Annotated in this window: 59 protein-coding genes and 1 pseudogene (2 of these 60 only partly in view); 43 read left to right on the plus strand and 17 right to left on the minus strand. The window is 72.2% G+C overall.

Going from position 1 to position 55,009, the window contains the following annotated elements; translation table 11 throughout:
• A protein-coding gene (gene mftR / locus AAW13_RS34395) for a mycofactocin system transcriptional regulator (protein WP_046731303.1) crosses the window boundary here: on the plus strand, positions 1–176 show its end. It extends 457 nt beyond the left edge of the window; only the last 176 of its 633 coding nucleotides appear in the window; its start codon lies beyond the left edge, outside the window; it ends in the stop codon at positions 174–176.
• 32 nt (positions 177–208) lie between these two features.
• Here mftR and mftG read toward each other — a convergent pair whose 3' ends face one another.
• The gene (mftG, locus tag AAW13_RS34400) at positions 209–1,753 is read right to left on the minus strand and encodes a mycofactocin dehydrogenase MftG (RefSeq protein ID WP_071659777.1); all 1,545 of its coding nucleotides are present in this window, start codon (positions 1,751–1,753) and stop codon (positions 209–211) included.
• A 170-nt stretch (positions 1,754–1,923) separates the two neighbouring features.
• Here mftG and mftA point away from each other — a divergent pair, with 170 nt between their 5' ends.
• From mftA to AAW13_RS34450, 10 genes are all read left to right on the plus strand, one after another.
• On the plus strand, positions 1,924–2,061 hold the full coding sequence (mftA, locus tag AAW13_RS34405) for a mycofactocin precursor MftA (RefSeq protein WP_046731305.1): 138 nt from the start codon (positions 1,924–1,926) through the stop codon (positions 2,059–2,061).
• Between the two features lie 12 nt (positions 2,062–2,073).
• A complete protein-coding gene (gene mftB / locus AAW13_RS34410) occupies positions 2,074–2,349 on the plus strand; it encodes a mycofactocin biosynthesis chaperone MftB (RefSeq protein WP_046731306.1) in 276 nt (91 codons plus the stop codon).
• Positions 2,346–3,665 carry a mycofactocin radical SAM maturase gene (mftC, locus tag AAW13_RS34415; RefSeq protein WP_079179074.1) on the plus strand — a complete coding sequence of 440 codons (1,320 nt, stop codon included), beginning with the start codon at positions 2,346–2,348 and terminating at the stop codon, positions 3,663–3,665. The genes mftB and mftC overlap by 4 nt, the downstream gene beginning before the upstream one ends.
• Positions 3,658–4,896 carry a pre-mycofactocin synthase MftD gene (mftD, locus tag AAW13_RS34420; RefSeq protein WP_046731307.1) on the plus strand — a complete coding sequence of 413 codons (1,239 nt, stop codon included), beginning with the start codon at positions 3,658–3,660 and terminating at the stop codon, positions 4,894–4,896. The genes mftC and mftD overlap by 8 nt, the downstream gene beginning before the upstream one ends.
• Positions 4,897–4,913: 17 nt before the next feature.
• The gene (mftE, locus tag AAW13_RS34425; protein WP_046731308.1) at positions 4,914–5,678 is read left to right on the plus strand and encodes a mycofactocin biosynthesis peptidyl-dipeptidase MftE; all 765 of its coding nucleotides are present in this window, start codon (positions 4,914–4,916) and stop codon (positions 5,676–5,678) included.
• Positions 5,675–7,060: a mycofactocin biosynthesis glycosyltransferase MftF gene (gene mftF, locus AAW13_RS34430; RefSeq protein WP_046731309.1), complete on the plus strand. Its 1,386-nt coding sequence runs from the start codon at positions 5,675–5,677 to the stop codon at positions 7,058–7,060. The genes mftE and mftF overlap by 4 nt, the downstream gene beginning before the upstream one ends.
• Positions 7,061–7,237: 177 nt before the next feature.
• Positions 7,238–8,818 (plus strand): methylmalonyl-CoA mutase family protein, encoded by a 1,581-nt coding sequence (locus tag AAW13_RS34435; protein ID WP_046731310.1) that lies wholly within the window; start codon positions 7,238–7,240, stop codon positions 8,816–8,818.
• A 43-nt stretch (positions 8,819–8,861) separates the two neighbouring features.
• Entirely contained in the window at positions 8,862–9,254 is a 393-nt protein-coding gene (locus AAW13_RS34440) for a cobalamin B12-binding domain-containing protein (RefSeq protein ID WP_046731311.1), read from the plus strand.
• 46 nt (positions 9,255–9,300) lie between these two features.
• Positions 9,301–10,257 (plus strand): TIGR03564 family F420-dependent LLM class oxidoreductase, encoded by a 957-nt coding sequence (locus AAW13_RS34445; protein ID WP_046731312.1) that lies wholly within the window; start codon positions 9,301–9,303, stop codon positions 10,255–10,257.
• Complete coding sequence (locus AAW13_RS34450; RefSeq protein WP_046731313.1) at positions 10,254–11,309, plus strand: CaiB/BaiF CoA transferase family protein; 1,056 nt, start codon at positions 10,254–10,256, stop codon at positions 11,307–11,309. Before AAW13_RS34445 ends, AAW13_RS34450 begins: the two co-directional genes overlap by 4 nt.
• Here the strand turns inward: AAW13_RS34450 and AAW13_RS34455 are convergent.
• Positions 11,286–12,287, minus strand: coding sequence for a ferredoxin--NADP reductase (locus tag AAW13_RS34455; protein WP_046731314.1), 1,002 nt, complete (start codon positions 12,285–12,287; stop codon positions 11,286–11,288). The two genes, AAW13_RS34450 and AAW13_RS34455, sit on opposite strands and share 24 nt — an antisense overlap.
• Positions 12,288–12,381: 94 nt before the next feature.
• Between AAW13_RS34455 and AAW13_RS47685 the strand changes: the two are divergent.
• The 5 genes and pseudogenes from AAW13_RS47685 to AAW13_RS34475 form a co-directional block, all read left to right on the plus strand.
• Positions 12,382–13,359, plus strand: a pseudogene (locus tag AAW13_RS47685) (class I adenylate-forming enzyme family protein); the annotation flags it as partial.
• 120 nt (positions 13,360–13,479) lie between these two features.
• Complete coding sequence (locus tag AAW13_RS47690) at positions 13,480–13,893, plus strand: AMP-binding enzyme (protein WP_338059074.1); 414 nt, start codon at positions 13,480–13,482, stop codon at positions 13,891–13,893.
• Positions 13,871–14,764 carry an acyl-CoA dehydrogenase family protein gene (locus tag AAW13_RS34465; protein ID WP_046731454.1) on the plus strand — a complete coding sequence of 298 codons (894 nt, stop codon included), beginning with the start codon at positions 13,871–13,873 and terminating at the stop codon, positions 14,762–14,764. Before AAW13_RS47690 ends, AAW13_RS34465 begins: the two co-directional genes overlap by 23 nt.
• Positions 14,751–15,842 carry an acyl-CoA dehydrogenase family protein gene (locus AAW13_RS34470; protein ID WP_046731315.1) on the plus strand — a complete coding sequence of 364 codons (1,092 nt, stop codon included), beginning with the start codon at positions 14,751–14,753 and terminating at the stop codon, positions 15,840–15,842. Before AAW13_RS34465 ends, AAW13_RS34470 begins: the two co-directional genes overlap by 14 nt.
• 1 nt (position 15,843) lies before the next feature.
• Positions 15,844–16,629, plus strand: coding sequence for an enoyl-CoA hydratase/isomerase family protein (locus tag AAW13_RS34475; protein ID WP_206306317.1), 786 nt, complete (start codon positions 15,844–15,846; stop codon positions 16,627–16,629).
• Between the two features lie 95 nt (positions 16,630–16,724).
• Here the strand turns inward: AAW13_RS34475 and AAW13_RS34480 are convergent, their stop codons facing one another.
• Positions 16,725–17,492, minus strand: coding sequence for an SDR family NAD(P)-dependent oxidoreductase (locus tag AAW13_RS34480; protein ID WP_046731316.1), 768 nt, complete (start codon positions 17,490–17,492; stop codon positions 16,725–16,727).
• Positions 17,493–17,591: 99 nt separating this feature from the next.
• Here AAW13_RS34480 and AAW13_RS34485 point away from each other — a divergent pair, with 99 nt between their 5' ends.
• Positions 17,592–18,746: a thiolase family protein gene (locus AAW13_RS34485; RefSeq protein WP_046731317.1), complete on the plus strand. Its 1,155-nt coding sequence runs from the start codon at positions 17,592–17,594 to the stop codon at positions 18,744–18,746.
• A 55-nt stretch (positions 18,747–18,801) separates the two neighbouring features.
• Here the strand turns inward: AAW13_RS34485 and AAW13_RS34490 are convergent, their stop codons facing one another.
• Both AAW13_RS34490 and AAW13_RS34495 read right to left on the minus strand, forming a co-directional pair.
• Positions 18,802–19,629 carry an acyl-CoA thioesterase gene (locus AAW13_RS34490; RefSeq protein ID WP_240528813.1) on the minus strand — a complete coding sequence of 276 codons (828 nt, stop codon included), beginning with the start codon at positions 19,627–19,629 and terminating at the stop codon, positions 18,802–18,804.
• Positions 19,630–19,727: 98 nt separating this feature from the next.
• The gene (locus AAW13_RS34495) at positions 19,728–20,402 is read right to left on the minus strand and encodes a TetR/AcrR family transcriptional regulator (protein WP_046731319.1); all 675 of its coding nucleotides are present in this window, start codon (positions 20,400–20,402) and stop codon (positions 19,728–19,730) included.
• A 122-nt stretch (positions 20,403–20,524) separates the two neighbouring features.
• Here AAW13_RS34495 and AAW13_RS46125 point away from each other — a divergent pair, with 122 nt between their 5' ends.
• Genes AAW13_RS46125 through AAW13_RS34510 form a run of 4 tightly spaced genes read left to right on the plus strand, consistent with a single transcriptional unit; the run spans position 20,525 to position 23,627 of the window.
• Positions 20,525–20,674 carry a hypothetical protein gene (locus tag AAW13_RS46125; protein ID WP_167391762.1) on the plus strand — a complete coding sequence of 50 codons (150 nt, stop codon included), beginning with the start codon at positions 20,525–20,527 and terminating at the stop codon, positions 20,672–20,674.
• Positions 20,664–21,662 carry an acyl-CoA dehydrogenase family protein gene (locus AAW13_RS34500; RefSeq protein WP_046731320.1) on the plus strand — a complete coding sequence of 333 codons (999 nt, stop codon included), beginning with the start codon at positions 20,664–20,666 and terminating at the stop codon, positions 21,660–21,662. The genes AAW13_RS46125 and AAW13_RS34500 overlap by 11 nt, the downstream gene beginning before the upstream one ends.
• Positions 21,659–22,834 carry an acyl-CoA dehydrogenase family protein gene (locus AAW13_RS34505; protein ID WP_046731321.1) on the plus strand — a complete coding sequence of 392 codons (1,176 nt, stop codon included), beginning with the start codon at positions 21,659–21,661 and terminating at the stop codon, positions 22,832–22,834. The genes AAW13_RS34500 and AAW13_RS34505 overlap by 4 nt, the downstream gene beginning before the upstream one ends.
• Before the next feature lie 10 nt (positions 22,835–22,844).
• A complete protein-coding gene (locus AAW13_RS34510; RefSeq protein WP_046731322.1) occupies positions 22,845–23,627 on the plus strand; it encodes an enoyl-CoA hydratase in 783 nt (260 codons plus the stop codon).
• Here AAW13_RS34510 and AAW13_RS34515 read toward each other — a convergent pair.
• A complete protein-coding gene (locus AAW13_RS34515) occupies positions 23,624–24,469 on the minus strand; it encodes a helix-turn-helix transcriptional regulator (RefSeq protein ID WP_046731323.1) in 846 nt (281 codons plus the stop codon). The genes AAW13_RS34510 and AAW13_RS34515 overlap by 4 nt on opposite strands.
• A 101-nt stretch (positions 24,470–24,570) precedes the next feature.
• Here AAW13_RS34515 and AAW13_RS34520 point away from each other — a divergent pair, with 101 nt between their 5' ends.
• Complete coding sequence (locus tag AAW13_RS34520; RefSeq protein ID WP_046731324.1) at positions 24,571–25,278, plus strand: SDR family oxidoreductase; 708 nt, start codon at positions 24,571–24,573, stop codon at positions 25,276–25,278.
• Positions 25,279–25,467: 189 nt separating this feature from the next.
• On the opposite strand, the gene AAW13_RS34525 is transcribed toward AAW13_RS34520, so the two are convergent.
• The 4 genes from AAW13_RS34525 to AAW13_RS34540 are packed head-to-tail and all read right to left on the minus strand — an operon-like array spanning position 25,468 to position 28,418.
• Positions 25,468–26,304, minus strand: a complete 837-nt coding sequence (locus AAW13_RS34525; protein ID WP_046731325.1) for an acyl-CoA dehydrogenase family protein — start codon at positions 26,302–26,304, stop codon at positions 25,468–25,470.
• Positions 26,305–26,306: 2 nt separating this feature from the next.
• Positions 26,307–27,410, minus strand: coding sequence for an acyl-CoA dehydrogenase family protein (locus AAW13_RS34530; protein WP_046731326.1), 1,104 nt, complete (start codon positions 27,408–27,410; stop codon positions 26,307–26,309).
• A complete protein-coding gene (locus tag AAW13_RS34535; RefSeq protein ID WP_046731327.1) occupies positions 27,407–27,856 on the minus strand; it encodes a nuclear transport factor 2 family protein in 450 nt (149 codons plus the stop codon). Before AAW13_RS34535 ends, AAW13_RS34530 begins: the two co-directional genes overlap by 4 nt.
• Positions 27,846–28,418 (minus strand): carboxymuconolactone decarboxylase family protein, encoded by a 573-nt coding sequence (locus tag AAW13_RS34540; protein ID WP_046731328.1) that lies wholly within the window; start codon positions 28,416–28,418, stop codon positions 27,846–27,848. The genes AAW13_RS34535 and AAW13_RS34540 overlap by 11 nt, the downstream gene beginning before the upstream one ends.
• Before the next feature lie 325 nt (positions 28,419–28,743).
• Here AAW13_RS34540 and AAW13_RS34545 point away from each other — a divergent pair, with 325 nt between their 5' ends.
• Genes AAW13_RS34545 through AAW13_RS34605 form a run of 13 tightly spaced genes read left to right on the plus strand, consistent with a single transcriptional unit; the run spans position 28,744 to position 42,223 of the window.
• A complete protein-coding gene (locus AAW13_RS34545) occupies positions 28,744–30,198 on the plus strand; it encodes an aldehyde dehydrogenase family protein (RefSeq protein WP_206306318.1) in 1,455 nt (484 codons plus the stop codon).
• Between the two features lie 46 nt (positions 30,199–30,244).
• Complete coding sequence (locus AAW13_RS34550; RefSeq protein ID WP_046731330.1) at positions 30,245–31,633, plus strand: ABC transporter substrate-binding protein; 1,389 nt, start codon at positions 30,245–30,247, stop codon at positions 31,631–31,633.
• Complete coding sequence (locus tag AAW13_RS34555; protein ID WP_046731331.1) at positions 31,634–33,745, plus strand: branched-chain amino acid ABC transporter permease; 2,112 nt, start codon at positions 31,634–31,636, stop codon at positions 33,743–33,745.
• On the plus strand, positions 33,726–34,436 hold the full coding sequence (locus AAW13_RS34560; RefSeq protein ID WP_046731332.1) for an ABC transporter ATP-binding protein: 711 nt from the start codon (positions 33,726–33,728) through the stop codon (positions 34,434–34,436). The genes AAW13_RS34555 and AAW13_RS34560 overlap by 20 nt, the downstream gene beginning before the upstream one ends.
• Positions 34,433–35,140 (plus strand): ABC transporter ATP-binding protein, encoded by a 708-nt coding sequence (locus tag AAW13_RS34565; protein WP_046731333.1) that lies wholly within the window; start codon positions 34,433–34,435, stop codon positions 35,138–35,140. The genes AAW13_RS34560 and AAW13_RS34565 overlap by 4 nt, the downstream gene beginning before the upstream one ends.
• Positions 35,137–35,532, plus strand: coding sequence for a hypothetical protein (locus tag AAW13_RS34570; RefSeq protein WP_046731334.1), 396 nt, complete (start codon positions 35,137–35,139; stop codon positions 35,530–35,532). The genes AAW13_RS34565 and AAW13_RS34570 overlap by 4 nt, the downstream gene beginning before the upstream one ends.
• A complete protein-coding gene (locus AAW13_RS34575; protein ID WP_046731335.1) occupies positions 35,498–35,815 on the plus strand; it encodes a hypothetical protein in 318 nt (105 codons plus the stop codon). Before AAW13_RS34570 ends, AAW13_RS34575 begins: the two co-directional genes overlap by 35 nt.
• A gap of 57 nt (positions 35,816–35,872) precedes the next feature.
• On the plus strand, positions 35,873–37,171 hold the full coding sequence (locus AAW13_RS34580; RefSeq protein WP_046731336.1) for an amidohydrolase family protein: 1,299 nt from the start codon (positions 35,873–35,875) through the stop codon (positions 37,169–37,171).
• On the plus strand, positions 37,171–37,938 hold the full coding sequence (locus AAW13_RS34585; RefSeq protein ID WP_046731337.1) for an SDR family NAD(P)-dependent oxidoreductase: 768 nt from the start codon (positions 37,171–37,173) through the stop codon (positions 37,936–37,938). The genes AAW13_RS34580 and AAW13_RS34585 overlap by 1 nt, the downstream gene beginning before the upstream one ends.
• Positions 37,938–39,122, plus strand: coding sequence for a CaiB/BaiF CoA transferase family protein (locus AAW13_RS34590; RefSeq protein WP_046731338.1), 1,185 nt, complete (start codon positions 37,938–37,940; stop codon positions 39,120–39,122). The genes AAW13_RS34585 and AAW13_RS34590 overlap by 1 nt, the downstream gene beginning before the upstream one ends.
• On the plus strand, positions 39,119–39,943 hold the full coding sequence (locus AAW13_RS34595) for an enoyl-CoA hydratase/isomerase family protein (protein ID WP_046731339.1): 825 nt from the start codon (positions 39,119–39,121) through the stop codon (positions 39,941–39,943). Before AAW13_RS34590 ends, AAW13_RS34595 begins: the two co-directional genes overlap by 4 nt.
• Complete coding sequence (locus AAW13_RS34600) at positions 39,928–41,061, plus strand: thiolase family protein (RefSeq protein WP_046731340.1); 1,134 nt, start codon at positions 39,928–39,930, stop codon at positions 41,059–41,061. The genes AAW13_RS34595 and AAW13_RS34600 overlap by 16 nt, the downstream gene beginning before the upstream one ends.
• A 13-nt stretch (positions 41,062–41,074) precedes the next feature.
• Entirely contained in the window at positions 41,075–42,223 is a 1,149-nt protein-coding gene (locus tag AAW13_RS34605) for an acyl-CoA dehydrogenase family protein (RefSeq protein ID WP_046731341.1), read from the plus strand.
• A gap of 61 nt (positions 42,224–42,284) precedes the next feature.
• Here the strand turns inward: AAW13_RS34605 and AAW13_RS34610 are convergent, their stop codons facing one another.
• Together AAW13_RS34610 and AAW13_RS34615 are read right to left on the minus strand one after the other, a co-directional pair.
• Entirely contained in the window at positions 42,285–43,313 is a 1,029-nt protein-coding gene (locus tag AAW13_RS34610) for a phosphotransferase family protein (RefSeq protein WP_046731456.1), read from the minus strand.
• A complete protein-coding gene (locus tag AAW13_RS34615; protein WP_046731342.1) occupies positions 43,310–44,623 on the minus strand; it encodes an acyl-CoA dehydrogenase family protein in 1,314 nt (437 codons plus the stop codon). Before AAW13_RS34615 ends, AAW13_RS34610 begins: the two co-directional genes overlap by 4 nt.
• 37 nt (positions 44,624–44,660) lie before the next feature.
• On the opposite strand from AAW13_RS34615, the gene AAW13_RS34620 reads away from it, so the two are divergent.
• Genes AAW13_RS34620 through AAW13_RS34630 form a run of 3 tightly spaced genes read left to right on the plus strand, consistent with a single transcriptional unit; the run spans position 44,661 to position 46,310 of the window.
• Positions 44,661–45,353: a TetR/AcrR family transcriptional regulator gene (locus AAW13_RS34620; RefSeq protein ID WP_206306319.1), complete on the plus strand. Its 693-nt coding sequence runs from the start codon at positions 44,661–44,663 to the stop codon at positions 45,351–45,353.
• Positions 45,350–45,808 carry a VOC family protein gene (locus AAW13_RS34625; RefSeq protein WP_046731343.1) on the plus strand — a complete coding sequence of 153 codons (459 nt, stop codon included), beginning with the start codon at positions 45,350–45,352 and terminating at the stop codon, positions 45,806–45,808. Before AAW13_RS34620 ends, AAW13_RS34625 begins: the two co-directional genes overlap by 4 nt.
• Positions 45,809–45,842: 34 nt before the next feature.
• Positions 45,843–46,310: an SDR family oxidoreductase gene (locus tag AAW13_RS34630; RefSeq protein WP_046731344.1), complete on the plus strand. Its 468-nt coding sequence runs from the start codon at positions 45,843–45,845 to the stop codon at positions 46,308–46,310.
• On the opposite strand, the gene AAW13_RS34635 is transcribed toward AAW13_RS34630, so the two are convergent.
• From AAW13_RS34635 to AAW13_RS34645, 3 genes are read right to left on the minus strand one after another with little or no spacing between them, the layout of a single operon-like run.
• Entirely contained in the window at positions 46,217–46,531 is a 315-nt protein-coding gene (locus tag AAW13_RS34635) for a DUF1330 domain-containing protein (protein ID WP_046731345.1), read from the minus strand. The two genes, AAW13_RS34630 and AAW13_RS34635, sit on opposite strands and share 94 nt — an antisense overlap.
• 14 nt (positions 46,532–46,545) lie before the next feature.
• Positions 46,546–46,734: a ferredoxin gene (locus AAW13_RS34640; RefSeq protein WP_046731346.1), complete on the minus strand. Its 189-nt coding sequence runs from the start codon at positions 46,732–46,734 to the stop codon at positions 46,546–46,548.
• Positions 46,731–48,011, minus strand: a complete 1,281-nt coding sequence (locus tag AAW13_RS34645; RefSeq protein ID WP_046731347.1) for a cytochrome P450 — start codon at positions 48,009–48,011, stop codon at positions 46,731–46,733. The genes AAW13_RS34640 and AAW13_RS34645 overlap by 4 nt, the downstream gene beginning before the upstream one ends.
• A gap of 141 nt (positions 48,012–48,152) precedes the next feature.
• Here AAW13_RS34645 and AAW13_RS34650 point away from each other — a divergent pair, with 141 nt between their 5' ends.
• The 4 genes from AAW13_RS34650 to AAW13_RS34665 all read left to right on the plus strand — a co-directional run bounded on the left by AAW13_RS34650 (position 48,153) and on the right by AAW13_RS34665 (position 52,253).
• Complete coding sequence (locus tag AAW13_RS34650) at positions 48,153–49,124, plus strand: NAD(P)-dependent oxidoreductase (RefSeq protein WP_079179076.1); 972 nt, start codon at positions 48,153–48,155, stop codon at positions 49,122–49,124.
• Between the two features lie 195 nt (positions 49,125–49,319).
• Positions 49,320–50,606 (plus strand): aromatic ring-hydroxylating oxygenase subunit alpha, encoded by a 1,287-nt coding sequence (locus AAW13_RS34655; RefSeq protein ID WP_046731349.1) that lies wholly within the window; start codon positions 49,320–49,322, stop codon positions 50,604–50,606.
• A gap of 17 nt (positions 50,607–50,623) precedes the next feature.
• The gene (locus AAW13_RS34660) at positions 50,624–50,953 is read left to right on the plus strand and encodes a hypothetical protein (RefSeq protein WP_046731350.1); all 330 of its coding nucleotides are present in this window, start codon (positions 50,624–50,626) and stop codon (positions 50,951–50,953) included.
• A gap of 37 nt (positions 50,954–50,990) precedes the next feature.
• A complete protein-coding gene (locus AAW13_RS34665) occupies positions 50,991–52,253 on the plus strand; it encodes a metal-dependent hydrolase family protein (protein ID WP_046731351.1) in 1,263 nt (420 codons plus the stop codon).
• Between the two features lie 77 nt (positions 52,254–52,330).
• Here AAW13_RS34665 and AAW13_RS34670 read toward each other — a convergent pair whose 3' ends face one another.
• Positions 52,331–53,095 (minus strand): SDR family NAD(P)-dependent oxidoreductase, encoded by a 765-nt coding sequence (locus tag AAW13_RS34670; protein ID WP_107483484.1) that lies wholly within the window; start codon positions 53,093–53,095, stop codon positions 52,331–52,333.
• 5 nt (positions 53,096–53,100) lie between these two features.
• Positions 53,101–54,591: a class I adenylate-forming enzyme family protein gene (locus AAW13_RS34675; RefSeq protein ID WP_046731353.1), complete on the minus strand. Its 1,491-nt coding sequence runs from the start codon at positions 54,589–54,591 to the stop codon at positions 53,101–53,103.
• Between the two features lie 129 nt (positions 54,592–54,720).
• Here AAW13_RS34675 and AAW13_RS34680 point away from each other — a divergent pair, with 129 nt between their 5' ends.
• Positions 54,721–55,009 carry the start of an acyl-CoA dehydrogenase family protein gene (locus AAW13_RS34680; protein WP_046731354.1) on the plus strand. It continues 878 nt past the right edge of the window, so only the first 289 of its 1,167 coding nucleotides appear in the window; its start codon is at positions 54,721–54,723; the stop codon falls past the right edge of the window.

Consider the following 55,009-nt stretch of genomic DNA (forward strand, 5'->3'; position numbering starts at 1 on the left):
TGGGCCGCCCCGCGTTCGACCTGCTGCCCCGGCTGATCGGCAGCACTGTCCTGGCGGCCTGCGTCACCGCGTACGAGCAGTGGCTGGAAGACGAGGACGCGGACCTGGGCGAACTGCTGGACCTGTCCGTCCGGCAACTCACGTCCGGATACCGGGATCTCGCCGTTCGAGGGTAGCCGCGGCGCCGGAACCGACGGCCTGGAACCGGTCACGCCGGACCACGTCGTAGGGCGTCGGCGACGACTTCACCGATGAGGACGGCGGTGGCCGCCGGGCCCCGCAGCGGCGCCGTCGGCAGGATGGACGTGTCGGCGACGCGCAACCCGACGACACCGTGCACCGTCCCGTAGGCGTCGACGGCCGCCCGGGGATCGTCGGCGGAACCCATGGGGACCGTGCCGCAGGTGTGGTGGGACGTGCCGAGGTGCCCGAGGATCCACTCGTCGAGCAGCCGGTCGTCGCCCAGCACGTCCGCCACCGGCTCCATGAGCCCACCGGAAACCTCCCTGAAGTCAGGCGTACCGATCAACTCGGCGGTGACGCGCACCGCTTCGCGCATGCGCCGCCGGTCCGCCGCGGTCGACAGGTAGCCGTAGTCGAGGCTCGGAGCCACCCCCGGGCCGGCGGAACGCGTACGCATCCGGCCGGTCAGCCGCGGTGTCTGGACGGAGACGAGGAAGGCGAGGGGGGCGCCGGGGACGGATGCCCTCCCGGCCGTCAGCCCGGCCATCGGGACGAGGGACTGGAGGATCTCCAGATCGCCCGGGTGGACCCCGTCCGACGAGGAGAGGTGCAGAGCGCCGCCGAGCCACGAGGCGACGGGTGCGGGCATCGGTCGTCGGGGCGCCCACTCCAGCACCACCTGAGGATGGTCGCCGAACCGGGCTCCGACGGCCGGAGCGTCCTTGACGACCGGGACACCGAGGGCCTCCAGCCGGCGGCGCGGCCCGATCCCCGACAGCTGCAACAGGTGAGGGGAGCGCAACGCCCCGGCGCAGAGCACGACCTGGCCGCCGCGTACCGTCCTGCGGTGTCCGTGCCGCTCGACCGTCACGCCGGTCGCGCGTCCGCGCTCGACGACGACCCTGAGGACCGTACTGTCCCCTTCCACACGGAGGTTGGGTCGGCCGGTCGCACCCAGAAGATGGCTGATGCCCGTGTTGACGCGGACCCCGTCCACGACGTTGCACGGCACGGGGCCGAATCCCGGCACGCCCTGCGCGTTCTTGTCCGGTTCCTCGGGAAAACCCAGCCGCCGGGCGGCCGCCCGGAACGCGGTGGCGGCAGGATGGCCGAGTACGGTGCGGCGGACGCGCACCGGCCCGCGGTCGCCGTGCAGCGCGTCGGCGCCGTGGTCGAGGTCGGTCTCCAGAAGCCGGAGGAACGGCAGTACGCGGTCGTACGACCAGGCCGCGCCGCCCGCCTTCGACCAGCGGTCGAAGTCCTCCCGCCGCGCCCGCACGAAGTAGCCGCCGTTCACGGTGGTCGAGCCGCCGAGGACACGGCCCCGGACGACCGTGTACGGACGCCCCCGAGCGAGGTGGACGGCGTACGGTTCGACCGCCGGGTGCCCGGACTGCGCACCAGGCACCAGCCGGGCGTCCAGCAGCTCCGGTGGGAACGCCGACGGATGCCCCGGCACCGGACCGGCTTCCAGGACCAGCACGGAACGGCCGGGATCCTCGCTGAGGCGCGCCGCGAGCACGGCCCCGCTGCCGCCGGCCCCGACGACTATGACGTCGGGGTCCTTCACCTGTGCCCGCCCCCGCGTCGCCTGGCGACCCGGCGTCAAGTACCCATGAGGCGCTGTGATGTTCATCCGGGCCTCCTCGCAAGCTCCGTACCGTCCGGCGTCTTCACTTTCGGCACTCGGTGTCATTATTCTCCAGATGTCCGATGGGAGCGATGCCCAGGGAGAGTCGCATGAACGAGCTCCACGTCACCCCGCCCGTCACGGCGAGCGAGCCGCAGGACGAGCGACACCCGGCCGAGCAGCCGCTGATGGAGGCCGACGAACTGATCGAGGAGGTCTCGATCGACGGCATGTGCGGCGTTTACTGAGACGCCGCCGACATGACCGCGATCGATCTCGACCGCGCCTGGGACCTGCATCCGCTGGTCTCGGTGCGCCCGGAACCCTTCGGCGCGCTGCTCTATCACTTCGGCACCCGCCGGCTCTCGTTCCTGAAGGACCGTCGGCTCCTCGCCGTCGTCCAGGCTCTCGCCCACGCGCCCACGGCCCGTGCCGCCTGCCTGGCCGCCGGTCTCGGAGAGCACGAGGTGCCCCGCTACGGGCGGGCCCTCGCCGTCCTCGCACAGTCGTCGATGGTCGTCGGAAGGACCTCATGACCGCCACGTCCGTCACGTCCACCGCGTCCGTCACGTCCACGGCGTCCGTCACGTCCACGGCGTCCACCACGGCAACCGCGTCTGCCACGTCGGTCCCGTCCACCCCGACCCGGCTCGTCGACCTGTTCGAGTACGGGCTCGACGCACCGATCTGCCTCACCTGGGAACTCACCTACGCCTGCAACCTGGCCTGCACCCACTGCCTGTCCAGCTCCGGCCGCCGCGACCCGCGTGAACTGAGCACCGCCGAGGCCAGGGCCGTCATCGACGAACTGGAGGCCATGCAGGTCTTCTACGTCAACATCGGCGGCGGCGAGCCCACCGTCCGCGCCGACTTCTGGGACCTCCTGGACTACGCCACCGCCCACCACGTGGGCGTGAAGTTCTCCACCAACGGCGTGCGGATCACCCGGCAGGCCGCCGAGCGGCTCGCCCGCAACGACTACGTGGACGTACAGATCTCCCTCGACGGCGCCACCGCCGACGTCAACGACGCGGTGCGCGGTTCCGGTTCGTACGCGACCGCGCTGCGGGCCGTGGAACACCTCGCCACGGCCGGGATGCGCAACTACAAGATCTCCGTGGTCTGCACCCGGCACAACATCCCGCAGCTGGACGACTTCAAGGCCCTCGCCGACCGCTTCGGCGCCCAGCTCCGCCTGACCCGGCTGCGCCCCTCCGGACGCGGCGCGGACGTCTGGGACGAACTGCATCCGACGGCCGCACAGCAACGGGAGCTCTACGACTGGCTGTCGGCGCACGGCGACAACGTGCTGACCGGCGACTCCTTCTTCCATCTCGCCGGCTACGGCGAGCCACTACCGGGCCTCAACCTCTGCGGAGCCGGACGTGTGGTCTGTCTGATCGACCCGGTCGGAGACGTCTACGCCTGCCCGTTCGCCATCCACGAGGAGTTCCTGGCCGGCAACGTCCGCGCACCGGGCGGCTTCCGCGAGGTCTGGCGCGGCTCCGAGCTGTTCCGGCGCCTGCGCGGCCCGCAGCACGGCGGCGCCTGCTCGTCCTGCGCGTTCTACGACAACTGCAAGGGCGGTTGCATGGCCGCGAAGTTCTTCACCGGCCTGCCGCTGGACGGGCCCGACCCCGAATGCGTGCAGGGGTACGGGGAGGAACGGCTCGCCCGCCGCCCGCCCGGCACCGCACACCTCCCCAGGCCCTCCCAGGACCACTCCCGCCGGGCCGCCGCCCGCCCCGTGGACCTCGTACTCACCCGGCGCCCGCCGGTGAGCGAGTGTGCCGAGCACCCCCTCGCCGGCCTGGATCCAACCCTCGCCGGAAAGGGCGGAACCCATGCGTAGGAACCGCTGGTTCGAGACGGTCGCCGAGGCGCAGCGCCGGGCCAGGCGACAGCTGCCGAGTTCGGTGTACGGCGCCCTCGTCGCCGGCTCGGAGCGCGGCCGTACCGTCGACGACAACACGGCGGCCTTCGCCGAACTCGGCTTCGCACCACGGGTCGTCGGCCATCACGCGGAACGCGACCTGTCCACGACCGTGCTCGGTGTGCCCACGTCCCTGCCCGTGCTCATCTCGCCCACCGGCGTGCAGGCCGTCGACCCCGACGGCGAGGTGGCCGTGGCCCGGGCCGCGGCGAGCCGCGGCGTCATCATGGGGCTCAGCTCCTTCGCGAGCAAGCCGGTCGAGGAGGTCGCCGACGCCCAGCCGGACCTGTTCTTCCAGCTGTACTGGAGCGGCACGCGCGACACCATGCTGCGCCGCATGGACCGGGCGCGGGCCGCCGGCGCCAAGGCCCTCATCGTCACCCTCGACTGGTCCTTCTCGCACGGCCGCGACTGGGGCAGCCCGGCCATCCCGGACAAGCTCGACCTCAGAACCCTGCTGCGGTTCGCCCCCGACGTCCTGCCCCGCCCCGGGTGGCTGTGGCGGTACGCCAGGTCCGGCGGCGCCCCCGGTCTCACCGTCCCCAACCTGGCCGCCCCCGGCGGCGAGGCGCCGACCTTCTTCGGCGCCTACGGCGAGTGGATGCAGACGCCGCCGCCCACCTGGGAGGACATCGCCTGGCTGCGCACCGAGTGGGGCGGCCCCTTCCTCCTCAAGGGCGTGTCCCGGGTGGACGACGCCAGGCGGGCGGTGGACGCCGGTGTGTCGGGGCTGTCCGTGTCCAACCACGGGGGCAACAACCTGGACACCACACCCGCCACCATCCGGCTGCTCCCAGCCATCGCGGAAGCGGTCGGGGACCAGGTCGAGGTCCTGATGGACGGCGGCGTCCGCCGCGGCGGCGACGTGGCCAAGGCACTCGCCCTCGGCGCCCGCGCCGTGCTGATCGGCCGCGCGTACCTGTGGGGCCTCGCGGCGAACGGCCAGGCCGGTGTCGAGAACGTCCTGGACATCCTGCGCGGCGGGCTCGACTCGGCGGTCCTGGGCCTCGGCCGCTCCTCCGTGCACCAACTGGGCCCCGAGGACCTGGCGATACCGTCCGGCTTCCGGCTCACCCTGGGCGGCGGGAACATGCCGGAGCTCCCGGCCGCCGCCGGATCCACCACCGAAGCCCGGTCCACGGCCGCCTGAGCGGGCAGGGGAGCACCATGCCGCGTGTGCTGGCCGACGCCGTCTGGCCCGCCGTACCGTCCGGAGCGCTCGTCCTGGTACCCGTCGGGTCCACCGAGCAGCACGGCCCGCACCTGCCGCTGGACACCGACACCGTCGTCGCCCGCGCCGTCGCGTGCCGGGCGGCAGCCACCCTCGGCCCGCTGAGCCCCCACGGTCCAGCACTGGTGGCACCCGCGGTGGCGTACGGGGCGAGCGGCGAACACGCCGGCTTCCCCGGCACCGTCTCGATCGGACACGAGGCGCTGCGCGCGGTCGTCGTGGAACTGACACGCTCACTGTCCCTGTGGGCCGGCCGGATCGTGTTCGTCAACGGCCACGGCGGCAACACGGCGACCCTGGACGGCGCGCTCGCCCTGCTCCGCGCCGAGGGCCACGACGCCGTCTGGACCGCGTGCGAGGCACCGGACGGCGACGCGCACGCCGGTCGCACGGAGACCTCCCTGCTGCTGCACCTGGAGCCCGAACGGGTCCGCCTCGACGCGGCCGTCACCGGCGACACCCGGCCACTGTCCGTACTCCTGCCGGAGCTGATCGCCCGAGGCGTCCGCGCGGTCTCCGCCTCCGGCGTACTCGGCGACCCGGCGGGCGCCACGGCCGGGGAAGGCCGACGGACGATGGCCGCGATGGTCTCCACCACCGTCCGCCGCATCCACGCCTGGACCCCCGACGCCCGCGGTCGCCTCACCGACCCCGGGACCCGCACACCGCCACCCACCAGCGCGAAGGGCGCACGCCGATGACGCTTCCCCTCGGGTTCGTCGTGGAGTTCGACCGGCACACCCGGGTGGTCGACGACGGCCGGGCGCTGCTCGGCGGACACCCGACGCGGATGCTCAAGCTGACTCCGCGAGCACGGCGGCTGCTGACCGGGCGGACGCTCGTCGTACGGGACGCGGCCGGTGCCCTGCTCGCGGACCGGCTGCTGGAGACGGGCCTCGCGCATCCCGTCGCCGGCTCGCTCCCGACGCCCGGAGACCCCCGGTACACGGTGGTCGTCCCGGTCCGCGACCGCCCGCGTCAACTGGACCGCCTGCTGCGGAGCATCGAACCGGGCCGCCCGGTGATCGTGGTCGACGACGCCTCGAGGCAGCCGGCCGCCGTGGCCGCCACGGCCGCCCGGCACGGTGCGCGGCTGGTCGCCCTCACCGCCAACGTCGGGCCCGCGGAGGCACGCAACGCCGGCCTGCGGCTGGTCGCCACCCCCTACGTGGTCTTCGCCGATTCCGACATCGTGCTGGACCCCGACACGGTCCCCACCCTGCTCCGGCACTTCGCCGACCCCCTGGTCGCCATGGCCGTACCCCGCATCACCGGCCTGACCGCCCCGGCCACGACCTGGATCGAACGGTACGAGAACTCCCGGTCCTCGCTCGACCTCGGCACGCATCCCGCCCCGGTCCGGCCCGGCACCCCCGTCTCCTGGGCCTCCTCGGCCTGCGTGGTGGCCCGGGTCGACGTACTGGGGGCGGGTTTCGACGCGGGCATGCGGGTCGGGGAGGACGTCGACCTGTGCTGGCGCCTGGTGGCGGCGGGGCGCCGGGTGCGCTACGAACCCGCCGTCCGGGCGGCCCACGAGCACCGGGTGCGGCTGGGGGACTGGCTGCTGCGCAAGGCCGTGTACGGCACCGGCGCGCAGCCCCTCGCCGAGCGGCACCCCCGGTCCGTCGCACCCGTCGTGTTCGCGCCGTGGAGTACGGTGCTGGCCGTCACGCTGCTCGCCGGCCGGCGCTGGTCGGCACCGGTCGCCGTGGCCGTGCTCGGTGCCGTCACCGTACGCATCGCCCGCAAGCTCGACGGCACCCGGCACCCGTACCGGCTGGCCGTGCGGCTCACCGGCAACGGAGCCCTCGCCACCCTGTCGCAGACCTCCGCGCTGCTGACCCGCCACTGGTGGCCGCTGACGGCCGTCGGCTGCGCGTTCTCCGGCCGGGTACGCCGCGCCGCCGCGGTCGCCGCGCTGGCCGACATCGCACTGGAGTACCGGCGGGATCAGGCCACGCTCGACCCGCTGCGCTACGCCGTCGCCCGCCGCCTGGACGACCTCGCCTACGGGGCCGGTGTGTGGTTCGCCGCCCTCAGGGCCCGCTCCGGCACCGCGCTGCGGCCCCGCGTGACCCGCTGAGCCGTGAAGGACGGAGACCACGGGGACGGCGAGCGCAACTGCCCGTGGAAGTCCGCCGGCACTCGCGGGCCCGAGCATGATCGATCAGGCGGAGGCCGATGACGGCATCGAGGCGCCGACCACGTTCTCGTGAACGGTATTGGCATTCTCTTTTTTCGCAAGTAGCATATCCGAACGATGGATGACTTCGCGCAGACCTCGTCCGGCATTCCCCTGAAGCCGGTCTACGGACCGGCGGACCGGGTTGCCGAGCCCCCCGCGCCGGGCACCTTCCCGTTCACGCGCGGCAACTACGCCTCCGGGTACCGGGGGCGGCTGTGGACACTCAGGCAGTACTCGGGATTCGGCACCGCCGAGGAGTCCAACCGGCGCTACCGGTATCTGCTGGAGCAGGGCGGCACCGGCCTGTCCGTCGCGCTCGACCTGCCCACCCAGTGCGGTTACGACTCCGACGACCCCGAGGTGAGCGACGAGGTCGGCCGGGTCGGCGTCGCCGTCGACACGCTGGCCGACGCCGAGGTCCTCTTCGCGGACATCCCACTGGACCGCATCAGCACCAGCTTCACCGTCAACGGGACGGCGGCGATCCTGCTCGCCCTCTACGTGGCCGCCGCAGAGCGCACGGGAGTGCCCCGGGCCGGCCTCACCGGCACCATCCAGAACGACATCCTCAAGGAGTACGCCTCGCGCGGCACCTGGATCTGGCCGCCCGAGCCGTCCCTCAGGCTCATCGCCGACACGATCGAGTTCTGCGCGGCCGAGGTGCCGAGGTTCAACGCGATCTCGGTGGCCGGCGCGCACTTCCGCGACGCAGGCGCCAACGCCGTCCAGGAGATGGCGTTCACGCTCGCCGACGGCGTGACCTACTGCGACACCGTGCTGGAGCGCGGCCGGATGACGATCGACCGGTTCGCCCCGCAAGTCTCCTTCTTCTTCTACACGCACGGCGATTTCTTCGAGGAGATCGCCAAGTACCGTGCCGGACGCAGGCGCTGGGCGACGATAGTGCGCGAGCGGTACGGCGCCGACTCCGACAAGGCGGCCATGTTCCGCTTCGGCTGCGTGGCCGGCGGCGCCTCGCTGTACGCGCCGCAGGCCCGCAACAACACCGTCCGGGTCGCCTACGAGGCCCTGGCGTCGGTGCTCGGCGGCGTCCAGTCGATGTTCACCGCCGCCTGGGACGAGCCGTTCGCCCTGCCCAGCGAGGAGTCGGCCACCCTCGCCCTGCGCACCCAGCAGATCCTCGCCCACGAGACCGGCGTCGCCCGCGTCGCCGACCCGCTGGGCGGCTCGTACTTCGTGGAGGCGCTCACGGACGCCACGGAGGAGCGGATCGTCGGGATCATGGCGGACCTGGAGGCGCACGGCGGGATGGTCCGGGCGATCGAGGACGGCTACCTCCAGGGGCTCATCGCGGACGAGGCGTACCGGATCCACCAGGAGGTCGAGCGCGGCGAGCGGCCGGTGATCGGCGTCAACCGGTACGCCGACGAGCACGAGCCCGCTCCCGACATCGCCACCTACGCACTCGACGCGCGAGGCCGCGAGACCCAGCTGAAGCGGCTCGCCCGGGTCAGGGCCGAGCGTGACCCCGCCGACGTCCGCACCCGCCTCGCCGCCCTCTCCCGGGCCGCGGAGGGCACCCACAACCTGATGGGCCCCCTGATCGACTGTGCCAACGCCTACTGCACGGTCGGCGAGATGGTCACGGCGCTGAAGGACGTGTGGGGCGAGTTCCAGCAGCCGGTGGTGTTCTGATGGGCCATCCTGACGCACTCCTGGAGAATTTGGTGATGCACTGATGGCCACCCGCATTCTCATCGCCAAGCCCGGCCTGGACGGCCACGACCGGGGTGCCAAGATCGTGGCGCGGGCACTGCGCGACGCCGGCTTCGAGGTCGTCTTCACCGGCATCCGGCAGCGCGTCGACGACATCGTGGCCACCGCCGTCCAGGAGGACGTGGCGGTGGTCGGCCTGAGCATGCTGTCCGGCGCCCATCTGGCGCTGACCGCAAGGACCGTCGAGGGACTGCGGGCCGCCGACGCCGATGACATCACCGTCGTCGTCGGCGGCACCATCCCGCCCGCCGACGTGCCGCGCCTGAAGGCCGCGGGCGCGGCTGGGGTGTTCCCCACCGGCACCCCCCTGGACGTCGTGGTCGCCGAGGTGCGCGCGCTCACGACGTCCTCCTGACCCTCCGCGCGCGCGGAGCCCCGAACCCGGACCACCTGGAGGGAACGTGCGGATCGGTGTCATGATCGGGCCCGAGCGGGGCGACTCCGCGCGGAAGATCTCGCGCATGATCGCGGACGTGGAGTGGGCCGAGAGCGCCGGGATGGACACCGCCTGGGTGCCGCAAGTCCCGTCGGACTTCGACGCGTTGACCGCCGTGGCGCTGATGGGCGCGCGCACCACCCGGATCGAGCTGGGCACCGCCGTCGTACCACTTCAGGCCCAGCATCCCGTCGCGCTGGCCCGGCAGGCGCTGTCCGCGCAGGCGGCCACCGGCGGGCGTCTCGCCCTCGGCGTGGGCCCCTCGCACCACTGGATCGTCCAGGGCATGCTCGGTCTGCCCTACGAGCGCCCGGCCGGTCTCACCCGTGACTACCTCGACGTCCTGGACGCTGCTCGCGGCGGCCCCGGCCCCGTCGACGTCGAGAACGCCACGTACACCGTGCACAACCCGCTCGACCTGGCGCCCGTCGCCCCGCTGCCTGTCCTGGTGGCCGCCCTCGGCCCGGTCATGCTGGCCCTCGCCGGCGAGCGCGCCGACGGAACCGTGCTGTGGATGGCCGACGAACGCGCCGTCGCCGACCACGTCGTCCCCCGGATCACCAAGTCCGCCGAGGCCGCCGGACGCCCCGCGCCGCGCGTCGTCGCCGGCATCCCGGTGTGCCTGTGTCGGCCCTCCGAGGTCGACGCGGCCCGGGAACGCGCGAACCGCATCCTCGGCGAGGCCGAGATCTCGCCCAACTACCAGCGGCTGCTGGGGTACGGCGACGCCGAGGACGTCGGCGACCTGTGCGCCGCGGGCGACGAGGCGGCGATCGCGGCCCGCTTCGGACGGTTCGCCGACGCGGGCGTCACCGACCTGTCCGTCCGGCTGCTGCCCATCGGCGACGGCCGCGAGGAACTGGTCGCCTCCAAGCGCCGCACCCGGGAGATGATCGCCGGCCTGGCGGCGGAGCTCCGGTGAGCCCCGGCCCCCTCGCCGGTATCCGCGTCCTGGAGGTCGGCCACATCCTCGCGGGCCCTTTCGCCACGATGCTCCTCGCCGACCTCGGTGCCGAGGTCACCAAGATCGAGCCGCCCGGCGGCGACCTCTCCAGACAGGTGGGCGACGCCTACTTCGCCAGCATCAACCGCAACAAACGCAGCATCTGCCTCGACCTCACCACCGAGCAAGGACGACTGAAACTGGGCGAGTTGACCACCGACGCGCACGCGCTGCTGGTCAACCTCAAGCCGTCGGTGATTCGGCGCCTGGGTCTCACGTACGACGGCCTGCGCCGCCACAACGAACGGATCGTCTGTGTCGCCGTCACCGGCTACGGCCTGGACGGCGGGGACGACCCGGCCTTCGACTACGTCATCCAGGCCGCGACCGGAGTGGCGGCGCTGACCGGCGACCCGGACGGACCGCCGACCCTGCCCGGCTACTCGTCTGTCGACAACTCCGCCGCCCTGACAGCCGCGTTGGGCCTGCTCGCCCAGATCGTCTCCGGACGCGGCGGACAGGTCGACGTGGCGCTGCGGGACGTGATGCTCGCCCAGCTCAACTACCGTGCCGCCGCCTACCTCAACGACGGCGTCGAGCCGCGCCGCATGCCGGGCGGCGCGCACTCCTACTACGTGCCGGCCCAGCTCTTCCCCACCCGGCAGGGGCACTTGGCGCTGTTCGTCACGCACGACGGCTTCTGGCGCGGCTTCGCCGCCGAGGCCGGGATCGACGGCTTCTGGACGATGGCCGAGCGGGCCGCCCGCCGCGACGATGTCCTCGCCGCCGTCACCCGCGCCCTGGCCGCCGACACTGCCAGAGGCTGGGAGGCGCGACTGCGGCCGCTCGGCATCCCGGCGGCGGCCGTGCGCACCCTGCCCGAGGCACTGGAGGCCACTCCGGAGATGGTCGTCCGGGCGGGCGGCTACCGGTTGGTCGGCAGCCCGGTCCGGATCGCCGGACACGAGCCCGAGTTCCGGCCGCCGCCCCGGCTCGGCGAACACGGTTCACTCGTAGTGGACGGTGACTGACCCCTCGTCCGGGACACCCTGACAGGTCAGCACGTAGCCCTCGGCGACCTCCTCCTCGGTGAGCGCGTCGTTCACCCGCATCGTCGCGCTGCCCTCCGTCAGCCTGGCCATGCAGGTCGCGCAGTTGCCCGCCTCGCAGGAGGACGGCGGGGTCAGGCCGGCCCGGCGGGCGGTCTGCAACAGGGTCTCGTTCGGGTGCTTGCGCACCGACACGCGCCGGGTGCCGAGCCGGATCGTGACGGTAGCGGTGTCCTCTGCGGGAGCGGTGACCTCCGCCACGGGCGCCGGCGCGTCGCCGCCGAACCGCTCGCCGAAGACACGCCCGGGCCCGGGCAGCGCCGACTCCACGAGCGCCATGAAGGGTTCGGGCCCGCACACGTACGCGTCCGCGGCGCCGTCCGGCCCGACGAACTCCCGTACCGCGGCCGCGTCGAGGAACCCGCGGTCCGCGTCGAGGTGCCGTACGACCGTCAGACGCCCGGGATACCGCGCGACCAGGTCCTCCAGCGCCGAGCGGAAGATCGCCGCGTCGCGGTCGCGGTCGGCACAGAGCAACCGGACGCTCCGGCCGGTGCCGGCGAGGGTGCTCTTGGCCAGGGACAGGATCGGCGTGATGCCGCTGCCGCCGCTGAAACCGAGCAGCGGCGTCGCCGCCGGGCGCAGGCAGAACCGGCCGCGGGGCAGCGTCAGTTCCAGTTCGTCGCCCTCCTCGACATGATCGATCAGCCAGTTGGAGACCCTGCCGTCCGGGACGCGCTTGACCGTCGTCATCAGCTCGGCGTCGGACTCCGGAGCGCTCGACATCGAGTACGAGCGCAGCAGGTCCCGGCCGTCGACCCGGACCCGGAAGACACAGAACTGCCCGGCCCGGTAGGAGAACGGGCCGTCCTGCGGGTCCAGCACGAAGGTCCGGGCGTCGGCTGTCTCCTGGACGATCTTGACGACGGTCGCGCGCCGGAACAGTGCGGGGCTCGCCATGGACGACCTCCTCCACCTCTGGTATCAAGGTTCTGTCGAAACGAGAATACTATTCTCTCCTGGCTGATGGGATCCTCTCAAGAGGTGGGAGCGAGAGATGGGTGAACGGGCCGCACTGGTCTTCGAGGACCGCGGGTACAGCCGTGCCGAGCTGACGGCCCTGGCGGACGGGCTGGCCGGGACACTGGCTCGGCGAGGGGTGCGGGCCGGAGACCGGGTGGCGCTCATGTCCTCCAACCGGCCGGAGTTCGTGGTCGCCGTGCAGGCCGCCTGGCGGCTGGGCGCGGCGGTCGTCCTGCTCAGCCCCGCCTGGAAGCGGGGCGAGGTCGAACACGCCCTGGAGATCACCGGGCCCGCCCACGCGGTCGGCGACCACCCGGTGCTCGCCGCACTGATGCCGATGCTGCACCTGGACGAGCCGATCGAACCAGGACACGGCGAGGAGGTCTCCGTGGACCAGGACACCGACGCGGTCCTGGTGTTCAGCTCGGGCACCACCGGCATGCCCAAGGCGGTCCGGCACACGCACGGCTCGTTCGCCGCCGCCGTCCGGCACTGGCGGGCCGCCCTCGGCCTCACCGAGCGCGACCGCATCCAGATCGCCACCCCGCCCTCGCACATCCTCGGCCTGCTCAACATCGTCACGGCCCTCGAGACCGGGGCCCGGCTGCGGCTGCACCGCCGCTTCGACCTGGACCGGCTGCTGCACCACATCGAACTCGACCGCGTCACCGTGGAGATGGCCGTCGCCCCGATCGCGCTCGCCATCGCCTCCCACCCGAAGCTGGAGTCGTACGACCTCTCCTCCCTGCGTTACATCATGTGGGGCGCCACCCCGGTGACCCCGAGCATCGCCGAGACGGTGACCCGGCGGACCGGGGTGGGCTGGGTGCCCGCGTACGGGGCCAGCGAACTGCCCGTCATCGCCTGCAACCCGCTCGACGGGGCACGGCTCGACTCGGCCGGCCGTGCCGTGCCGGGGGTGGACGTGCGTGTGGTCTCGCTGGAGACGGGGGAGACCGTGGGACCGGGCGAGACCGGGGAGATCGAGGTGCGCTCGGAGTCCCTGATGGCCGGGTACCTGCCGGCCGCGACGACGGCGGACGCCCTGCACGACGGCTGGTACCGCACCGGGGACGTCGGCAGCGTCGACGCGGACGGGTGGGTGCGCCTCACCGACCGCTCCAAGGAGATGATCAAGGTGCGGGCGTTCCAGGTCGCCCCCGCCGAGGTCGAGGCCGTGCTGCACGGCCATCCGGCGGTCGCCGACTGTGCGGTGTTCGGCGTCCCCGACGGCACGGACGGGGAGACGGTCGTCGCTGCGGTCCGGCGGGCCGCGCCGGTCGAGGCCGCCGAACTCGTCGAACTCGTCGGCGCCAGGCTCGCCTCCTACAAACGGCCCCGCCGTGTCGAGTTCGTGACCGAGATCCCGCGCCTGCCCTCGGGAAAGGTGCTGCGGCGAGTCCTCAAGGAGCAGGTACTCAGGGACCAGGCACTCAGGGAGCAGGTACTCAAGGACCAGGCACTCAGGGAGCAGGTACTCAAGGACCAGGTACTCAAGGACCAGGTACTCAAGGAGCGCGATGGACGTACGGCTGACCGCTGAACAACGCCAACTCCGCGACGCGGCTGCCGGGTTGGCCGACGACCTGGGACCCGGATCGGTCCTCGACCTGGACGACGCCGAGCGGACCGGGCGGCTGGAGAAGGCGGTCGGGGCCACCGGCTGGCGGGCGTTGCGCTCGGACGGCGCCTCCGGCGTCGAAGTGGCGCTCGTCGTGGAGGAGTTCGGTCGGAGACTGGTCGACGTACCGCTTCTCGGGCCCGTGCTCGCCGACGACCTTGCCCCCGGCATCTCGTCGGCGACCGTGGCCGTCGACGGCCGGGCGCGGGACACACGAGGCATGCGACGGGCTCTGTCCGTCGAGGGCGACCGGGTGATGTCCGCCGAGATCGGTCCGCTCGTTCCCGGCACCGACCTGACCCGCCACGCCGCCGAACTGCGCGGCACACCCGAGCAGATCGGCACTCTGTCCGACGAAGCAGCCGTCCGCTGGCGGGCGCTGGCCGTGGTCGCCACCTCCGCCGACCTCCTCGGCACGGCCCGCGGCGCGCACACCCTCGCCCGCGACTACGCCAGGATCCGCGAGCAGTACGGCCGGACGATCGGCTCCTACCAGGCGGTGGCCCACCTCCTCGCCGAAGCGCTGGCCCTCGTCGAGGGCTCGGTCAGCGTCCTGCGCCACGCCGCCTGGGCCGTCGACGAACTGCCGCCCGCCGAGGCGCTCCGGGCCGCGCGCATCGCCAAGCTCTACTGCGCCCGCGCCGCCCGCACCGTCTGTGAGACCGCCGTCCAGGTGCACGGCGGCACCGGCAACACCTGGGAGTGCCTCGCCCACGTCCACCTGCGCCGGGCGCTGACGTCCACCGACCTGTTCCCCGTACGCCTGGAGGAGATCGACCGTGGACTTTCGTGACTCGCCCGAGGAGGCCGCCTTCCGCGACCGCCTGCGCGCCTGGCTGACCGAACACGCCGACGCCTTCCCCACCGCGGGCGACGCGTACTGGGCCCGCCAGGGCGAATGGCACCGCGCCCTGCACGCGGCCGGCTTCTTCGGCCTCTCCTGGCCCGCGCAGTACGGCGGCCACGACCTGCCGCCCGTCTACGACGTCATCCTCGACGAGGAACTCGCCCGCGCCGGCGCCCCCGCCCGCCCCAGCCTCGGCTACCTCGTCCAGGGTCTCGGCCGGCACGGCGGCGAGGAACTGCGCAGCCGCTTCCTCCCCGGCATGATCGACGGCACCGAACGCTGGTGCCAGGGCTTCAGTGAACCCGGCGCCGGCTCCGACCTCGCCTCCCTCACCACCACCGCCACCCGCGACGGCGACACCTACGTCGTGCACGGCCACAAGATCTGGACCAGCTACTCCGACGTCGCCGACTGGTGCCTGCTCCTGGCCCGCACCGACCCGGCCGCACCCCGCCACAAGGGCATCTCCGCGTTCATCGTCGCCATGGCCCAACCCGGCGTCGAGCAAAAGCCGTTGAAGATGATGAGCGGAGTCTCCAGGGAGTTCGGCCAGGTTTTCCTCGACGGCGCCACCGTGCCCGCGGACCAGATGGTCGGCGCGCCCGGCGAGGGCTGGGCCCTGGCCATGACGGTCGTAGGACACGAACGCGAACCCTCGACCCTGGGCTTCACCGCCCGCTACGGCAAGCTCGTCCGCGAACTCGTGGACCACACGCCCGGCGACACCCTGCCACCGGAGGTCGCCTGGGCGGTCGTCGAGACGGAGATGCTGCGCCTGCACGTGCGCCGGCGCCTGTCCGAACAGCTCGACGGCGTCTCCCACGGCCCCGAGGGCTCCCTGGACAAGCTCCTCATGACCTGGACGGAGCAGACGGTGGGCCACGCGGCGCTGGCCGTCGGCGGCGCCGGCGACCCGGACCTCCTGCACGCCTACCTCTACAGCCGCGCGCAGAGTGTCATGGGCGGCACCTCGCAGATCCAGAAGAACATCATCGCCGCGCGGATCCTCGGACTGGGAGCCTGACATGACGGACGGTCAGAACCTGTACGGCATGCCGGAGGAGATCGACGTCCGGGCGGACGGGTCGCTGCGGATCATCACCCTGAACCGGCCCGCGGTCTTCAACGCCGTCAACGACCCGCTGCACACCGGGCTCGCCCGGCTCTGGCCCCGGCTGGCCGCCGACCGCGCGGCCCGCGCGGCCGTGCTGACCGGGGCGGGCACGGCGTTCTCCGCGGGCGGCGACTTCACCTACCTCGACGAGCTCAGGCGCGACCCCGACCTGCGGTCCAAGACCATCGCCGACGGCCGGGACATCGTCCTCGGCATGGTCCGCTGCCGCGTCCCCGTCGTCGCCGCCGTCAACGGACCGGCCGTGGGCCTCGGTTGCAGCCTGGTGGCGCTCAGCGACATCGTCTACATGGCCGAGGGCGCCCACCTCGCCGACCCGCACGTCCAGGTGGGCCTGGTCGCGGCCGACGGCGGCCCGCTCACCTGGCCGCTGCACACCAGCCTGCTGCTCGCCAAGGAGTACGCCCTCACCGGCGCCCGCATCCCGGCCGACAAGGCCGTCGCCCTCGGGCTGGCCAACCACGTGGTGGCCGACCCCCTCGCGGAGGCCACGGTCTGCGCGAAACGCATCGCGGGACTGCCGAGACAGGCGGCGGAGAGCACCAAACGCGTCCTCAACATGCACCTGGAGCGCGCGGTGCTCGCCACCCTCGACTACGCCACGACGGCCGAGGAACAGTCCTTCCAGACCGACGACTTCCGCGACACCCTCGCCCGCCTCACCGCCAGGGAGCCGTGACCCGCCTGCCGGTGCCGGACGCGTCGGTGCGGGGCGGGTGTGAGGGCGTCGGGGGGGCGGTGCGGTGCGGGGCGGGAAGTCCGCCCCGCCGGCCGTCACTTGGGCGGGAAGCGCAGCGCCCCGTCCAGGCGGATCACCTCGCCGTTGAGATAGTCGTTCTCGCAGATGTGCTGGACGAGGGCGGCGTACTCGGCGGACCGGCCCATCCGGCGGGGATGCGGGACCTGCGGCCCCCAGTAGGCCTCCAGCTGGTCGCCCGACTTCCCGTAGGCGGGTGTCAGGAACGTGCCGGGCGCGATCGTCATGACCCGGATGCCGAGCGGGGACAGGTCGCGGGCGGCCACCAGGGTCATGGCGGCGACCCCGCCCTTCGCCGCGGCGTACGGAAGCTGACCGGTCTGGCCCTCGTACGCCGCGATGGACGCGGTGGTGACGACGACACCCCGGCCGCCGTCCTCGTCCATCGGTTCCTGCCGGGCCATCGCGGCGGCGGCCAGCCGCAGGACGTTGAAGACGCCGGTCAGATAGATGTCGAGGGTCCGCCGGAACCCGGCCAGCTCCATCGGTTGACCGTCCCGGCCGACCAGCCGCCCGCCGCTCGCCGGACCGCCGTGCACGTCCACCGCGACCCGCAGCGGACCGAGCGCCTCCGCCTCCCCGATCGCGGTGCGGACCTCGCTCTCGTCGGTGGCGTCCGTCCGCACGTACCGGATGCCCAGCTCCTCCTCCAGCGCCTTGCCCTTCTCGTCGGCGAGATCGGCGACGACCACGGACGCCCCCGCCGCGCGCAGCCGGCGGACCGTGGCCTCGCCCAGACCCCCCGCGCCACCGACCACGAGTGCGGATGTGCCCTGAACCTGCATCGCGGCTCCCCTCTCGGGATATGTGGTTCTAGTATGGCGAGAGTAGCATTCTCGCAACGTATGTGATCCCTGCCCGCCCCGCCGACTTGGAGACCGTCCATGCCCGAGGCAGTCATCGTGTCCGCTCTGCGCACCCCCGTCGGCACCGCCCGCAAGGGGACCCTGCGCGACACCACCGCCTTCGATCTGGCCCACCACATCGTCCAGGCCGCCGCCGCCGGGCTCGACCCGGACCGCGTCGACGACGTGATCCTCGGCGAGGGCCTCTACGGCGGCGGCGTCCTCGCCCGCCACGCCGCGCTGACCACCGGCCTCACCGGCGTACCGGGGGCGGCCGTGAACCGGCACTGCGCCGCCGGCCTGGCCGCCGTCGCCGACGCCGCCGCGAGCATCCGCGCCGGGATGGACGAACTGGTGATCGCCGGCGGCGTCAACTCGGCCTCGACGGCGCCGAAGTCCGCCTTCCGCGTCGACGGCGCATGGGTCGAGCCCTGGATGCCGCCCACCCATCCGGACCGGCCGGACGCGCCCAACAGCGACATGTCGATCACCATCGGCTGGAACGTCGCCCAGCGGGCCGACGTCAGCCGCGCGGCGATGGACGAGTGGGCGCTGCGCTCGCACCGGAACGCCGTACGAGCCATCGACGAAGGCCGTTTCGCTGCGGAGCTGGTGCCCCTCGACACCCCGCACGGGCTGTTCTCGGTCGACGAACACCCGCGCCGCGACACGTCGTTGGAGAAGCTCGCCGCGCTCAAGCCGCTGCATCCCGAGATCGAGGGCTTCAGCATCACCGCCGGCAACGCCTGCGGCGGCAACGACGGCGCGGCCGCCCTGGTGGTCGCGAACGACCGGGCGGCGGCCGCCGAGGGACTGCCGGTGCTGGCCACCGTGCGGTCCTGGGCGTCCGTCGGTGTGGACCCGGCGGAAACCGGGCTCTCCCCGGTCAAGGTCATCCCCAAGGCGCTCTCCCGCGCCGGACTCACCACCGCCGACGTCGACCTCTACGAGATCAACGAGGCCTTCGCCTCGGTGACCGTGGCCGCCGTCCGCCGGCTCGGACTCGACCCCGACCGGGTCAACGTCAACGGCAGCGGCTGCTCCCTCGGCCACCCCGTCGCCGCCACCGGTGCCCGCATGCTGGTCACGCTCGTGCACGAACTGCGGCGCCGCGGCGGCGGCACCGGCGTCGCGTCGATGTGCGCCGGCGGCGGCATGGGCTCGGCGATGGTCGTGGAGGTGCCGGCCCCGTAGCGCGGCGAGCGGGCGCCGATCGTGCCGGTGGCCCACTGGACCACCTGGTACGGCGTCATGGCGTCTTGCTCGTGAAGCGCAGCAGGGCCTCCTGGGCGTAGGAGGCGACGAGGGTGCCGTCCTCGGTGAGGACGTCGCCCCGGCCGAAGCAGCGGCCGTGCGCCAGGACCGGGCTGTGCTGACGCAGCAGCAGCCAGCCGTCCGCGCCGAACGGGCGGTGGAACCAGACGGTGTGCGAGGTGACCGCGGAGGTGAACGCCGTTCCGGAGTCGTGCTGGGTGACGCCGGGCACGGGACGCAGGGCGGTGCCGATGAGAGTGAGGTCGGTGGCGTAGGCGGTGAGTGCCGGGGCCAGGTCCGCCTCGGTGGCCGGGGTGCGCATCCACACGTCGAACTCGGGCGGTTCGGGCGCGGCGGTGTCCAGGTCGGCGGTGGTACGCGTCTCCCAGGGGATCGGGTGGAGGTCCGTGCGGTGTTCGGGTCCGGGCAGGGCGGGCACGGCCGGGACCGCCTGCCGGGCGGGGCCGCCCTCCGGGGCGTGCAGGGAGACCGAGGCGGTGGCCACCACGCCCTTCGGCTGCCGGGCGACGATCGTCAGCGCGGCGAAGGAGCCCCCGTCGTGATGGCGGCGTACCTCGTAGCTGACGGGTTCCTCCGGGCGGCCCGCCCGCGCGAACAGGGCGTGCAGGGACTTCACGCTCTTGTCCGGGCAGCTGAGCTGTGCCGCCCGGACGAACTGGGCCAGCAGCTGGCCGCCGAACAGGCGGTGGTAGCCGAGTCGTTGGTTGCCCGCCTCGTAGACGGGACCGGTCTCCCCGTCGCGCCCCCGGAGGTCGAGGCAGTGCAGGAGATCGTCCCAGAGTTCACTCACGGCAAGTGGCATGCCAGCGAGGGTAATGGAATTGTTCAGATGTGAGAATGGTGCTCTCGCGGCCATGCTTCCCCGAGCCGGCCGCGGTGCGGCGGCCGGCCCGGCTCGGGCTAGTCGTTGCCCGTGATCCCGTGCGCGCAGTAGTCCCAGATCTCCTCCGCGGTCAGCGGATGCGCCGCGTCCTGGCCGCTGGACTGGGCGTTGAACATGACGGTCTGCATGGTCAGTGCCGCCACCCGCTTGGCCTTGAAGCCCGGGCGCAGCAGGTTCGCGTCCTCCAGGTCCTGTATCAACTGGGTGAAGAGCGCGAGCAGCGGGGCGTTCGCGACCCGCATCTCGGCCGGGTGCGACATCAGCAGGCGCAGCGCGAAGTCGGTGAACAACGGCTGCTGCTGGGTGGCCGGATCGGGGCGCGAGCTCTCGAACAGCTCCTGGACGACCACTCGGAGCCGGTCCAGAGGGTCGGACTGCTCGGTGGCGAGAACCCGCAGCTGTTCGGCGGACTTGCTCATCGCGTCCTCGAACAGCGCGAGCAGCAGCTCGTGCTTGCCGTCGAAGTGCTGGTAGAAGCTCCGCAGGGACTGCTTGGAGCGGTCGACGACCTCCTGCACGGTGAAGTCGGTCGTGCCCTTCTCCGCCATGATCGCCTGGGCCGCGTCGAGGAACCGCTCCACCCGCTGTTCGGCCCGGCGTTTCGCCGCCTGGGTGGAGCGCTCCACGGCGCGCTGCTTCCAGGCCGGTTCCTCGGTCGGGGTGCTCACGGGCTGATCCGCCTTCTGTGCCATGAGAGAACATTACTGCACCACACCGGGAAGCAACCGGCGCCGACTCTGGACAGCACCAGAGATATGGAGAAGACTGGCGATTGCCGAATCAGAGAATGACATTCTCACCAAGGAGGCCGTTCGTGGCATGGAACGTGCGTGCCGACCACGAGGTCAGGCAGGTGAGAGCGGTACTGGAGGGGCTGCTCGTCGGGGCCCTGCTCACCGGAGCCGTACTGGTGGGAGTGGCACTGGCCGGGGTCTTCGTGCTCGGAGGCGCCGATGCTGTTTGAGTTCGACGCCGAGCAACGGCTGTGGCAGGACACCGTGCACAAGGCCGTCCTCAAGGAGTGCCCACCGGCCCTGGTACGCGCGGTGGCCGACGACGGCGCCGACCCGACGCCGCTGTGGCGCGGCTACGTGGACCTCGGCTGGACCGAACTCACCGACCCGGCCGACGCGGTGGAGCTGGCGATCGTCCTGGAGGAGCTGGGCCGGGCCACCGACCCCACGCCCTACCTGGCGACGCTGACCCGGTTCGCCCCGCTCGCACCGGAGTTCGCCGACCCCGCCCGATCCGGCACGGCCGTCCACTCGGGCGTCACCGCGACCCCCGCCGGCGGCGGCTGGATCCTGGAGGGAACCTCCCGGTACGTACTCGACGGCGACCGCGCCGACCGCCTCGCCGTGGTCACCGACGCGGGCGTCTTCGTCGTCCCCGCCACCGCTGTGACCGCCGCCCGCACCCCGGCCTTCGACCCCGTCCTGCACCTCGCCGAGGTCACCTTCACCCAGGTCCGGGTCGGCACGGGCGACCGCAGCAGCGCGGACCCGGCGCGCGCCCGCCACCTCGCGCTCACCGGCACGGCCCTCACCATGGTCGGCGCCTGCCGCCGGGCCCTCGACCTGGTCCTCGACCACGTCCGCACCCGCCGCCAGTTCGACGCACCCATCGGATCCTTCCAGGCCGTCCAGCACAAGGCGGCCGACATGCACGTGGCCGTCGAACGGGCCCGCGCCCTCGCCTACTTCGCCGCCCTCACCATCGCCGAGGACGACCCGCGGCGCCCGCTCGCCGCCGCCATGGCCAAGGCGTCGGCCGGCGAGTGCCAGGCCCTGGTGTTCCGCAACGCCGTGCAGCTGTTCGGCGCGATGGGGCACACCTGGGAGAACGACCTTCAGTTCGCGGTCAAGCGGGCCAAGGCGGGCGAACTGATGCTGGGCGGGGCCACCGAACACCGGGCGTTCGTAGCCGACCACGCGGCCGGGGGAGTGTCATGAGACTGTCCTTCGACGACGACGTCGAGGCCTTCCGCGCCGAGTTCGCGGCGTTCCTTGAGGCCAACCTGCCAGCCGAGGCCGAGGCCGCCGAACGCTCCCGCTCCACCGCGCACCTGCCCGCCTGGGCCAGGCGCTGGCAGCGCCGCCAGTTCGACGAGGGCTGGCTGCTGCCCGGCAACCCACCCGAGTTCGGCGGCCGCAACGCCACCGTCATCCAGCAGTACGTGCACCGCGAGGAGTTGTCCCGGCGCCGCATCTGCCACAGCTTCAACCCGCAGGGCGTCGGCATCATCGCCGCCTCCCTGCTCTCCTTCGGCACCGAGGAGCAGAAGCACCACTGGGCCGTGCCCATCCTGCGTGCCGAGATCACCGCCGCCCTCGGCATGAGCGAGCCCGGCGCCGGCTCCGACCTCGCCTCCCTGCGCACCCGCGCCGATCTCGACGGCGACCACTTCACCGTCAACGGCCAGAAGGTCTGGACGTCCGGCGCCCACGACGCCGACGTCCTCCTCGCCTTCGTCCGCACCGACCAGGACGCCCCCAAGCACAAGGGCATCAGCGTCCTGCTCGTCCCCACCGACACCCCCGGCGTGACCCGCCGCCCCTTCGCCTCCTACACCGGCCCCGACGACAAGGACTTCAACGAGGTCTTCTTCGAGAACGTCCGGGTCCCCGCCGAGAACCTCGTCGGCCCCCTCAACCAGGGCTGGCGGGTCGCGAACGGCTCCCTCGGGCACGAGCGCACCCTGATGTGGCTGGGCGAGGCCGAACGCCTGGAGGCCGTCGTACGCGACTTCCGGCCCACCGGCGACCTGGAGAAGGACTGGTACGCCACCCTGGTCATGGACCTCCAGGCGCTCCGGCTGCTGGGTTCGGCCGCGCTCGCCCGCGCCGCCCGCGGCGAGCAGGACGTACCCGCGCTGTCCGTGCTGAAGGTCTTCGGCTCGGAGGCGGCCCAGCACGCCCTGGAACACGTCCTGGAGGCGTCCGGCCCGGACGGCCTGGCCCATCCGGCGCGCACGGCACCGTACTTCCACATGAGCTTCGACGACGACTCCGCCAGTTGGTTCAACCGCTTCGCCCGCAGCTTCGGCGGCACCATCGCCGGCGGCACGTCCGAGATCCAGCGCACGATCATCGCCGAGCGGGTGCTCGGTCTGCCCCGACGCTGAGGAGACGTCCGTGCACATCCTGTACGAGGTGAAGGACGGCATCGCCACCCTCACCCTCAACCGGCCAGAGGCCGCCAACGCCCAGAACGCCGCTCTCCTCGACGAACTCGACGCCGCCTGGACCCGGGCCGCCGAGGACGCGGAGGTGAAGGTGATCGTGGTGCGTGCCGAGGGGAAGCACTTCTCCGCCGGACACGACCTCAAGGACCGCTGGCCCGGCCCCGACGAGATCACCCTGGAGTGGATCTACCGCGCCGAGAACCGCAGGTACCTCGAGTACACACTGCGCTGGCGCAACGTGCCGAAGCCGTCGATCGCCGCCGTGCAGGGCCGCTGCATCGCCGGCGGGCTGATGCTGTGCTGGCCCTGCGACCTGATCGTGGCCGCCGACGACGCCCAGTTCTCCGACCCGGTCGTCACCATGGGCATCGGCGGCGTCGAATACCACGGCCACACCTGGGAACTGGGCCCGCGCAAGGCCAAGGAGATCCTCTTCACCGGCCGTCCGCTGACCGCCGAGGAGGCGGAGAAGACCGGCATGGTCAACAGGGTCGTGCCACGTGCCGAGTTGGACACCGCCACTCGGGAACTCGCCGAACGCATCGCCGCGATGCCCGCCTTCGGGCTCCGCCAGGCCAAGCGCGCCGTCAACCAGACCCTGGACGTGCAGGGCTTCTACGCCGCTCTCCAGTCCGTCTTCGACATCCACCAGACCGGACACGGCAACGCGCTGAGCGTCAGCGGCTATCCGATCCTGGCGAAGCTGGACGAGATGAAGGAGAAGCTGCGCTAGCGCCGCTCGGCCAGGCTCTGGGTGCCGAGCACCGAGATCAACGCCAGCTTCTCCGCGTCCTCGGTGCCGGGCTCGGCCGAGTACACGAGGATGTGCAGGTCCTGCTCCTCGATCCGGAGCTGGTCGCAGTCGAGCGTGAGCAGACCCACCTGCGGATGCTCGATGGTCTTGCGTGAGGCCTCGAGCCGGCCGACGACCCCCGCGTCCCACAGCCCCGCGAACCGCTCACTCCCGGCACGCAACTCGACGATCAGCCGTTGCAGTTGGCGGTCGCCGGGGTAACGGGCGGCCGTGGCGCGCAGCTCGGCGACCATGCCGGTCTCGAAGGCGCGCCGTTCCTCCGGGGTGTGCCGTACCCGGGTCGGCCAGTCCAGGAAGTTCCGCCACACGCCGTTGCGCTGGAAGCCCCGCAGCCGGGACGGGTCGCCCATCAGCGCCGCGTACATCGGGTTGGCCACCAGCAGGGTCATGGCCGCGTCGGAGACCGCCACCGGAGTGCCGGCCAGCCGGTCCAGCAGCCGCTGCACGCTGGGCGTGATGTACCCCGGCACCATGTCCGGACCCGGCGGCACCAGCCCCGCCAGCCCGAACAGATACCTCCGCTCGTCGCCGGAGACCCGCAGCGCCCGGGCCAGCGCCTCGACGACCTGCACGGACGGATTGACCGCCCGGCCCTGTTCGAGGCGCGTCACGTAGTCGACCGAGATGCCGGCCAGCAGCGCCAGCTCCTCGCGCCGCAGCCCGGCCGCCCGCCGCCGGTCGCCGGCCGGCAGTCCCGCCGCGTCCGGGGCGACGCGGTCCCGCCAGCGCCGCAGCGCCTGCCCCAGTTCCGTCGCCGTCATGCCCCCAGTCAACACCGTCGGCCGTCGCCGTGCCTGGTACCGGCAGTCCCAGGAAGGAGGGTCTGCTGGCTGACCCGGCGGCCGGGGCGCAGGGTGGAGCCATGACGACAACACTGATCACCGGAGCCAACAAGGGCATCGGGTACGAAACCGCCCGCCAGCTCATCGCCGCAGGTCACACCGTGTACGTGGGGGCCCGGGACGCCGAGCGTGGACGCCGGGCCGCCCAGGAGCTGGGCGCCCGGTTCGTCCTGCTCGACGTCACCGACGACGCCTCCGTGGAGGCCGCGGCCAAGACCGTCGCGGCCGACGGCGGGCTCGACGTCCTGATCAACAACGCCGGGATCGAGAGCAGGACGCCGGACAACAGCGTGCCCACGGCAGAGACCGTCACCGCCGACCTGATGCGCAACACCTTCGAGACCAACGTCTTCGGAGTCGTCCGCGTCCTGCACGCCTTCCTGCCCCTGCTGGAGCGCTCGGCCGCGCCGGTCGTGGTCAACGTCAGCAGCGGCCTGGCCTCGCTGACGGCGCTCTCCGACCCCGACCACCCCGCCCACTTCTACCCGGGCATCGCGTACCCGACGTCCAAGACGGCGGTCAACATGCTGACCGTGCAGTTCGCGAAGGCGTTCCCGGCCATGCGGATCAACTCCGTCGAGCCCGGCTTCACCAGGACCGACCTGAACGGCAACACCGGCACGCAGACCGTCGAGCAGGGCGCCGAGATCATCGTGCGGATGGCGCAGACCGGCCCGGACGGACCGACCGGCGGCTACTTCGACGTCAACGGACGGCTGCCCTGGTGAGTCACGGCCGACTGGGGCCTGTGTCCCGGTGAGCCACGGCCGGCAAGGACCTGTGCCCGGGTGAGCCACGGCCGGCAAGGACCCGCGCGCGGTGAGCCACGGCCGACCAGGACCCGCGCCCCGGTGAGCCACGGCCGGCCGAGGCGTGCGCCCCGGTGAGTCAGAGCTGAACCAGCCGGGGTGCGTGCATCACAGCTGAACCAGCCGGGGCGCGGTGCCCTTCGCCCGTACCAGCGCCCCGGCCTCGCGCGTCAGCTCCCGCGCGCTGCCCAGGAGTCCGTCCAGGACGAGGGCCCGGCGGACGTGCCGGTGCAACGGGTGCTCGGCGGTGAACCCGATGCCGCCCAGCACCTGCTGGCAGTGCCGGGCCGCGGTCAGTGCCGCCTGCCCGGCCGCCGCCTTGGCGAGCAGCGACCCCAGGTCGTCCCCGGCCGCCGTGAGGGCGGCTTCGGCGCCCTCCAGGGCGACCAGGGTCTCCGCGAGCCGGTGCCGTACCGCCTGGAAGGCGGCGAGTGGACGGCCGAACTGGACCCGGTCCAGCGCGTGCGTCCGGGCCAGCCCCAGCATGGCGTGGCCGGTGCCGAGCAGCCACCAGCCGACCGCCCGCCGGCCCGCCGCGACCGGTACGGACGCCGCGGTGGAGTCCGGCCGCGCCAGCAGTTCCGGAACGGGCCCCGGACCGTCGGCCGGCACCGGTCGCAGCGGCAGGTCCTCGTCGAGCGTCCGGCCCGTGGCCGCCGCGCCCCGCTCCCAGACCACCCACGAGCCGCCGCTGTACGGCAGCCGCACGGTGCCGCCGCCCGGCCGCCCGGCGGCCGTGAGCACCACGTCGTTCAGCACCGGGGCGTGCGCGCCCGTCTCGCCCAGCAGCCGGAACACCGTCGGTATCGCCACCGCCGGGAACTCGGCGAGCAGTTCGGCCCAGCCCAGTCCGGCAAGAGCGGCGTCGAGGGCGGCGCCGGAGGCCGTGCCCGTCATCGTCCTGCGCAGGGTCTGCGTGAGCAGTTCCACCTCGGCGTCGTTCACGGTCACTCCCTCCCCAGGTCCAGGAGCCGGCGGGCGATGATGTTGCGCTGGATCTCGGCGGTGCCGCCGTAGATGGTGGCCGCCTTCGCGTAGAGGTACTCCGACCGCCAGGGCGTCTCGGTCAGTTCCAGGACCCCCGGCAGCAAGTCCCTGACGGTCTCCAGGAGTTGCTGCTCGGCGGTGGCCAGCAGGACCTTGTCGACCGAGGTCTCCGGGCCGAGCCGGACCCCGTCCGCGAGCCGGCGCTGCGTCGCGTGGGAGCGGCAGCGGACGGTGTGCAGGGCGAGGTAGGCGGCGCCGAGGGCCGCGTCGTCCGGGGTCGCGGTCTCGGCGAGCAGACGGTCGAGTCGGGTGTAGAGGTGGGCGACGCGATGCCAGAAGCAGGTGGAGCGCTCGTGCGGGAGCAGGTCCATCGCCAGGCGCCAGCCGTCGCCGGGCCGGCCCAGCATCCGGTCCGCGGGCACGGGCACGTCGTCGAAGAAGACCTCGGCGAACTCGTCGACGCCGTGCATCGTGCGCAGCGGCCGCACGGTGATGCCGGGGGTGTCCATGTCGACGAAGAACGCGGTGATGCCCTCGTGGCCCGGGGCGGTGCGGGTGAGCAGGACACAACGGGCCGCGTACTGGGCGAGGCTCGTCCACACCTTCTGGCCGTTGACCACCCAGGTGCCGTCGTCCCGCGGTGCCGCCCGGGTGGTGAGGGAGGCCAGGTCGCTGCCCGAGCCCGGCTCGGAGAAGCCCTGACACCACTGCTCCCGGCCGCTCAGCAGCAACGGGACCATGGCCGCGGCCAGTTCGGGACGGGCGTGGTCGACGAGGGTCGGGGTGAGGACCTCGACCATCGAGTAGATGCCGGGCTCCGCGAGTCCCCGGGTCGCCACCTCCTCGCCGAGCACCGCCCGCAGCACCGCCGGCCCGCCGAGGCCGCCCACCTCCCGTGGCCAGCCGTACCGCATCCAGCCCGCGTCGAACAGGGCCCGGCGCACCCGGGCCAGTTGGGCGACCTGGGCGTCGAAGGAGTGGTCGGGGCCGGGGGAGAGGTCGTTCTCGTCCAGCCAGGCCCGCAGGGCCGTGCGGAAGTCCGCCGCCGTGGTGAGGGCGCTCATCCGGTCGGACGCTGATACGCGTGCGGGCGCCCCGAGTCGTGGGCGCCGCCGCGGCGGATGAAGGTCATCGCCCGGGTGCGCAGCCGCCAGCCCTCGGTGGTGCGCAGGTAGGTGTCGTCGTAGTAGCCGATGCGCAGGTCGTGGGTGGCGTGGTCGACGAAACACAGTGGCTGGGTGCCCGTCGCCGTGTCGCCGGACAGCTCCACGGCGGACGTACCGGTGAGGAACAGCCCCTTGGGGGCGGCCGCGACCAGCGCCGGGAACTCCGCGAGGGGGTAGGTGTCGCCGAACGCGCTGTAGGTGCCGTCCGGCGTGAAGACGGCCAGCAGTCCGTCGATGTCGCCGCGGGTGATGGTCACCGCGTAACGGGCGAGGAGCTGCTGGATCTCCACGAGGTCGGCGGTGGTGGCGTCGGTGGTGTCGGCGGCTGTGTGGTCAGTGGCCACGGGCCCGCCTCCTTTCCGCACGCTCGCGCGCGTCGTGTTCGGGACGGATGCCGAAGGTGTTGAAGGCCATCGCCATGAGGGCGTAGGTCCCCACGGTGAACACCAGGTCCATCAGCTGGTGTTCGTCGAGGTGTTCGGAGAGGGCGGCCCAGGTGCGGTCCGAGACGTCGGAGCCGTCCTCCAGCTCGTCCACCGCGTCAAGTACCGCGCTCTCCAGCGGGTCGGTCGCCTTGCCCTGTCCGGCCGCCTCGACCTCCGCCTCGGTCAGGCCGGCCTGCTGGGCGGCGTAGAAGTGGTGCGTCCACTCGTACGCGCAGTCGCGGCGCCTGGCGATCCGCAGGATGACCAGCTCACGCAGCCGGTCCGGCAGCGTCGAGCCGACCAGGAGGTAGGTGCTGTACGGGAGGAAGGCGGCGGTGAGCTCCGGGTGCCGTACGAGCGTGGACATCGCGTTGCCCGCCGCCGCGGCGTTGCGCATGCTCCGGGGAAGCAGGGCGGAGAGCACCTCGCGGGCGCGGTCGTCCCACTGGTCGTCCGGCAGCGGAGGCAGGCGAGGCGGCATGCGTGCTCCCTCGGACGCAGGATGCGTGAACTCGTGATCACTGGTCTCGTCGAGAATCATGTTCTCAATTCTGAGCGTCAGATTTCCATTCCCTGCGGCCCCGCGTCAACCGTCGGACGCACAGCTTGCCGAAGTCCCAGCCCGCCCCTCCGGGCCATCGCGATCGCGATGCCGCCGCGCTGACCGGGCATGATTCCTCCCGCTGTCGCGTGAATGCCTAATTCTCCTGCACGACAGGTTGCTTCTCATCTGGCGAGAAGCTACTTTCCACCGCAGGTAGAGACGTGGCCACAGGACCTGTGACACCCAGAAGAGATGGGGAGCCGTGAGTCTTTTCCATGAGGACCGGCTGTTGATCGACGGGGATCTCGTACCCGCGGAGCGCAGTTTCGAGACCGTCGATCCGTCCACCGGGAAGGTGCTGGGGACGGCATCCGAGGCCGACGCGGGCCATGTCGAGAAGGCCGTCGCCGCCGCTCGCCGGGCGTTCGACACGACCGACTGGATGCGCGACCGCGACCTTCGGCTGCGCTGCCTCCGCCAGCTCCACGCCGCGCTGCACGCGCACCGCGAGGAACTGCGCGACCTGACCATCGCCGAAGTGGGCGCGCCCCGCGCCCTCACCCACGGACCCCAGCTCGACGAACCCATCGAGCTGGTCAGGTTCTACGCGGACCTGCTGGAGCGCTACGAGTTCCGCGAAGAACTCGGCACCGTGGAGAGCCGGGGACGGCAGCACCGCCGTTGGGTGGAGAAGGAGGCCGCCGGAGTCGTCGCGGCCGTCCTGCCGTACAACTTCCCCAACCAGCTGGCCCTCGCCAAGCTCGCTCCCGCGCTCGCCGCCGGCTGCACCGTCGTCCTCAAGGGCGCCCCCGACACCCCGTGGACGACCCTCACGCTCGGCCGGCTCATCGCCGAGGAGACCGACATCCCCGCGGGTGTCGTCAACGTCCTCACCTCGTCGGGCCCCGAAGCCGGGCAACTGCTCACCACCCACCCCGGCATCGACATGATCAGCTTCACCGGGTCCACCCCGGTCGGCAAGTCCATCATGTCCGCCGCCTCCGCCACCCTGAAACGGGTCTTCCTGGAACTCGGCGGCAAGTCCGCGATGATCGTGCTCGACGACGCCGACTTCGCGAACGCCGCCATGTTCGCGGCCTTCAGCATCTGCTCCCACGCCGGCCAGGGCTGCGCACTCAACTCACGCCTGCTCGTCCCGCGCGGGCGGCACGACGAGATCGTCCCCCTGGTCGCCGCCATGCTCGGCAAGGTCCGGTACGGCGACCCGGCCGACCCGGCGACCCACATGGGCCCCCTGATCAGCGAGAAGCAGCGCACCAAGGTGCACGGCATGGTCGAACGGGCCGTCGCCGCCGGCGCCCGCCTGGTGACCGGCGGCCGGCCCGCCGACCGCGAGGGCTTCTTCTACGAGCCCACCCTGCTCACCGATGTCGACCCGGCCGCCGAGATCGCCCAGGAAGAGGTCTTCGGACCGGTGCTCGCCGTCATCGACTACGACGACGAGGACGACGCCGTCCGGATCGCCAACGGCACGGTGTTCGGCCTGTCCGGTGCGGTGCTCGGCGCCGACGACGAGCGGGCCACCGCCGTGGCCCGGCGGATCCGCAGCGGCACCTTCAGCATCAACGGCGGCAACTACTTCGCCGCCGACGCCCCGTTCGGGGGGTTCAAGCAGTCCGGCATCGGCCGGGAGATGGGCGTCGCGGGTCTCGAGGAGTTCCTCGAGCTCAAGACCTTCGCGGTGCCGGTGCGCTGACCACCGGCACGAAGCAGTCCGGGGAACACCACCGAGGAGGAACCCCGTGAGAGTCCACGCAGTCCCCGCCGCCCTCGCGGCGACCGCACTGCTCGCCGTCGCCGGGTGCGGCGGCCACGGCAGCGCCGACGACACGAGCGACGGCGGCGCGACACCCACGAAGGCCGCACAACAGGACGCGTCCGGAGACTTCGGCGACCTGAAGAAGGTCTGCGGACCGGGCACCGCGAAGAGCGCGCCCGCCCAGGGCGTCACCGCCGACTCCATCGACATCGGCGTCTTCTCCGACGTCGGCTTCACCAAGAACCCCGAATTCGCCGACACCGCAAAGGTGTTCACCTCCTGGTGCAACGCGGCCGGCGGCATCGACGGCCGCAAGCTCGTCGCCACCACCCGCGACACCAAGCTGACGCAGGTCCGCCAGCAGATGCTGGAGGCCTGCAAGCACGACTTCGCCCTGGTCGGCGGCGGCGCGGCGCTGGACGCCCTCGGGGTGCAGGACCGGCTGAACTGTCTGCTGCCCGACTTCCCGGCGCAGGTGAGCCAGATCCAGAACAACGGGTCCGGCCTCCAGCTGAACGAGACCGGTGGCGCCTCCTACGCCCGCTACCAGGGGTACTACTCCTGGGTCCTGAAGGAGGGTTACCCCGCGTCGGCGGCACACGTGGGGACGATCGGCGGCGACTCCCCGGTGACGAAGGTCATCAACGCCCAGACCCAGGAGACGTTGCAGGCCTCCGGAGCGAAGATCGTCTACAAGGACCTCTACCCGGCGGCCGGTGTCTCGGACTGGACGCCCTACGCCCAGTCGATCAAGAGCAAGGGCGTCAAGGGCCTCGTGTTCAACGGCGACTTCGCGAGCCTGGCCAAGCTCGAACAGGTCCTGACCGGCATGAACTACAAGCTCGACTGGATCGACGCCAACAACAACGCCTACGGCCCGGCGTTCCTCCAGCTCGCGGGCAAGTCCCTGGCCGTCCAGAACAACCTGGCCGACCTCGGTGGCGTGTACCCGCTGGAGAAGGCGGCCGACAACCCCGCCACCGGCCAACTGGTCGCCCTGTTCAAGAAGTACGACCCGAACGCGCAGATCACGATGCCGGGCATCCGCGGCTTCGCCGCCTGGCTGCTGTTCGCCAAGGCGGCCTCCTCCTGCGGCGAAGCCCTCACCCGCACATGCGTCTACGAGGCCGCGGCCAAGGAGAACGCCTGGACGGGCGGCGGACTGCTGGCCCCCGTCGACCTGTCCCGGCCGGACGCCCCCCTGAAGTGCTTCAACATCGAGCAGGCCACCCCCAAGGGCTGGCAGCCCGCCGCATTCGAACCCGACGACGGCGCCTACCGCTGCGACACACCCCCGTACAAGCTGAAGGGCACCTACGGAAAGCCCCTCACCCTCGCCGACGTCGGCAAGAGCATGAGCGACGTGAAGTAGATGGAGCAGTTCCTGACCTTCGGGATCGTCGGCCTGAGCACCGCGGCCATCTACGCCGTCATCGGCAGCGGCCTGGTGCTCACCTACGTCACCACCGGCGTGTTCAACTTCGCGCACGGCGCGGCGGGCATGCTGGCGGCGTTCTGCTACTGGCAGTTCACCGTCGGCTGGGGCTGGCCGGTCCCGGCGGCCCTGGCGCTGGTGCTCCTCGTGCTCGCACCCTCCTTCGGTCTCGCCGTAGAGCGGGTCCTGATGCGACCCGTGCAACGGCTCGGCGAGGCCGAACGGCTGGTGATGACGGTGGCGCTGCTCAGCGGCGCCATCGCCGCCGCCCGCTGGATCTGGAACCCCGACCTGCCCCGGCCGCTGTCGGTCTTCCTCGCCGACAAGCAGCCCTTCCACCTCGGACCGGCCACCCTCACCTGGCACCAGGCGATCACCATGACCGTCGCGGTGGCGGTCGCCGCCGGCCTCTGGTTCCTGCTCAACCGCACCCGTACCGGCGCCGAGATGCGCGCCACCGTCGACGACCGCGCCCTGGTACGGCTCACCGGCGCCGACCCGGTCCGGGCGAGCCGCGTCGCCTGGATCCTCGGCACCCAACTCGCCGCGATCGGCGGCATCCTGATCGCCCCCACCGTCGCCCTGGACGCCGCCCAGCTCTCCCTCCTGATCGTCAGCGCCTACACCGCGGCCGTCTTCGGCAGGCTGCGCAGCCTGCCGCTCACCTTCGCCGGCGCGGTCGTCGTCGGCTGCATGGAGAGCTACCTCGCCGGCTACCTCCCACAGAACCCCTACCTGCCCGGCCTGCGCCTGGCGGCCCCCGCCCTGCTCCTCTTCCTCGCCCTGCTCCTGTTCCGCCACCCGGGCCTGCGCCACCGCGACCGGCGGCTCGTCCAGGTCCCGGCGCCCAGCCTGCGCGGCACCGCCGTGTTCGCCGCCTCGACGGTCATGGCCGGGGTGGTGCTGGCCACCGTCCTCGACGAGGCCGACCTCGTCAGCTACGGGCCGGTCTTCTCGCTCGGCATCGTCGCCCTGTCGTACGTCCCGCTCGCCGGGTACGCCGGGCAGATCTCCCTGTGCCAGCTGAGCATGGCCGGCATCGGCGCCGTCGTATGGGGGCACCTCGGCGCGCACGGCGAACTCTGGGCGCTGGCCGCCGCGATCGCCGTGTCCGGGGCGGCCGGGGCGCTGATCGCGGTGCCCGCGCTGCGGTTCTCCGGCGTGTACCTGGCGCTCGGCACGGCCGCGGTCACGGTGGTCCTGGACCGGTGGGTCTTCACCCTGCCGGCCTTCCACCTGTTCGGCCTGCGCATCTCGTTCTTCGACCAGGGCTCGGTGGACATGAGCGGCCCCGACCTGTTCGGCCTGCGCCTCGACTCCGCCGCCGACCTGACCGTCCTCGCCGCCGTCTGCCTCGGCCTCGCCTCCCTCGCGGTCGCCTGGCTGCGGCGCGGCGGCTTCGGACGGCGCCTGATCGCACTGCGGGACAGCGAGGCCGCGTACGCCACGCTCGGCGGCAACCTGTTGGTGACCAAGGTGGCCGTGTTCGCGCTGTCCTCCGGCATCGCCGGACTCGGCGGCGCCCTCTACGGCATGCAGCAACGTGCCGTCACCGCCGAGCAGTTCAACCTCGTCGCCGGACTGCCGATCTTCCTCGTCGCCGTCATCGGCGGCCTCGGCGCGGTCGGCGACGGCCTGTTCGCCGGCACCGCCTACCTCGGCCCGAACGCCCTGACCGGTGTGGCCTCCTGGACACAGAACATCGTCACCGTGCTGCCCGCCCTCGCCGGCATGGGCCTCGGACACAGCCCCGAGGGGATCGTGGCCAGGCTCCGCCGCCAGTGGGAACCCCTCGGCCGGGACCCCGCCGCCCTGCCCGCCCTGCTCGGCGCCCTGGCCCTGGGCTGGGTACTGCGGCTGACCGGCGCCGTCGACGGCTGGACGTTCCTTCTCGGTTCGCTGGCCGCCGGGTTCGCGCTGCGCGCCTGGGCCGCCGCCCGCCAGGCCCCGACCGCCGAGGCGGACGTACCGGTCGAGTGGTGGGGCGTACGACGGCCCTGGCGGCCCGAGGACGGGGAGGTGCTGACCCGTGCCACTGCTGGACGTTAGCGGCGTCACCGTCACCTTCGGCGGCAACCGCGCCCTGGACGGGGCCGGCATGACCGCCGACCGGGGCCGGATCACCGGCCTCATCGGACCCAACGGAGCCGGCAAGAGCACCCTGTTCGACGTGGTGTCGGGGCTGCGCAGGCCCGCGGCGGGCAGGGTCGTCCTCGGCGGCCGGGACGTCACCCGCCTCGGCCCCGCCCGGCGCTGCCGGCACGGACTGGCCCGCACCTTCCAGCGCCTGGAACTCTTTGGCCGGCTGAGCGTCCGCGACAACCTCCTCGTCGCCGCGGAACTCGGCCCCGAACGACGGCGGGCGGCCCAGGTGGCCGACGGCCTCCTCGACCGGCTCGGCCTGGCCGGCATCGCCGACACCCCCGCCGACAACCTCCCCACCGGCGTCGCCCGCCTCGTCGAGGTCGGCCGCGCCCTGGCCGTACGGCCCGCACTCCTGCTCCTCGACGAGCCCGCCGCCGGACAGGACGGCGAGGAGACCGAACGGTTCGCCGCCCTGCTGCGCTCGCTCGCCGCCGAAGGCACCGCGGTCGTCCTCGTCGAACACGACATGGGCCTGGTCATGGGCGTCTGCGACGAGGTGTACGTGCTCGACCTCGGCAAGGTCATCGCGGTGGGACCGCCCGAGGTGATCCGCGACGACGAGACGGTGCTCGCCGCCTACCTGGGGGACGCGTGAACGCTCTGCTCGAACTGCGCGCCGTCCGCGCCGCCCACGAGGGCATCACCGTCCTGCACGGCGTCGACCTGAGCGTCGGCCCCGGGCAGGTCGTCGCGCTGCTCGGCCCGAACGGCGCCGGCAAGACGACCACGCTGCACGTCGCCGCCGGACTCCACCCACCCCGGTCCGGGCAACTCCTGCTCGGCGGAAGGGACATGACCGGCGTGGACCCCCGCGACCTGGCCCGGGCCGGAGTCTGCCTCATCCCCGAGGGACGCGGTGTCTTCCCCAACCTCTCGGTGCGCGACAACCTCCTGATGATGACCTTCACAGGCCGCACCCGCCAGGAGATCGAGGAGGTCGCCTACGCCCGCTTCCCCGTGCTCGGCAAGCGGCCGGGCCAGGCGGCAGGGACGCTCTCCGGCGGCGAGCAGCAGATGCTCGCCCTCGCCCGCGGCCTGGCCACCGACCCGGCCGTGCTGCTCCTCGACGAACTGTCCATGGGACTCGCCCCGCTGGTCGTCTCCCGGCTCTACGAACAGGTCGCCGAGATCGCCCGGCAGGGCGTCGCGGTCCTGGTCGTCGAGCAGTTCGCGGCCGCCGTCCTCGGCATCGCCGACCACGCCGCCGTCCTCGTACGCGGCCGCATCGAACGCCAGGGCCGCCCCGACGGCGGACTGCGCGACGAACTGTCCGCCCTCTACCTGGGGAGTTCCGCATGACCTCCACCGAGCCGGCTCCAGACTCCCGCGCGGACCGGTTCGTCCGCGAACTCGCCGACCTCAGGATCCCCGACCCGGCCGCCGCCCGCGCCGGCCTCTGGCTGCGCCTCGGTGCCGCCCTGATGACCGTCGGCCTGGTCCTCGCCGTCTCCGCGTACTTCGTCTCGCACACCACCCAGAACCCCCTCGACCAGAACGACGCCCTCGCCCTCGGCCTCGGCGGAATCGCGGCGACGGTCGTCGGCGCGGCCCTGTTCCTGCGCTACTCGCTCACCGGCTTCCTGCGGTTCTGGATGGCCCGCCAGTCCTACGACCTCGCCGTACTCGCCGACCGCCTGCCGGAAAGGGACCCGAACCATGACCTCACCAGCACCGACGCCGCGCCCCGGTGACCAGCTCGCCAGCACGGTGTGCGGCACCCGCGTCGTCGTGGTCCGCGCCCCGGCGGACCGGCAGCCGGCCCTGACCTGCGGCGGCGCCCCCATGACCGCTGCCGCCGGCGCCCCGCCCGCCCCGCCCGCGGCCGGCGCCCCGGTCACCCTCCTCGGCAAGCGCTACACCGACGCCGACGGCACCCTCGAACTGCTCTGCACCAGCCCCGGAACCGGCGAACTCGCCTGCGACGGCGTCCCCATGACCCTCAAGGCCGCCAAACCCCTCCCCGCCTCCGACTGAACGCCCCACCAGCGAACGCCCCACCAGCGAACGCCCCACCAGCGAAAAGGACTCCGCATGAACAAGGACGACCTGATCCTCATCAGCGTCGACGACCACGTCATCGAACCGCCCGACATCTTCGTGAACCACCTGCCGAAGCGGTACCTCGACGACGCGCCCAAGCTGATCCACCGCGAGGACGGCAGCGACGTCTGGCAGTTCCGTGACAACACCGTCGGAAACGCCGCTCTCAACGCGGTCGCGGGCCGACCCAAGGAGGAGTACGGCCTCGACCCGCAGGGCATGGACGAGATCCGGCCCGGCTGCTACGACGTCCACGAACGCGTCAAGGACATGAACGCGGGCGGTGTGCTCGCCCAGATGAACTTCCCGTCCTTCCCGGGCTTCTCGGCCCGCATGTTCGCCACCGAGGACACCGACTTCTCACTCGCGCTGGTACGGGCGTACAACGACTGGCACATCGACGAGTGGTGCGGCTCCTATCCAGGCCGCTTCATCCCGATGGCCCTGCCCGTGATCTGGGACGCCGAGCTGTGCGCCGCCGAACTGCGCCGCGTCGCGGCCAAGGGCTGCCACTCCATGACCTTCCCGGAGAACCCGGCCGCGCTCGGCTACCCCAGCTTCCACGACCCGTACTGGAACCCGGTGTGGCAGGCCGCCTGCGACACCGGCACCGTCCTGTCGGTGCACATCGGCTCCTCCGGCCGCCTGGCCATCCCGGCCGTCGACTCCCCGCCGGACGTGATGATCACCCTCCAGCCGATCAACCTCGTACAGGCCGCCGCCGACCTGCTCTGGTCGCGCACCCTCAAGGACTTCCCCGACCTGAGGATCGCCCTCTCGGAGGGCGGCACCGGCTGGATCCCCTACTTCCTGGAGCGCGTCGACCGCACCTTCGAGATGCACGCCGCCTGGACCCTCCAGGACTTCGGCGGCAAGCTGCCCTCCGAGGTCTTCCGCGAGCACTTCCTGACCTGCTTCATCACCGACAAGCTCGGCGTGAAGCTGCGCCACGACATCGGCATCGACAACATCTGCTGGGAAGGCGACTACCCGCACAGCGACTCCCTGTGGCCCGACGCCCCCGAGCAGCTGCACGGCGTCCTCACCGAGTGCGGGGTCCCGGACGCGGACACCGTGAAGATCACCCACGAGAACGCGATGCGCTGGTACTCCTTCGACCCGTTCTCGCACGTCCCGCGCGAGCAGGCGACGGTCGGCGCCCTGCGCCGGGCCGCCGACGGGCACGACGTCAGCATCCGGCCCCGCAGCCGCCAGCTCAAGGAACCCGTCGACAAGCTGGAGGCCTTCCGCCGGCGGGCCCGCGCGGCCGTAGCGGCGGCGAGCAAGTAGTGGCGCACGACAACGAGCTGTTCGACCTGACGGGACGCTCGGCGCTGGTCACGGGAGCCGCGGGCGGCATCGGCGCCGCCGTCGCCCACGCGCTCGCCCGGGCCGGCGCCGCCGTCCTCGTCACCGACGTCGACGCGGCCGCCGCGGCGGCGGTCGCCGGGAAGATCACGGCGGCGGGCGGCACCGCCGACAGCACCGGACTCGACGTACGGGACCGGACGGCCGCCGAGGCCGCCGTGGTCCGGGCCGCCGTCCTCGCCAGCGGGACCCTGCACATCCTGGTGAACAACGCTGGCGTGACCGCGCCCGCCATGTTGCCCGACCTCGACGAGGACACCTTCCGCCGGCTGCTCGACATCCACGTCCTCGGCACCTTCACCTGCTCCCAGGCCGCCCTGCCGTTCCTGCCGACGGACGGCACCGGACGCATCGTCAACGTCACCTCCTCGGCCGGGCTCACCGGCACCCTCGGCCAGGTCAACTACTCGGCGGCCAAGGCCGCGGTCATCGGCATGACCAAGTCGATGGCCCGGGAGCTGGCCCGCAGCCAGATCAAGGTCAACGCCCTGGCGCCGCTGGCCGCCACCCCCATGACCGAGACCATCCGCACCCACGAGAAGTTCGCCGCCACCATGCTCGCCCGCATCCCCCTCGGCCGGTGGGCCGAGCCCGAGGAGGTCGCCGGAGCCTTCGTCTTCCTCGCCTCGGACGCGGCCTCCTTCGTCACCGGCCAGGTCCTGCCGGTCGACGGCGGCCTGGTGATCTGATGGCCGACCCCACAGACCGGGGACCTCTCTCCGGTGTGACGGTGGTGGCCCTGGAACAGGCTGTCTCGGCGCCGCTGTGCACCCGGGTCCTGTGCGACCTCGGGGCCCGCGTGATCAAGGTGGAGAACCCGGACGGCGGCGACTCCGCCCGTCACATCGACGACGTGGTGAACGGGCTGGCCGCCCACTTCGTGTGGACCAACCGCGGCAAGGAGTCCGTCGCCCTCGACCTCAAGTCCGAGGCGGGGATGGCGATCCTGCACCGGCTGCTGGACCGCGCCGACGTCCTGGTCTCCAACCTCACCCCGGGCACCACGGCCAGACTGGGCATCGCCCCCGACGACCTGGCGACCAGCCACCCCGGCCTGATCGCGGTGGAGATCGACGGTTACGGTCCCGGCGGGCCGCTCTCCCACAAACGGGCCTACGACCTTCTCGTCCAGGCCGAGTCCGGGGTCTGCGCCATCACCGGCCACCCCGGCGCCCCGGCCAAACCGGGCCCGCCCATCGCGGACGCGAGCACCGGCCTCTACACCGCGCTGTCCGTCGTGGCGCTCCTCTACGCCGGTGAGCGCCGGGGCGAGCGCGGCGGCGCCGTCGCGGTGAGCCTGTTCGACACCATGACCGAGCTGATGGGCTACCCGCTGACCCACACCCGGCACTCGGGCGAGGAACAGCAGCCCATCGGCATGAGCTCGCCCGCCGTCGCCCCGTACGGCGCCTACCGCACCGCCGACGGCCAGACGGTCGTCCTCGGCACCATCAACGACCGCGAATGGCAGCGCCTGGCACGCGAGTTGCTGGAACGCCCGGACCTGGCCGCCGACGAACGCTTCCGGACCAACCCCGACCGCGTCCGCCACCGCGGCCTGCTCGACGCGGAGATCGGCGCCTGGTGCGCCCGGCACGACCTGGCACACGTCCAGCGGCGCGCCGACGAGACGGGCATCGGCAACTCCCGCTACAACACCCCGGCCGACGTCCTCGCTCACCCGCACCTCGCGGCCCGCGACCGCTGGCGCACCATCGACACCCGCGCGGGACCGGTACCGGCCCTCCTGCCACCGCCGGTGATCGCCGGATACGAGCCCCCGATGGGCGCCGTACCCGCCCTCGGCGAGCACACCCGGCAGGTGCTCGCCGAACTGGGCGTCACCGAGGCCGAGTCGAGGGGTGCCACATGACCGGCGAGCCCGTACTGCTGTCCGCCGACAGCGGCGGCGTACGGACCCTGACCCTCAACCGCCCGCACCGCAGGAACGCCGTCGACCGCGACCTGTGGGCGGCACTGCGCCAGGCCCTCACCGAGGCCACCCACGACCGGGCGGTACGGGCCCTGGTCCTCACCGGCGCCGACGGAGCGTTCTGCTCCGGCGCCGACCTCACCAGCGGCGCCCAGGACCCCCGGCACCCGCTCGACAAGGTCCGCGATCTCAACGAAGTCGCCGTCCTGTTGAACGAGTTGCCCGTCCCGACGGTGGCCAAGGTGAATGGTGCGGCCGTCGGCGCGGGCTGGAACCTGGCGCTGGGCTGCGACCTGGTGGTGGCCACACCGGAGAGCCGGTTCTCGCAGATCTTCGCGCGCCGCGGGCTCTCCCCGGACTGCGGCGGCTCCTGGCTGCTGCCCAGGCTCGCCGGACTCCAGCAGGCCAGGAGACTGGCCCTGCTGGCCGAGATGATCGACGCCGAGGAGGCCCGGTCGCTGAACCTCGTCACCTGGGTGGTGCCCGCCGAGGAGATCGACGAGTTCACCGCCGACCTGGCCGGCCGGCTGGCGGCCGGACCGCCGCTCGCCCTCGCGGGAACCAAGGCCCTGCTCAACGAGGGCACGGACCGCACCCTGCGCGAGGCACTCGCCGCGGAGGCCCGCACCCAGACGGTCAACTTCGCCTCGACCGACGTGTCGGAGGCCTACGCGGCGTTCGCAGAGAAACGCGAGCCGCGCTTCACCGGCCGCTGGTTCCGACAGCCCCCTACGGAGGACCCACCATGCGCGAAGCAGTGATCGTCGAAGCCGTCCGCACCCCGGTGGGCAGACGCGACGGCGGCCTGTCCGGCGTGCACGCGGCCGACCTCTCCGCCGTGGTCCTGACCGCCCTCGCCGAGCGCACCGGCCTCGACCCGGCGCTCGTCGACGACGTCGTGTGGGGCTGCGTCTCCCAGGTCGGCGACCAGTCCAGCAACATCGGCCGGTACGCGGTCCTCGCCGCGGGCTGGCCCGAGACCGTACCCGGGACCACCGTGAACCGGGCCTGCGGATCGAGCCAGCAGGCCCTCGACTTCGCCGCGCAGGCCGTCATGTCCGGCCAGCAGGACGTCGTCGTGGCCGGCGGCGTCGAGGTCATGAGCCGGGTGCCGCTCGGCTCGGCACGCGCCACCGGGACGCCGTACGGTCCCCGAGTCCTCGCCCGCTACCACGACTTCTCCTTCAACCAGGGCATCTCCGCCGAGAAGATCGCACAGAAGTGGGGCTTCACGCGGACGCAGGTGGACGAGTACGCGGCGCTCTCGCACGAGCGCGCCGCCGCCGCCCTGGACAGCGGCGCCTTCGAGGCGCAGACCGTGCCGGCGGCGGGGGTGAGTGCCGACGAGGGGATACGGCGCGGCACCAGCGTGGCGAAGCTCGCGGGGCTGAAGCCCGCCTTCCTCGACGACGGGGTGATCCACGCCGGCAACGCCTCCCAGATCTCCGACGGCGCCGCGGCCCTGCTGCTCACCACACCGCAGCGGGCACGGGAGCTGGGGCTGACCCCGCTCGTGCGCTACCGCGCGGGCGCGGTGGTCGGCGCCGACCCGGTCCTCATGCTGACCGGCCCGATCCCGGCCACGGAGAAGGTGCTCGCCAAGGCCGGTGTCGGTCTCGCCGAGGTGGGCGTCTTCGAGGTCAACGAGGCCTTCGCGCCCGTCCCGCTCGCCTGGCTCGCCGAGACCGGCGCCGACCCGGCCCTGCTCAACCCGCTCGGCGGCGCCATCGCGCTCGGGCATCCGCTGGGCGCGTCCGGCGCCGTGCTGATGACCCGCATGATCCACCACATGCGCGACCACGGGATCCGGTACGGGCTCCAGACCATGTGCGAGGGCGGCGGCACGGCCAACGCCACCCTCGTCGAACTCGCTTCCTGACGAGAGGGTTTCGGTGCGCCGAGAGATCTACACACCCGACCACGAGGAATTCCGCAAGCTGGTCAGGGAGTTCGTGGCCAAGGAGGTGGTCCCGAACCACGCCTCCTGGGAGCGGGCAGGGCGGCTGCCCCGCGAGATCTTCGAACAGCTCGGCTCGCTCGGCGTGCTGGGCATCGCGATCCCCGAGGAGTACGGCGGCGCCGGCCTCGACGACTACCGCTACAACGTCGTCCTCCAGGAGGAGGCGGCCCGGGCCCTGGTCACCCTGGGCACCGTACGCACCCAACTCGACGTCGTCCTGCCCTACTTCCTCGCCTACGCCGACACCGCGCAGCGGCGGCGCTGGTTCCCCGGCCTCGCCACAGGCGCGCTGCTGACCGCCGTCGCCATGACCGAACCCGGCACCGGGTCCGACCTGGCCGGCATCCGCACCACGGCCGTACGCGACGGCGACGGCTACGTCCTCAACGGCGCCAAGACCTTCATCACCGGAGGTCTGCTCGCCGACCTGGTGATCGTGGTCGCCCGCACGTCGAGCGACCCCGCCGACCGGCGCGCGGGACTGACGCTGCTGGTCGTGGAGGACGGGATGCCCGGGTTCACCCGGGGGCGGGTCCTCGACAAGATGGGCATCAAGGTCCAGGACACCGTCGAGCTGGCCTTCGACGACGTCCGCGTCCCGGTGGCGAACCGGCTGGGGGAGGAGGGCGCCGCCTTCGGCTACCTGGGCCACAACCTCCCGCAGGAGCGGATGACGGTGGCCGTCGGCTCGGTCGCGCAGGCACGGGCCGCGCTGGACACGACGATCGCGTACGTCAGGGAACGCGAGGTCTTCGGCAGGTCCGTGGCGTCCTTCCAGAACACCAAGTTCGAACTCGCCGCCGTCGCCGCCGAGATCGAGGCCGCCCAGGCCATGCTCGACCGCGCCGTCCTCGACCTCGTCGACGGGGAACTCACCGGCGCCGACGCGGCGAAGGTGAAGCTCTTCTGCACCGAGACGCAGGCCCGCGCCGTCGACCGCTGCCTCCAGCTCTTCGGCGGCTACGGCTACCTGACGGAGTACCCGATCGCCCGGCTGTACGCCGACGCCCGGATCACCCGGATCTACGCCGGTACCAGCGAGGTCATGAAGGTGATCATCGCCAAGTCGCTGGGGCTGTGAGAACAGCGCTGGGAACACGGGAGTGCCGCGGCCGCCGGTCGCGGCCGCGGAGCTCAGCGCGTCACTTCCCGTAGGCCGTCGACTCCGCCAGGTCTGCGGCCGACTTCATCAGCCGGAGCACCATCGGGCCGAACGCCTGCAACTTCTCGTTGTCATCGGCGCGTTGGAAGCCCTGTTCCAGCACGATGGCGAGCTTCCACTGGGCGAGGACGTCGTAGTAGTCCATGTCGTCGACCTGGCGGCCGGACACCTCGGCGTAGTGCTGGATCAGCTGTTGCCGCGAGGGCATGCCGAACAGGTCGACATAGGACACGGTGGCGGCCTCGGGGGCGCCGGTGTCCTCGGGCCAGCCGCGCAGCATCCAGGCCAGGTCGAGCTTGGGATCGCCGACCGTGCCCATCTCCCAGTCGACGACGGCGGCCAGCCGTGCCGGGCCGCCGTGCCGGAACATGACGTTGGCGAACTGGTAGTCGCCGTGCATCAGGCCCGGGACGTAGTCCAGCGGCTTGTGCCCGCGCAGCCAGGCCGAGGCCTCGTCGAACCCGGGCAGCTCACGTCCCTTCACCCGCTCCAGGTAGCGGGTCCAGCGGTCCACCTGGCGTTCGTGGAATCCCTCGGGCCGGCCCAGGTCGTGCAGCCCCTTCGCCCGCCAGTCCACCCGGCCCAGCAGGGCGGCCCCCTCGGCCAGTTGGTACGCCAGCCCCGCCCGCGCGGTCAGGTCCGTGCCGAACGGCTCGGGCCAGCCGCGTCCCCCGGTGCCGGACATGGGCGACCAGCCGTCGACGAACTCCATCAGGTAGAAGGTGCGGCCGAGGACGGCGGTGTCCGTGCAGACGGCGATCGCCTCGGTGTGCGGGACGTCCGTGCCGTTCAGCGCCTCGGTGATCCGCCACTCCCGCAGGATGCCGCCGTCGCGGGCGGCCGGCGCGGTGGGCGGCGGGATGCGCAGTGCGCAGTGCAGTTCGCCGCGGCGGATCTCGTAGATCTCGTTCTGCGCGCCGCCCGAGACGTACCGCTGCTCGACCGGCTCGCCCTTGCCGGGCAGAGCGGACCCGTCCAGCCAGTCCGCCAGCCGCTCGACGTCGATCACCGGGCCTCCGCCTCCCACTTTGTCGCCGGCTCCAGGAACTCCGCGTACTTGGCCCGCGCCGCCGCCAGCCGCGTGGGCAGGTAGCCACTCGGCCACAGGTCGTCGCTGGCCTTGTGGTCGCGCAGCACCTGCCGGGCGACGGTCACCTTGTGCGCCTCGGTCGGACCGTCGGCGATGCCCAGGACACTGGCGCCCAGGAGCATCCGGAACAGCGGCATGTCGCCGCTCACGCCGAGGGCGCCGTGCACCTGGATCGCGCGGTGGGCGACGTCGTGCAGCACGCTCGGCAGCACGACCTTGATCATCGCGATGTCCTTGCGGACCCTGCGGTAGTCGCTGTACTTGTCGATCTTCCAGGCGGTGTGCAGCACGGCCAGCCGGAACTGCTGGATCTGCGCCCAGGAGTCGGCTATGTGGCCCTGCACGAACTGCTTGTCGGCCAGCACCGTGCCCTGCGTGTGCCGGCTCAGTGCCCGCTCGCACATCATGTCGAACGCCTTGGTCGCGAGGCCGATCGTGCGCATCGCGTGGTGGATCCGCCCGCCGCCGAGGCGGGTCTGGGCGATGACGAACGCCTGCCCCTCGCCGCCCAGCAACGCGTCCGCCGGCACCCGTACGGCCTCGTAGTGCACCAGCGCGTGAGAACCCCGTTCTTCGGGCTCACCGGCCAGTGCCACGTTCCGCTCGATGACGATCCCGGGCGTCTCGGCCGGGATCAGGAACATCGACATGCTCTCGTACGGGTCCCCGTCCGGGTCGGTCATGGCCATCACGATGAAGAAGGCGGCCGTCCTGGCGTTGGACGAGAAGTACTTCCAGCCGTCGATGACCCACTCGCCGCCGTCCCGCACCGCCCGGGTGGTGAACTCCTTGGGATCGGACCCGGCCTGGGGCTCGGTCATCGAGTAGCAGGAGAAGATCTCGCCGTCGAGCAGCGGGCGCAGGTAACGCTCCTTCTGCGCCGCCGTGCCGTAGTGGGCGAGGATCTCCGCGTTGCCCGTGTCCGGGGCCTGGCAGCCGAACACGATCGGGGCCCAGGAGGAGCGCCCCAGAATCTCGTTGAGCAGACACAGCTTGACCTGCCCGTGTCCCGCACCGCCCAGGTCGGGACCGAGGTGCGTCGCCCACAGGCCGCGCGCCCGCACCTCCTTCTTGAGGGGGTCGAGGACACGGCGGAGGTTGTCGTCGGGCGGGGTGAACTGGAGGCCGTCCCAGAGGAGGTCGAGGGGTTCGACCTCCTCGCGCACGAACCCGTCCGCCCAGTCGAGCTGCGCCTGGTAGTCCGGGTCTGTCTCGAAGTCCCACGGCATTGTGTCTCCTTCCGGCGGGTGCCAGAATAACGTTCTCGTGGATGAGAACACAATTCCCTCGCTGTGGAACGCGGCTTCTGACGACGTGTCGGACCGGCCGCCGGACGGCATCGCCGACCGGATAGCCCAGCGCGCCCTGGCCCGCCGCGCCGACCAGTACGCCGATGAGGTGCGCGCCCTCCTCGACGCGGCACGCGCGGTCATGCGCCGCCTCGGCACGACCGCACGCCCGCGCGTCGCCGACATCGTGACGGCGGCCGGACTCTCCAACGAGGCCTTCTACCGGCACTTCCGGTCCAAGGACGCCCTGGTCGCCGCGATCATGGAGGACGGCGCCCAGCAGCTCTGCGGCTACCTCGCCCACCAGATGGCCAAGGAGCGCACGGCGCGGGGCAAGGTGCGCCGCTGGGCCGAGGGCGTCCTCTCGCAGGCGACGGACGCCGACACGGCCGCGACGACCCTCGCCGTCATGTGGAACGCCCAGAGCGTGGGGGAGGGGTTCCTCGCCGGGCCGCCCTCGATCGCCGGCCTGCTCGCGGACCTGCTCCGCGCGCCGTACACCGAACTCGGCAGCGCCGCCCCCGACCTGGACGCCGCCCTGGCCGCCCACGCCACGGTCGGCCTGCTCGCCGACCGCCTGTGGCGACGGACGCCCCCGACGGGCGCCGACGTCGAGCACGTCATCCGCTTCTGCCTGCGCACGGTCACACCCGAAGGAGCAGGAGAATGAAGGCGACCGACCAGTTCCACGTCGGCCTCGTCGTCGACGACATCGCCGCCGCGGCGGCCGAGTTGACGGCCGTGTTCGGCCACCGGTGGTGCGAGGAGTTGGGCGCCCCGGCCCGGGTCGGCCTGCCCGGCGGCGACGCCGTCCTCGACCTCAGGTCGACGTACACCATGTCCGTGCCCCGGCTGGAGCTCGTCCTGAGCATCCCGGACACCCTGTGGCAGCCGGCCGCCGACTCCGGCATCCACCACCTCGGCTACTGGTCCGACGACGTGGCCGCGGACTCCGCCGAACTCGCCCGGCGCGGCTACGCGTCCGAGGCCGTCGGCCGCCGCCCGGACGGTACTCCGTACTGGGCGTTCCTCCGAGGCGAGACCGGCCCGCGCGTAGAACTCGTGACCAGGGCGCTCCAGCCGGTCCTGGAGCGGTACTGGGCGACCGGCCTCAGGCCGTCATGACCGTCGAGAAAGAGCTCGGGAAGGAACAGACCCGATGACGAGCGTGGGAATCGTGACCGGAGCCGGGCGCGGCACGGGGCTGGAGTGCGCGCGGCGCACGGTCGGCACGGTGGACCGGCTGCTGATGGTCGACCTGGACGAGAAGACCCTTTCCACGGCCGCGGAGGACCTCTCGGCCGACCCGCACGCGACCGTCGTCGAACCGCACCCCCTCGACATCACCGACCGCGACGCCCTGGCCGGCCTCGCCTCCCGGACCCGCGGACTCGGCACCTGCGCGTACGCGCGGGCCTGGCGGCACGCCGGCCTGACCGGGGCAGGGCTTTCCCGGCCGGGGGCTCCCCGGCCGGGAAAGCCCGACTCGCCGTCAGGCGGAGGGGAGTCGGGCGAAGCCCCGGCCGGCCGTGTTCACCCGGCGTCGGTCGTCCGGGGCGCGAACCCGGCCACGATCACGGCGTTGGTGCGGGCCGCAGCCTGCCGCAGCGGCTTCGCCTCCGCATAGGCGGCCGACTCGTACCAGGCCCGGGCCGCCTCGACGGACTCGAATTCGAGCACGACGGTCTGGTCGCCGTGCCAGCTGCCCTCCAGAACCTGCGGGCGGGGGTCCGCGGCCAGTACGGCGGCGCCGCTCTCGGCGATGGAGAAGCCGGCTGCCCTGCCATAGGCGGCCATGCCCGCGGGGTCGTCGACGGCCTCGGTGAAGATGACGTAGCCCTTCGGCATGGCGCTCCTCGGCGTCAGGTCACGGTGATGGCGTGCTCGGGGCACAGGGCGGCGGCCGAGCGGACCGCCTCTTCGTGCTCGGCGGGCACCTCGGGCGTGTCCACCACGGCGTAGCCGTCGTCGCTCAGGTCGAAGACCTCGGGGCAGACCGTGCAGCACACCCCGTGCCCGCGGCAGCGGTCGTCGTCGACGGTGACCTTCACCGGGCCGTGCTCCACTCCAGGTCGAGGTGGGTGAGGCCGCGGAGGATGAAGGTGGGCACGTACTGGTAGCGGCGGGCGTTCGCCGGACCGTGCACCCGCTCGGCGATCCTGATGTCGGACGTGAGGTCCAGCAGCCGTTCGAGGGTCACCCGGGCCTCGGCGCGGGCCAGGGGCGCGCCGGGACAGGTGTGGGCGCCGCGGCCGAACGCGAGGTGACGGCGGACGTTCGGGCGGCCGACGTCGAAGGTCTCCGGGTCCTCGAACTGGCGCGGGTCGCGGTTCGCCGCGCTGTTCAGCACCATGAGCGTGGTCCCGGCCGGGATGTCGACGCCACCGACCGCGGTCGGCACCTTCGACAGCCGGAAGTCGCCCTTCACCGGGCTCTCGGCCCGCAGCGTCTCCTCGACGAAGTTCGGGATGCGGTCGCGTTCGGTGCGCAACAGCCGCTGGAGCTCGGGGCGTTCGGCGAGAATCTTGAGCGCGGAGCTGAGCAGCCGGACCGTGGTCTCCTGACCGGCGGCGAACAGGTTGGCCGCGACCCGGACCACGTCGATGACCTCCGGCGTCGAACCGTCCGGGAAGGTCGCCGTCGCCAGGCCCGTCAGCACGTCCGCGCGCGGCTCGCGGCGGCGCTCCTCGATGTACGTCGTGAAGCGGCCGTAGAGGAACTCCAGCGGCGAGTGGTGCAGGGTGTCGTCGCCCGTGCTGCCGATGCCGCCGCCGTCCTGCGGGCGGCGCTGGAGCCGGTCCATGAACTCCTGCTGGTCCTCTCCGGGCACCCCGAGCAGATCGGCTATGACCAGCAGCGTGAACGGCCCGGCGAACCCGCTGATGAACTCCCCCTTGCCCGCCGCGAGGAACGTCTCCAGCAGCCCGTCGGCGAGGTGCCACATCGACGCCTCGTTCTCCTTGAGGCGCTTCGGCGTGATCAGCCGCATGAGCAGGGCGCGGTGGTCGGTGTGCACCGGCGGGTCCATAGTGGGCAGCTGGTCGCTCATCGGCAGCTCGTGCCGGTGGCGCTCGATCAGCTCGCTGACGTCGTCGCCCTCCAGCGGGACCGGGAACCCGGGGAACGGGCCGGTGACCGAGACGCAGGCGGAGAACGCGTCGGTGTCGTTGTAGACCTGTAGCGCCTCGTCGTAACCGGTCACCATCATCACGTCGTGGTGGTTCTCGCGACGGACCGGGCACTGTCCCCGCAGGGCGTCGAAGTAGGGGTAGGGGTCCGCGACGACCTTCTCGTCCCGGAAGAAATCGATCGCCTCGAAGTCGTTCACGGCCTGTTCGGCCCCCTCTCACCGGCACCTTGACGATCGGGGACGGTAGCACAATTCTCTGCTTGGTGGAATGCTGAATAAGATTTAAGAGAGCGCCATTCTCGCATACTGCCGGGGAGATTCATGAAAGAGACGAAAAAGATGAAAAAGACGAAAGAGGCAGAAGAGGTAGAAGAGGCAGAAGAGGCGGAAGAGGTAGACGCGCTGCGCACCGCGCGCGGCATCCGCCGGAAGGCCCTCGGTGCCGGGGGAGTGAGCGGCGGGAGTGTCGGGTTCGTCGGGCTCGGCAACATGGGCAGCGTTCTCGCCGGCAACCTCGTGGCGGCCGGGCACATGGTCGTGACGCACGACGCGCTCGGTCCGCGGCGCTCGCCCGCCGGCGCCGTACACGTCGCCTCGGTCGCCGAGGTGGCCGGCCGCACCGACGTGCTGGTGCTCAGCCTTCCCGACGGCCCGGCCTGTGAGCAGGTGGCCCGGGAGATCCTGGCGGTGCCCGAACGGCGCGTCCGGTGCGTCGTCGACACCTCCACCGTCGGTCCGGCCGCTGCCCGGGCGGTCGCCGCACTGCTCGCCGGGGGCGGCGTCGGCTACGTCGACGCCCCTGTCTCCGGCGGGGTCGCCGGAGCCCGCGCCCGTACCCTCACCGTCATGTACGCCGGGGCGGACGAGGCCTGTGCGTGCGCCGAGGGCGTACTGGCCGGGCTCAGCGACCGGCGTCGCCGGGTCGGCGACCGGCCAGGCCCGGCCCAGGCCCTCAAGCTGGCCAACAACTTCCTGGCCGCGACCGCGCTCGCCGCCACCAGCGAGGCCGTCGCCTTCGGGGTCGCGGCCGGACTCGAGATGGCCACCATGCTCGACGTCCTGAACGAGTCCAGCGGCCAGAGCGCGGCGAGCCGGGACAAGTTCCCGGCCCAGGTCCTCACCGGCCGCTATGCCGCCGGTTTCACCAACTCCCTGATGGACAAGGACGTACGGCTGTACCTGCGCGCGGTGGGGGAGCAGGGGGGCGCGGCCGCGATCGCCCAGGTGACCGGGAACGTGTGGGAGCGGTTCGCCCGGGCCGAACCCGGGGCCGACTTCACCCGGATCTTCCCCTTCACGGACGGATCCTGACGCTCCCGCGGACGGGCGTCGCGGGTTCGTGGCCGGTTGCGGGCGATCGGCCGCCGAGTCCGCCGCGGCCTCCCGCGCCTTTCCTGACAGGCGGCTGACTTGACGGCCGATCCGAGACGAGAATAGCATTCTCGGTAGGAGAGACTGAGATTATCGTAGGTCTCCTCCGATCAAGCGACTGGAGGACCGGACCCCATGGCGCACTTCAAGAAGCCCGAGGCGGGCAGCTGGACCGCCCACCTGGAGATCGGCACGGAGCCGGTGTCGTACGAGGACTCGATCACGCCGGCCCACTACGAGCTGGAGCGGGACGCCATCTTCAAGCGCACCTGGCTGAACGTCGGCCGAGTCGAGAAACTCCCCAAACGCGGCAGCTACTTCACCAAGGAGTTGGACGCGGCGGGAACCTCGGTCGTCGTGGTGCGCGGCATGGACGACGAGGTGCGCGCCTTCCACAACATCTGCCGGCACCGCGGCAACAAGCTCGTCTGGAACGACTTCCCACGGGAGGAGACCAGCGGGGTCTGCCGCCAGTTCACCTGCAAGTACCACGCCTGGCGCTACGACCTGGAGGGCAAGCTGGCCTTCGTCCAGCAGGAGCAGGAGTTCTTCGACCTCGACAAGTCCCGGTACGGCCTCAAGGCCGTGCAGACCGACATCTGGGAGGGGTTCGTCTTCGTCAACCTCGACCCCGACAACAGCACTCCGCTACGGGAGTACCTGGGCGAGTTCGCCAAGGGTATCGAGGGCTACCCGTTCCACAAGATGACCCAGGCGCACACGTACCGCGCCGAGATCGGCGCCAACTGGAAACTGTTCATCGACGCGTTCGCCGAGTTCTACCATGCGCCGATCCTGCACGCCGGCCAGTACGTCTCCGACGAGGCCCGCAAGATCCAGAAGTACGGCTACGAGGCGCTGCACTACGACGTCGACGGACCGCACAGCATGGTCTCCTCCTGGGGCGGCATCGCCCCACCGCACGACCGCAAGATGGTCAAGCCCATCGAAGGCGCCCTGCGCAGCGGGTTGTTCGGACCGTGGGAGGCACCCGACATCGGGCTCACCACCGAAGAGCTGCCGCCCGCCGTCAACCCCACCCGGGACCCGCGCTGGGGCATGGACTCCTTCGTGTTCTTCCCCAACTTCATGCTGCTGATCTGGCGGCCGAACTGGGTCCTGACCTACCACTACTGGCCGACCGCGTACAACACCCACGTCTTCGAGGCGACCTGCTACTTCGTGCCGCCCGAGAACGCCTTCCAGCGGCTCCAGCAGGAGCTGGCCGTCGTCTCCTTCAAGGAGTACGGCCTCCAGGACGGCAACACCCTCGAGGCCACGCAGACCATGCTGGAGTCACGCACGGTAGGGGAGTTCCCGCTCAACGACCAGGAGGTTCTTCTGCGCCATCTGCACGGCACCGCCCGGCAGTACGTCCGTGAGTACCAGCAGCGCACCGCAGGCGCCCCCGCCGCGAGCTGACCCGAGGAGACCGAACCATGGCCACCGTTTTCCCCGCCGAGTTCGCCGCGCTGGAACCCTTCGCCGACTGGGCGGTCCCCACCGAGAAGGCCCGGTACGCCAAGCGCATCGCCAGCACCATGGACGAGCTCGACGCCTTCTACGACACCGCGTTCCCGCTTCTGGCCTCCGGCACGGACTACCTCCAGCGGGTCACCATGGCGGACATCTCCGAGGAGGACAAACACCTGCTGTGGCTGTTCTGCGCGCTGGTGACCGTCGCGTTCTCGGTGGAGGCCTGGCGCCAGCCCAAGGTGCCGGACACCGGCGCGGCGAGCATCGACTCCGTCGTGGAACCGGCGGTGTGAGCGGCATGCGAGTGAGCCGCGTCCCGGGAGGTGCCTGATGCCGCGTCCGCGCCCCCCGCGGCCGCCGGTACGGCTGCGGGCCGCCCGCATGCTGGACATCGACAAGGGCGAACTGGCCGAGCCGGGAGACCTGCTGATCGAGGGCGAGCACATCACGGCCGTCGCCCCGGCCACCGTGCCGCCCGGCACCGTCGAGCTCGACCTCGGCGACGTCACCCTCCTGCCCGGCCTGATGGACATGGAGGTCAACCTGCTCCTCGGCGGGCCCGACCACCGCAGCCCCCTCAACCCCGTGCAGGACGATCCCGCCGTGCGCACCCTGCGGGCCGTCGCCAACGCCCGCCGCACGCTGCGGGCCGGCTTCACGACCGTACGCAACCTCGGTCTGTTCGTGCAGACCGGCGGCCTGCTGCTGGACGTGGCGCTGAAGAAGGCGATCGACCTCGGCTGGATCGAGGGGCCGCGGGTCGTCCCGGCCGGCCACGCCATCACGCCGACCGGCGGGCACCTCGACCCGACCATGTTCCAGGCGCTCGCTCCGCACATCATGCCGCTGACGGTCGAGGAGGGGATCGCCAACGGGGTGGCCGAGGTGCGCAAGGCGGTCCGTTACCAGATCAAGCACGGCGCCCGGGTCATCAAGGTGTGCGCCTCCAACGGAGTCATGTCCCACACCGGCCCGGCCGGCGCCCAGCAGTACTCCGACGAGGAACTGCACGCCATCGCCGACGAGGCCCACCGGGCCGGCCTCAAGGTCGCCGCGCACTGCATGGGCGACCGGGCCGTCAGGGCCGCGCTGGCCGCGGGCATCGACTGCATCGAGCACGGCTTCCTGGCCGGCGACGAGACGCTGGACCTGATGGTGGAACGCGGCACCTTCCTGGTCGCCACCACCTACATCGCCGACGGCATGGACGTCTCCACGGCCGCACCCGAACTCCAGGCCAAGGCCGCCGACGTGTTCCCGCGCGCCAAGGCGACCACCAGGCGCGCGATCGAGCGCGGTGTGCGCGTCGCCTGCGGCACGGACGCCCCGGCCATCCCGCACGGCCGCAACGCCCGTGAGCTCCTCGCCCTCGTCGACCGGGGCATGACCCCGCTCGCGGCGCTGCGGGCGGCGACGACCACCGCCGCCGCGCTGATCGACGCCGAGGACCGGGGCCGCCTCGAACCCGGCCTCCTGGCGGACGTCATCGCCGTCCCCGGCGACCCGCTGACGGACATCGGGGTCACCGAGGACGTGCGGTTCGTGATGAAGGGCGGTCAGGTCCACCGGCACGAGGAGGCCGCCCGGTCCTGAGCGGACCGCGCGAGGGGGACGGGAGGGCGGTGGCTCCGGCCGGAGCCACCGCCCACCCGCATGCCGTGGCGCGGCGCTCACACCTTCCGCGTGATGCCCCCGTCGACGCGGACGATCGCGCCGGTCGTGAAGCTGGACGCGGCACTGGCGAAGTGCAGCGCCAGCGGCGCCACGTCGTCCGGCTGCCCGAGCCGGCCCAACGGCACGAACGACGGGTCGAAGTCCTCGGCCGCCCAGGCCTGGTGAGCGCCGGTGAGCACCGGCCCGGGGAGAATGGCGTTCACCCGCACCTTCGGCGCGTACGCCTCCGCGAGCCCCACCGTCAGGGCGTTGAGTCCCGCCTTGGCACAGGCGTACGGGAGTTCGTGGACGCTCGCCATCAGCGACCCGGCCGTACCGATGTTGACGATCGAGCCGCCGCCGTGCCCGGCCATGTGCCTGGCCGCGAGGACCGCCAGCCGGAACGGCCCCTTCAGGTTCACCGCGAGAGTCTTGTCGTACAACTCCTCGCTGACCGCGTCGAGACTCTCGTACACGGGGGACATGCCGGCGTTGTTGACGAGCACGTCCAGCCCGCCCAACCGCTCCACCGTCTCGGTGACGAGCCGCTCGCAGTCGTCCCAGCGGCCGACATGGCAGGCGACGCCGACGGTCCGGCGCCCGGTCGACGCACGTACCTCCTCGGCCACCGCCCGGCACGCCTCGCCCTTTCGGGAGGCGACGACGACGTCGGCGCCGGCCTCCGCCAGCGTCTGCACGATGGCCCGCCCGATACCGCGCGAACCACCGGTGACCACGGCCACCTTGCCCGTCAGATCATGAAGCTCGGCGAAGGTCGTCACCCGCGTCACCCTTTCCGTATCGTCGTCAGCAGCTCGCGCCGCAGCAGCTTCCCGGTGGGCGTGTACGGCAGTTCCGCGCGGAACACGACCACGTCCGGTGTCCGGGAACCGCGCAGCTGCCCCCGCACCCACTCGCGCAGCGCCTCGGCGTCGACGGCCGCCCCCTCGTGGACGACGACGAACGCGGCGATCCGCTCGCCCCACTCCTCGTCCGGCACGCCCACCACGGCCGCCTCACGCACGGCCGCATGCCGCAGGAGAACGTCCTCCACCTCCGCGGGAGCGATGTTCTCGCCGCCGCGGATGATGGTGTCGTCGGCGCGGCCCTCGACGAACAGGTAGCCGTCGGCGTCGAAACGGGCCAGGTCGCGGGTGGGGAACCAGCCGTCCGCGTCCAGCGGCGCGGCGGCCCCCCGGTACTCGCCGGACACCTGGGGACCGCGCACCCACAGCTGCCCCGGCCCCCCGGCCGCCGCCACGGTCCCGCTCTCGTACCGGATCTGCGCCTCGACGCCCGGCACCATGCGCCCGGCCGAGCGCAGCCGGTCACGGACGGCGGGATCGCCGGAGGCCAGCGCGGCGCGGTGGTCGTCGGGGCCCAGCAGCGCGATGGTCGAGCTGGTCTCGGTGAGCCCGTACGCGTTGGTGAACCCGGTGTCCGGGAAGGCCCGCAGGGCCGCCTCAAGGACGGGGAGGGGCATGCGCGCACCGCCGTACGCCAGCGCGCGCAGCGTCGGCACCTCGGCCGGGCGGCCGTCCAGGTGCTCCACGACACGGGCCAGCATGGTCGGTACGACCATGGCGGAGGTGACGCCCTCGGAGCGGACCAGCTCCAGCCAGGCGCCCGGCTCGAAGGCACCGAGGTGCACCATCCGGCGGCCGGCGTAGAGGTTGCTGAGCACGGAACCGACGCCCGCGACGTGGTAGGGCGGGACCGCGGCCAGGACGGTGTCGTCCGGAGTGGCGGCGGCGAACTCCACGGTCCCCAGGACGTAACCGGTCAGGTGCCGGTGACGCAGCACCGCGGCCTTGGGCGCGGCAGTGGTCCCGCTGGTGAACAGCAGCACGGCCGGGTCGTCCGCGGCCGCCTCCAGACCCTCGGCCGGCTCGGCCGAGACCGCCTCGGCCAGCAGGCCCTCGGGGGTGTACACCCGCGGCCCGGCCCCGGCGAACACCCCCGCGACGGCCGCGTCCGCGACCACCAGAGGCTGCTCGGTATGGGTCAGCAGGCCGGTCAACGCATCGGCCGACAGCCGGTAGTTGACGGGGACCAGCGGCACACCCGCCAGCGCCGCGCCGAACAACAGCACCGGGAACGCCGGACCGTTGACCCCGGCGAACACCAGCTCCCGGGCCCCGGACCGGTGGACGACGGCCGCGACCCCGGCGGCGGTACGGCGGAGTTGCGCCGTGGTCGTCCCGGATCCGCGCGGCCCGATCGCCACCTGGTCCGGATCACCCGCCACGGCCATGTCGAGCAGCATCGCGATGTTCACAGCACGCCCTTTCTTCCGCTCCCCGGCTGCGAACGATATTCTACTGAGAAGGAAACTCCATTCTCCACCCATTCTCCATGGGTGGGTTCCGGGTTGTGTTCGCCCAAGGCCGTGTCCCAGGGGGGCCGTGTGGATTTCGAGCTGACCGAACAGCAGGAGGACATCCGCGCCGGCGTCCGTGAGCTGGCCGCCTCCTTCGGGCCCGGGTACTGGGCCGCGCAGGACGAGCGGGCCGAGTTCCCCTGGAGCTTCTACGACGCCTTCGCCAAGGCGGGCTGGCTGGGGATCGCCGTCCCCGAGGAGTACGGCGGCGGCGGACTCGGCGTGCTGGAGGCCTCGCTCCTGCTGGAGGAGGTGGCCGCCTCCGGTGCCGGCATGAACGGGTGCAGCACCATGCACCTGACCATCTTCGGCCTCA

Source organism: Streptomyces humi, from assembly GCF_001005085.2.
GTDB classification, from domain to species: domain Bacteria; phylum Actinomycetota; class Actinomycetes; order Streptomycetales; family Streptomycetaceae; genus Streptomyces; species Streptomyces humi.

Bases quoted from the DNA above. Each gene is read 5' to 3' on its own strand.
- mftC (WP_079179074.1), top strand. From the start codon at position 2,346: ATGACCGCCACGTCCGTCACGTCCACCGCGTCCGTCACGTCCACGGCG.
- AAW13_RS34440 (WP_046731311.1), top strand. From the start codon at position 8,862: ATGGCCACCCGCATTCTCATCGCCAAGCCCGGCCTGGACGGCCACGAC.
- AAW13_RS34530 (WP_046731326.1), bottom strand. From the start codon at position 27,410: ATGAGCGCCCTCACCACGGCGGCGGACTTCCGCACGGCCCTGCGGGCC.
- AAW13_RS34655 (WP_046731349.1), top strand. From the start codon at position 49,320: ATGGCGCACTTCAAGAAGCCCGAGGCGGGCAGCTGGACCGCCCACCTG.
- mftE (WP_046731308.1), top strand. From the start codon at position 4,914: ATGCCGCGTGTGCTGGCCGACGCCGTCTGGCCCGCCGTACCGTCCGGA.
- AAW13_RS34540 (WP_046731328.1), bottom strand. From the start codon at position 28,418: ATGCCGCCTCGCCTGCCTCCGCTGCCGGACGACCAGTGGGACGACCGC.
- AAW13_RS47690 (WP_338059074.1), top strand. From the start codon at position 13,480: ATGATCAAGGTGCGGGCGTTCCAGGTCGCCCCCGCCGAGGTCGAGGCC.
- AAW13_RS34570 (WP_046731334.1), top strand. From the start codon at position 35,137: ATGACCTCCACCGAGCCGGCTCCAGACTCCCGCGCGGACCGGTTCGTC.
- AAW13_RS34575 (WP_046731335.1), top strand. From the start codon at position 35,498: ATGACCTCACCAGCACCGACGCCGCGCCCCGGTGACCAGCTCGCCAGC.
- AAW13_RS34505 (WP_046731321.1), top strand. From the start codon at position 21,659: ATGAGACTGTCCTTCGACGACGACGTCGAGGCCTTCCGCGCCGAGTTC.
- AAW13_RS34465 (WP_046731454.1), top strand. From the start codon at position 13,871: ATGGACGTACGGCTGACCGCTGAACAACGCCAACTCCGCGACGCGGCT.
- AAW13_RS34595 (WP_046731339.1), top strand. From the start codon at position 39,119: ATGACCGGCGAGCCCGTACTGCTGTCCGCCGACAGCGGCGGCGTACGG.
- AAW13_RS34475 (WP_206306317.1), top strand. From the start codon at position 15,844: ATGACGGACGGTCAGAACCTGTACGGCATGCCGGAGGAGATCGACGTC.
- AAW13_RS34520 (WP_046731324.1), top strand. From the start codon at position 24,571: ATGACGACAACACTGATCACCGGAGCCAACAAGGGCATCGGGTACGAA.
- AAW13_RS34600 (WP_046731340.1), top strand. From the start codon at position 39,928: ATGCGCGAAGCAGTGATCGTCGAAGCCGTCCGCACCCCGGTGGGCAGA.
- AAW13_RS34650 (WP_079179076.1), top strand. From the start codon at position 48,153: ATGAAAAAGACGAAAGAGGCAGAAGAGGTAGAAGAGGCAGAAGAGGCG.
- AAW13_RS34515 (WP_046731323.1), bottom strand. From the start codon at position 24,469: ATGACGGCGACGGAACTGGGGCAGGCGCTGCGGCGCTGGCGGGACCGC.
- AAW13_RS34455 (WP_046731314.1), bottom strand. From the start codon at position 12,287: ATGGCGAGCCCCGCACTGTTCCGGCGCGCGACCGTCGTCAAGATCGTC.
- AAW13_RS34615 (WP_046731342.1), bottom strand. From the start codon at position 44,623: ATGCCGTGGGACTTCGAGACAGACCCGGACTACCAGGCGCAGCTCGAC.
- AAW13_RS34625 (WP_046731343.1), top strand. From the start codon at position 45,350: ATGAAGGCGACCGACCAGTTCCACGTCGGCCTCGTCGTCGACGACATC.
- AAW13_RS34590 (WP_046731338.1), top strand. From the start codon at position 37,938: ATGGCCGACCCCACAGACCGGGGACCTCTCTCCGGTGTGACGGTGGTG.
- AAW13_RS34630 (WP_046731344.1), top strand. From the start codon at position 45,843: ATGACGAGCGTGGGAATCGTGACCGGAGCCGGGCGCGGCACGGGGCTG.
- AAW13_RS34660 (WP_046731350.1), top strand. From the start codon at position 50,624: ATGGCCACCGTTTTCCCCGCCGAGTTCGCCGCGCTGGAACCCTTCGCC.
- AAW13_RS34665 (WP_046731351.1), top strand. From the start codon at position 50,991: ATGCCGCGTCCGCGCCCCCCGCGGCCGCCGGTACGGCTGCGGGCCGCC.
- mftD (WP_046731307.1), top strand. From the start codon at position 3,658: ATGCGTAGGAACCGCTGGTTCGAGACGGTCGCCGAGGCGCAGCGCCGG.
- AAW13_RS34485 (WP_046731317.1), top strand. From the start codon at position 17,592: ATGCCCGAGGCAGTCATCGTGTCCGCTCTGCGCACCCCCGTCGGCACC.
- AAW13_RS34500 (WP_046731320.1), top strand. From the start codon at position 20,664: ATGCTGTTTGAGTTCGACGCCGAGCAACGGCTGTGGCAGGACACCGTG.
- AAW13_RS34495 (WP_046731319.1), bottom strand. From the start codon at position 20,402: ATGGCACAGAAGGCGGATCAGCCCGTGAGCACCCCGACCGAGGAACCG.
- AAW13_RS34480 (WP_046731316.1), bottom strand. From the start codon at position 17,492: ATGCAGGTTCAGGGCACATCCGCACTCGTGGTCGGTGGCGCGGGGGGT.
- mftB (WP_046731306.1), top strand. From the start codon at position 2,074: ATGACCGCGATCGATCTCGACCGCGCCTGGGACCTGCATCCGCTGGTC.
- AAW13_RS34490 (WP_240528813.1), bottom strand. From the start codon at position 19,629: ATGCCACTTGCCGTGAGTGAACTCTGGGACGATCTCCTGCACTGCCTC.
- mftF (WP_046731309.1), top strand. From the start codon at position 5,675: ATGACGCTTCCCCTCGGGTTCGTCGTGGAGTTCGACCGGCACACCCGG.
- AAW13_RS34555 (WP_046731331.1), top strand. From the start codon at position 31,634: ATGGAGCAGTTCCTGACCTTCGGGATCGTCGGCCTGAGCACCGCGGCC.
- AAW13_RS34435 (WP_046731310.1), top strand. From the start codon at position 7,238: ATGGATGACTTCGCGCAGACCTCGTCCGGCATTCCCCTGAAGCCGGTC.
- AAW13_RS34580 (WP_046731336.1), top strand. From the start codon at position 35,873: ATGAACAAGGACGACCTGATCCTCATCAGCGTCGACGACCACGTCATC.
- AAW13_RS34635 (WP_046731345.1), bottom strand. From the start codon at position 46,531: ATGCCGAAGGGCTACGTCATCTTCACCGAGGCCGTCGACGACCCCGCG.
- mftA (WP_046731305.1), top strand. From the start codon at position 1,924: ATGAACGAGCTCCACGTCACCCCGCCCGTCACGGCGAGCGAGCCGCAG.